Below are 54,401 nucleotides of genomic sequence, written 5' to 3' on the forward strand. Positions count from 1 at the left end.
GGAATCTCGCCGGATCGAGGCCTTCCGCAACGCCGCGCGGGTGATCTTGCCGCTGGACACGGACGAAGTGGCCGCGCGCGCCGCGGGCGGCACCCTGACCCAGTTGGCCGGGATCGGGGCGAGCACGGCAGCCGTCATTGCCGATGTCGTAGCCGGTCGAGTGCCTGATCGGCTCTCCAAACTGGAGCAGACCGCCGGGCCTGTTGGCTCCCGGAGGGCGAGAGTTGCGCGCGAAACTGCGCGGAGATCTGCACTCCCACTCGGACTGGTCCGATGGTGGCTCGCCGATCGAGGAGATGGCGTTCACGGCGCTGGAACTGGGTCACGAATACCTCGTACTGACCGACCACTCGCCGCGGCTCAAGGTCGCCCGCGGACTCAGCGCCGAGCGTCTGGCCCGACAACTCGACGTCATCGAGGCCGTCAACGACCATCTGGACGGAGGCTTCACGTTGCTCAAGGGCATCGAGGTCGACATCCTCGACGACGGCAGCCTGGACCAGACCGACCAGATGCTGGCGCGTCTGGACGTACGAGTGGCCAGCGTCCACTCCAAGCTGCGGATGGAGTCCACGGCGATGACGCGTCGGATGATCGGGGCCGTACGCAACCCGTTCACCAACGTGCTGGGCCACTGCACCGGGCGGATGGTGATGGGCAATCGCGGCACCCGGCCGCAGAGCGAGTTCGACGCTCGCGCGGTGTTCGAGGCCTGTCGCGACCACGACGTCGCAGTCGAGATCAATTCGCGTCCCGAGCGACGCGATCCACCCACGCCGCTGCTCGAACTGGCCCGCGACGTGGGTTGCCTGTTCTCGATCGACTCCGACTCCCACGCTCCGGGGCAACTGGACATGCTCGACTACGGCTGCGAACGCGCGGAAGCCGCGGGGATCGATCCTGCACGGATCGTGAACACCTGGCCGCGGGAACGTCTGCTGGCGTGGGCCGCGCACAGGTGTCGGCGAGTCCGGCTAACGTGCACAGGCATGGCCGAGCCGGAGATCGTCGTACGCCGTTCGAAGCGGCGCAAGCGCACCGTGTCGGCCTACCGCGACGGCGATCAGATCGTGGTGCTGATGCCGGCCAGCCTGACCAAGGCCCAGGAGCGGGAGTGGATCGAGGACATGGTCAAGCGACTGGAGGCCGCCGGAGAGTCGCAAGCGCCCCAGCGACGAGGAGTTGCTGGCGCGCGCACGGCGGCTCAGCGACGAATATCTGGGCGGGTTGGCAGAGCCGGCGTCGGTGCGGTGGGTGACCAATCAGCGTGCCCGGTGGGGATCGTGTACGCCGGGGGAGCGATCGATCCGGTTGTCTCAGCGGTTGCAGGAGATGCCCAGTTGGGTCGTGGACTACGTGCTGGTGCACGAACTCGCCCACTTGTTGGAGCGCGGCCACAACGCCGACTTCTGGGCGTGGGTGGACCGTTATCCCCGAGCCGAACGAGCCAAGGGCTTTCTCGAGGGCTGGTCGGCAGCGGCAAAACTGGACCCGCCGCCGGGGGACGTCGAGTGACTCAGCCGAGCAGGTGACCTTGCGCGAGCGCGATCAGGTCGTGCATCTCCGGCTCCAGGTCGGGCAGCGCGCGCACCGGCCACCAACGTACGTCCAGTGACTCTTCGCTGGTCGCGTGCTCAGCACCGGGCCCGGCCAGTGCTGCGTAGCGCACATCCAGATGCTGCACCGGGCCACGCGGATCACAGAACGGCACGGTGTGTTCGGACAGTTGCAGGGGCTCGGCCGACAAGACCAGGTCGACCAGTCCGGACTCCTCCACACCCTCGCGTAGGGCAGCGCCACGCAACGATGCGTCCTGCGCCTCGCAGTGCCCGCCGAAGTGGAACCAGCGCCGCGCCTTCCTGTGCAGGTTGAGCAGCACCTCGTCGCCGTCTGCCGACAACACCAGCACCCCGGCCGTGATGTGGTCGGGGAAGCAGTCGCGCCTCATCCCGCTCGGATGCACCGCGAGATGTCGTACAAACCGCTCTTGCAACGCCTCCTGCGCAGCGGTGGGCGCCGACCAGCGGCGCAACGCCGCGAGGCCATCGGCGTGCAGAGCGCTCACTCCTTGGGGACCTCGGGACCGGACGCGCCGCCCATGCCCTCGTCGAGGATCGCGTTGAGGCCTGCCTCGAAGTCTGCGTCGCTGAGCGAGTCGATCGCCGTGGCGCCCTCACGGAAGCCGAGGGGGTCGTCGAGGTCCTCGGCGGTGGGCAGCAGGTGCGGCGACATCCAGACGCCGTCGCGTGCTTCGGCGCCCTGACGCGTACGCAGGGAGCCCCACAAGGTGGAAGCTTCGCGCAGGCGTCGCGGGCGCAGTTCGAGGCCGACCAGGGAGGCGAAGGTCTCCTCGGCGGGACCGCCCGCGGCGCGGCGACGGCGTACGGCCTCCTGCAACTTGGTGGCGGCAGGCATCCGCTCGGCCGTGGCCTGGCTGACGACCTCGTCGACCCAGCCCTCGATCAGCGCCAGCGTCACCTCGATGCGACCGAGCGCGGCCTGTTGGGCGGGAGAGTCCTCGAGGTCGAACATGCCGCCCGACAACATCTCCTGCATCGCGGCCGGGTTGGACATGTCGAGGCCGCGCATCTTGTCCTCGATCGCACTGGTGTTGATCTGCGAGCCGGTGGCGTAGTCGCGGATCGCGCCGATCAGGTGGTCACGTAGCCAGGGAACGCCGGCGAAGAGGCGTTGGTGGGCGGCCTCACGCAGCGCGAGATAGAGGCGTACGTCCTCCTCGGTCACGTCGTCCAGATCGGCGGCGAACTCGGCGACGTTGGCCGGGACGAGAGCAGCACGGCCGGGAGCGCCCAGCGGGATGCCGATCTCGCAAGCCCCCAGCACCTCACCCGCCAGCGCGCCGAGGCCGGCGCCGACCTGACCGGCGACCATCCCGCCGCTGGCCTGCTTGATCATGCCGAGCAACGGACCAGCCATCGCGCGAGCCTCCTCAGGCAGGGCGTCACCGAGCGCGTCGGTCGCCGAAGCGGCCACCGGTTCGACCAGCACCTTCCAGACGTCGGCGGTGTTGACCAGCCACTCGGCGCGCGACCAGGCGGTGCTGCTGGTGATGCCGCTGGGGAAGTCGGTCGCGGTATCCAGCCAGTGGTCGGCCAGCCGCAGCGCATCCGCCACGTCCGCCTGTGCGGACGCGGACACGGACGGGTCGGGCTGTTTGATCTGTTTGCGCGCCATGTCGAGCGCCGCGTCCCAGTTCACCGGGCCGTCGTGCGGCTGCATCATCGACTGCATCTGGGCGAACAGCTTGCCGAGGTCGAACTGCGCGCCGGGCGCCCCTGGTGCACCCAGGGCGCCCAGGATCGCGGAGAGGTCGGGCATTTGGCCACCGGCGCCCATTCCTCCGGGACCGAAAAGCCCCTCGAACGGGGTGCCCTTGAAGGGGTTGTTGTCGTCGGGTCCGCGCTCGGGGGAGTCGTCGTCGCCGGGGTTGTTGCTCATGTCCACCAAACTACCTGCGCCTCGGATTCGTTCCCACCCTCTCGAGAACACCGTCACGATTAGGCTCGCCCACATGAGCGTCGTACGACTGGTGGCACTGCGCGAGACCCCGTTGGCTGCCGACGAGGTGATCGGTGCCCTCGACGACGAGGCCTCCGGTGGGCTCACCCTGTTCGTGGGGCGAGTGCGCGATCACGATGGTGGGCGCGACGTCGAGGGGCTGGAGTATTCGGCGCACCCCACCGCCGAGGCGAAGCTGCGCGAGGTCTGCGAACGGATCGGGCGGGCGTACGACGTGCATGGCGTGGCGGCCGTGCACCGGGTCGGCACTTTGGCGATCGGTGACACGGCGGTGATCGTGGCGACCACGGCTTCGCATCGTGGTGAGGCGTTCGAGGCATCCAAGGCGCTGATCGACACCTTGAAGTCCGAGGTGCCGATCTGGAAGCACCAGCGGTTCACCGACGGCGACGACGAGTGGGTCGGCACCCCCTAGGTTCCGCGCGCCTGCCCCCGCGTACGTTCCCAAGCCCCTAACCTCGCAACGTGACTATCCTCCTCTGGCTGGTGCCGGCCCTGGTCGCGACCTGCCTGTCCATGGTCTGGGTGTCCTGGCATGGACGCGATCGGACCGACGAGGCCGACCGCGAGGAGCGGCTGGTCAAGTTCGCCGCGGCGATGGAGCGCGATTCACGCGTACGCCGTGATGTCAGGCCGGTGTCACAACGCGAGCGCAGCACCGGGATCGCGGTCCGGCGCACCCGCGAGGACCGCGCGGGCGCGGCCTGAACTGCTCGAATTTCGGGGGCAGTGAGAGGCTTGCGCGCGTGAGTGAGGCGCGCCGGGGTCTGCTGCCCAAGACCTGGACGCTGCTGATCGGGTTCCCGCTGTTCTTGGCGCTGTGGATCGCGGCGTTGCTGTTGCCGATGCCCTACGTCACGTATGCACCGGGTCTGACCACCGATGTGCTCGGACAGCAGGACGGCAAGGAGATCATCTCCGTGACCGGACACAAGACCTACCGCGACGACGGGCAACTGCGGATGACGACCGTGTACGTCAGTCAGCCCGGTGCGCGCGTGAACATCTTCCAGGTGCTGGGTGCATACCTCGACGACGAACAGGCCGTCTATCCGTACGCCTCGATCTATCGCCCCGACGAGACCCGCGACGAGGCACGCCGCGAATCGGCGCTGCAGATGGTCAGCAGCCAGGACCTCGCGGTGGCGGCGGCGCTGCGGGAGATGGGGTACGACCTGCCGATCGCCACGAAGGTCCAGGAAGTCACGACCGGGATGCCGGCCGACGGTGCGTTGAAGGTCGGCGACCAACTCGTACGCGTGCAGGGCAAGCGGATCCGTCGCCCCCAGCAGGTGCTGACGGCGGTCAAGGACGTGCGACCCGGCGATCAGGTCACTTTGGAGATCTTGCGCGACGGCAAGCCGCTGACGGTCAAGGTGGACACGGTGGCAGTCGAGGGCAAGGCGAAGATGGGCATCGTGCCCGGCCCCAGTTATGAGTTTCCGTTCGACGTGCACGTCAACATTCCGCCCAACATCGGCGGGCCGAGTGCCGGTCTGATGTTCTCTTTGGCTATCTACGACACTCTGACTCCGGGGTCATTGACCGACGACCAGGTGGTTGCGGGGACCGGCACGATCGACGAGTCGGGCAAGGTAGGACCCATCGGGGGGATCGCCCAGAAGATTGTGGCGGCGCGAGACGCGGGTGCGAGCCTGTTCTTCGTCCCCCCCGACAATTGCGACGAGGCGGCGCAAGCCGAAGACGAAGGGCTGAACGAGAACATGGTGCTGGTCAAGGCGACGACGATGCATGACGCGGTGGCCAGCGTCGAGAAGTGGACCGCGGACAACGACGCCTCCTTGCCGATGTGCACCGCGGCGGACATCAAGGCCGCGTCATGAGCGCCGGCGACCACCTTCCGCGTGCGGTCGAGGAGATCGAGGCCCACGTCGCGGACCTCGGCTGGGACCGACCCTCGGCGTTGTTCGCGCTCGTCGAGACCGCACAGTTGCTCGCTGAGCAGCCCGAGCTTGCCGACGCACTCGGCCTCGGTGTCGACGCGACGGGTCTGACCCCGATCGAGCAGGAGGGCTTGGCGCCCGGCGAAGTGCTGGAAGAAGTCCTGGCCACGATCATCTGGCCACCCGCGGTCGTGGGGGCTGCAGCGGTCGTCGAACGGATCGTGTTGCCCCCGGCCACCGACGGACAGATCCCGGAGGACCCCGAGGAGGCCGAGGTGTTCGCCCGTGAGCACCCGGACCGCGAAGAGGTACGCATCGTGGCTGGCGTGACGCGCGACGGTGCGGCGCACTGTGCCTTGCGGCTGCGCTCTCACGATGAGCCCGAATCCGTGGTGGTGGGCGAGGATCTGGTGCCCAACCTGGTGATCGCGCTGCGGGCCACCTTGCAAGACGACGAGGAGGGCTCGGCGTGAGTCTGCGAGCACCCGCACCCGCACCCGCACCCCGGCCGACCAGACCACGCGCGCTGGGTGTGACCGCGGGGCTCCTGGTCATGGCGTTCCTGCTGCTCAGCGGGATGTCGACGTTGTGGACCGAGAAGTTGTGGTTCGACTCGGTCGACTTCGAGTCGGTCTTCGGCACGATGTTGTGGACCCGGGTCGGGTTGTTCTTGATCTTCGGCGCTGTGATGGCGCTGACCGTCGGGGCGAGCATGCTGATCGCCTACCGTGCGCGCCCGCTGTTTCGGCCCTCGACCCCGGACCAGCTCGGCCTGGCTCGCTACCGCGATGCGGTGGTTCCCGTACGCACCTGGTTGATGGGCATCTTCGCCCTGGTGGTCGGCAGCTTCGCCGGGCTCAGCGCAGCGGGTCAGTGGCGTGGTTATCTGTTGTGGCGTTATGGCGGCTCGTTCGGCACCGAGGATCCGTACTTCGGCCGCGATGCCGGCTTCTATGTCTTCGACCTCCCGTGGTGGCAGTTCATCGTGGACTTCCTGATGGCGGTCGCAGTCTTGTCGTTCCTGTTCGCCCTGGGCGTGCATTACCTCTTCGGCGGCATCAGGTTGCAGTCGTCACGCGATCGGCTCAGCCCGGCTGCGCAGGTGCAACTGTCGGTGCTGCTCGGCATCTTCGTGCTGCTGAAGGGCGTCGACTATTGGCTGGGCCGCTACGACGTGCTCAGCGCGCGCGGTTCGCTGATCACGGGGATGAACTACACCGACGAGCACGCGGTGGTGCCCGCTCGCGAGATCCTCGCGGGGATCGCGGTGATCTGTGCGTTGCTGTTCTTCGCCAACATCCGGCAGCGCACCTGGCGTCTGCCCGCCACCGGTCTGGCGCTGATGTTCGTCTCCTCGGTGCTGCTCGGCCTGATCTGGCCGGGGCTGCTGCAGCAGCTCTCGGTCAACCCGTCGCCCGGCGACAAGGAAGCGCCCTACATCGCGCGCAACATGGAGGCGACCAGGTTGGCGTACGGCATCGACTCCGTCGAAACGACCGAGTATGCCGGCAAGGTCGCCCAGGATTCTCGCTATCGCGATATCGCCTCCCAGACGTCCTCGCTGCCGATCGTGGATCCGTTGCTCGTCCAGCGCAGCTTCGAGCAGGAGCAGCAGATCCGGGCGTACTACGCGGTCGCTCCGGTCCTCGACGTCGACCGATATCTGCTGGACGGCAGGGTGCGCGCGCTGGCGTTGGGCGTACGCGAGCTCGACCAGTCCGGGCTCGACGAGAGCAGCCGCAACTGGTCCAACCTGCACACCGTCTACACCCACGGCAACGGCGTGATCGCGGCGTACGCCAACCAGCGTCCGCTCGACAACAAGACCCAGGGCGGCACGGTGCAGTGGGCCGAGGGCCAGGAGGCGGGGGAGCGGGCGCTGAGCGACCTCTCGCCCGACGGTTATGAGCCGCGGGTCTACTTCGGTGAGCGGAGCCCGTCGTACTCCATCGTCGGCAAGGCTCCCGGTGGTGAGGATCGCGAACTCGATGTGGCCGGTGGCGGCGTCGCCGGCACTACGACGTACGAGGGTCAGGGCGGCGTCGAGGTGGGCTCGCTGTGGCGCAAGGTGCTGTTCGCGATGAAGTTCGGCGAACCCAAGATCGTGCTGTCGGAGCGGGTCCACGAGAACTCCAAGATCCTCTTCGACCGGCATCCGGCCGACATGGTGCGCAAGACCGCGCCGTGGCTCACGCTCGACTCCGATCCGTATCCGGCGGTGATCGACGGCAAGATCGTGTGGATCCTGGACGGCTACACGATGACCAACAAGTTCCCGCAGGCGCAGTTGGGGTCGTTCGCCTCGATGACCGATGACGCGCTGACGACGCCGTCGGGCTTCCAGACGTTGCCGACCGACGAGATCAACTACATGCGCCAGGCGGTCAAGGCGACGGTCGACGCGTACGACGGCACCGTCACGCTGTATGCCTGGGACGAGGAGGACCCGATCCTGAAGGCGTGGCGGGCTGCGTTCCCGGGCGTCGTCAAGGATCGCTCCGAGATCCCAGAGTCGTTGCTCGCGCACCTGCGCTATCCCGAGGACCTGTTCAAGGTGCAGCGGTATCAGTTCGGCCGCTATCACGTGGATGATGCGCGTGAGTACTTCGAGCAGTCGTCTCGTTGGCAGGTCTCGCCTGATCCCGAGGACAAGAACCGCCAGCAGCCGCCGTACCGCCTGTTCGTGGACGCGGCTGCCGGCACCGGCTCGGTCGACCCGGTCTGGTCGATGACCTCGGTGTTCCGGCCGTTGAAGAAGGACTCCGGCCCCGAGGCGCTGGTCGGCTTCATGAGTGTCGACTCCGATGCCACCGACCCGGAGAACTTCGGCAAGCTCAGGCTGCTCGAAGTGCCACTCGCCGACGCGCCACCGGGGCCGAGTCTGGTCTCTAACGAGATGCGCTCCAACGAGTCCGTGCGCGACGAGATCTTCAAGTTCACCTCGGCGGACATCAAGCCGAGTTATGGCAACCTCCTGACTATCCCGGTGGACGACGGCTTCATGTATGTGCAGCCCCTCTACGCCGCACGCGACACCTCCTCGTCGAGTCCGCTGATCTTGACGTTCGTGCTGGTCTACTACGACGGCAAGGTCGGGATCTCCGAAACGCTCGACGGGGCGTTGCGGCAGGTGCTCGATGTGTCGTCGGAGGAGACGCTGCCAGAGGGCACCGACATTCCGCAGGGCAAGCTTCTCCCCGCAGGTGCGCCGCCTGCTCGACCAGGCCGTCGCGTCGTACGCCCGGGCGGACGAGTTGCAGCGCAAGGGCGACACCGCCGGCTGGGTGGCCGAGTTGGAGAAGGCTCGCGAGTTCATCGATCAGGCGGCGGCGTTGTTGGACAGGCCGACCGAGAAGGATTGACGATTTGGTCCTGTTTGGGGCCCTCGCGTAATGTTCTCTTCACCGACGCGGGGTGGAGCAGCTCGGTAGCTCGCTGGGCTCATAACCCAGAGGTCGCAGGTTCAAATCCTGCCCCCGCTACCAAATCAGGCCCGGGATTCAGTGCGAATCCCGGGCCTGAAAGTTTTTGAGAATTGATCCATCCACCAGAAACCCTCCACTTTGAGTCGGTTCGTGGGGCACGGACCAGACGCTCGTCTGACTGGTTCGTAGCGCTCCCGAACATCACCGACGGGTCCGGTCTTGGCTGCGCACCTTGTGGGCATGAAGACCGAGACCAACCCGTTGAGCGTGCTCGACCCGCTCGTCACGATCACCGAACTCGCCGAGTACCTCGGCGTGCCGGTCAAGACGATCTACGAGTGGCGCCAGACCGGCCGAGGTCCGGTCGGCCTCCGCATTGGTCGACACGTGAAGTTCAGGATCAGCGACGTCCAAGCCTGGGTCGACGGTCTGCGCGACGTCCCGGGGCCGCGCTCGCCGAGCGAGTGATGAGCCATGGGTAGGCCAAGAACCCCGATTGGCACGTTCGGGGAGATTGAGTTCACCAAGCTGCCGAACGGCACCGTGCGGGCGCGCACCAGATTCCGTGACCACGACGGGCAGTTGCGTCGCATCGAGGCGAGTGCTGACACGCAGAGGCGGGCCGAGCACCGCTTGAAGGAGAAGTTGGCCACCCGCCGTGGATACTCCGCGGGCTTCGGAGAACTCACCCCGGACAGCTCGTTCGGCCAACTGGTCGAGGTGTGGCTTGAGGACCTCGATCTTGAGGGAAAGCTGGCCGAGAGCACGCGTGCCCTTTACGAGCGGAACATGCGCCAACTTGTGATGCCGGCCTTCGAGAACCTCCTGCTTCGCGAGGTCTCCGTCCGCAGAGTTGACCAGTTCATCAAGCGCCTTGCAGCGGCGAAGAGCTACAGCACCGCCAAGCAGGCTAGGACCGTGCTGAGCCTCGCGCTCGGCCTGGCTGTTCGGTACGACGCCCTGCGCGAGAACCCGGTCCGGGAGACCGCACGACTCCACAAGCCGCCGTCGCAGACGATGGCGTTGACGTTGGATCAGGTCGAGGCGATCCGCCGGGCCACGCGCAGTTGGCGCCGCGCTCCAGGCACGCCTGGACCGCCGCCGGATGGCCAGTTGGAGCAGATCATCGAGGTCATGCTCGGCACGTCTGCGCGGATCGGTGAGGTGCTGGCGATCCGCCGCTGCGACGTCGACGTCACGGTGTCGCCGGCGACGGTGCGTATCTGCGGGACGATCGTGTCGCCGGCGGGGAAGCCGACCCATCGGCAGGCCCATCCGAAGACTCAGAAGTCGACCCGGGTGGTGTCGGTTCCCGGGTTCGTGGCCGAGGTGCTGCGCCAGCGCCTGGTGGCCGTCGACTCTTCGAACCCGGAGCAACTGATCTTCATCACGCGCAACGGGACGCCGCTGACGACGAACAACATTCGTCGGCGCCTGCGTGCGGTGCTCTCGGAGGCTGGCATCGAGGGCGTGACTCCGCACGCGTTCCGTCGGACGGTGGCCACGGTGCTTGATCGGGCCAGCGGTCCGGATCTGGCAGCAGAGCTTTTGGGCCACACGTCGTCGAAGATCACGAAGGAGCACTACATCCAGCCCGATGAGGCGGTGGACCCGGTGACAGCCGAGATCTTGGAGTCGCTGGCGCCGCGAAGGGCCAACGAATAGACGCGACCGATGGAACGGTCGACCTTCACATTCCGGGGACGTCCAGGGGATTCCTTGATGGCGGCCGATGGATCAGCGCGGCGTGGAGGTCGGCTCGTGCAGCCCCCGGGCCAGCCTGGGTGATGTCGGGCCGTGGCTGGAGTCGGTTCCTGACGGTCTCGACGAGCTCGCGGTTGGCCGTGCGGTCGACGGGGACGAATCGTTCGCGGACGGGTGCGATGAGGCCGCCACTGCCTTCGACGAGGCGGGGGAGCGTGACGCGTTGGAAGAAGACCTGCCGGTCGATTCCTTGCTCGATGACGTCGACGATGCGGCGGTCGAGGCGGTCGAACAGCAGTTGGAAGCCACCGAGGGAGCGGGGTTCCACGATGGTGTCGTTGGGCAACTCCCGGATCCGGCTGACCGCGTTGGCGCCTTCGGCGGCGGCGTACCCGCCTTTGCCGACGCGGCCGCCGATGGGGCGGAAGAAGCGTTGGAGGTCGGCGTACGTGTCGGCGCGGGTGTTCCAGCGGTCGGCGAGCCGGGCGTCGATCCGGGTCGCGTAGGGCACCAGGTGGCGGGAGAGAAGTCGCTGGGAGTCGATGACGTAGCGGAGGTTGGTGGCGTTGGGGAACGCCTTCATCCGTACGACGAGGTTGTGTTCGGCCTGGAGGACGCCGAGGATCCCCGGCTTGGCCAGGCCGCCGATGAGCTTGGTGCTGGGTCGCCAGCCGAGTCGGTCGACGCTGTAGTCCGGCTGCCCGAGGCTTACGTCGAGCGCGGTGGCGAGTGCTGCCCAGCCGAGTCGCGCGCTCTGTGCGAGCGGTTCCCAGCCGGGGGTGTTGCGGTAGCGCTGGTCGAGGATCACCAGCGTCTGGACGATGGCCGCGACGTCACCGACGAGGGCCTGGGCCTGCGCGGTCGTCATGGTGGACACGATCTCGGGGGCGGTGTCGTGCTCAGCCAGGGCGGCCGCGCGGGCGGCGCCGCGCCACAGCTCGACCACGGGGTGATCAGCTGACGTGGTCAACAGTTCGAGACTGGCGGGCCTCTCGGTCGACTCCGTGACGGCGAGGTCGACCGCCCGGGCCAGTTCGGTGGCGGGCGTCGTACCGTCGCCACGCGAGCCCGCGGCCCGGAACGGGTTCGGTTGCGCGGGTGCTTGGTTGGTGAACGTCAGTGGCGCGGTCGAGTGCAGGGCTTGGCGGCACCAGACCAGGACGGTCTGTCGGTACTGGCGCATCTGTACGCCGAGCTCGGCCCGGTCGCTGAGGGTGCCACCCAGGCGCTGTTGGACGCGGTGTTGGCGCAGCAAGGCTGCGAGCTCTCGTCGCATGACGGCGCCGTTCTCGGCGTACATCAGGAGCAGTCCTGGTCGTAGGCCGCCGAGAGGTTCCACAGCAGCAACTCGACTTGGAGTGGGTCGACGCCGTGGGTCTTGAGCTCCTCGAGCGCGGCGGCGGCGACGTCGTACTGGATCGCTCGGTCCTGGGTCACCGCGTCGAGGTAGACATCGGGGGACTCGTCGCAGTGGATCCGGTCGAGATCGATGAGGACGTGCTCGTAGGCCGAGGCCGCGTCGTCGTTGCTCGCCTCGTCCGCGAGCGCGGCCAGGTATGTGCGTGCCTCGGCCAGGGTGTGTGCGTGCCGCAGGTGCATGGTCGCTCCTTCGTCGGTGGTGGTTCGACGGTCCGCCTAGCGGCCCGATCTGCCTCGCCGGGCGTGCTGTCCTGTGGACAGCGGTGGCCGCCTGGTGGGCGTAAGGGCTGTTCGGGTCAGCCCACGAGTTGCCGGTTCACCAGTGCCTCGACGTGCCGGCGTCGCCTGACGTCGTCGCGTACGACGTCTTCGAAGTCGGCTGCGCGGTCGCGGATCTCGACCTCGCCGGTGGCCGGTTCGGCTGGTTCGCCGGGCCAGGTCGTCTGGCGGGTGGGCCGGTCGCGGTCGAGTCGGGTGCCGCAGGCGGCGACCCAGTCGCGCAACCGGTGGCGGGCGTCTGCGAAGTCCCGCATCCACGCGATCGGTGCTGAGGGGGACGAGGTCTCGTCGTAGCAGGCCAGGAAATGGGTGTGCAGGGCGGAGAGTTCCCAGATCAGCTCGTCGTGGCGATGCCAGTACGGCGGGACGATCGCGGGGGAGAGCCCGAACGTGGTCTTGAGCCAGTGGACGAAGGCGTCGAGGTCGCGCCACTCGGCTTCGGCCTGCTCGGCGTCGAGCAGGTTCCAGTTGACCGGGCCGGGCGGCTCGTCCCGGACCGCCGCCAAGGGTCGGGAGCCGGTGGCCATGGTCGGGTCAGAACCCGATCGCGGGGTTCGGCTGCTCCGGGGCCGGTGCCGGAGGTGCGGGTGCCAGCCGGCGGCGCTGGACCTCGTAGGCCGTCCGGCTGACGTTGTGGCCGATCTTGCGGGCCACGAACTCTTCCTTGATCACGCTCGGTTCGCCGGGCCGCTCGACCTCGTACTCGTGGACGTAGCCGCTGGCGACGAAGGAGTCGCCCTTGCGGAACCGGGCGTACAGCTCGCGTGCGGTGCTCTCGAAGGCGACCATGTCGTGGAAGGTCGGGTCGAGCTTGGTGAAGTCGCCGTTGACTTCCTTGCGCCACTGCTCGACACCGACGCGGAGCCGGACGTACTCGGCGCCCGCGGTGGTGAAGTGCAGGTCGGGATCGGATGCGATGAAGCCGGCCAGGCTCATCTGGGTGGGGATGGACATGCTGCCTCCTGAGCGCCCTGACGGCTCTGGGGACGAGCCGCTCTTGGCATATAGGTGCGCTCTGGTAGCCATGACCGAGTCTTTGCGTCAAAGGCGGCGGTAAGACATAGGTCTCACTGGTCAACCTCATTCTGTCAACCGCGAGAGAGCAGCTCGTACCCGTCCCGATGTCGCTATCCACGCAGATAGGCGAGCACGGCCGCGACCCGGCGGTCCGTATCGTCCCCGAGGTCAAGCTTGGCGAAGATGCTGCCAACGTGCTTGCGCACGGCGGCTTCGCTCACGAATAAGACCTCGGCGATCGAACTGTTCGTACGGCCTTCCGCCATCAACCCCAACACTTCGCGCTCGCGCGGGGTCAGTGCGGCCAGTGGTCCGTCATCGCCGCGTCGCGCGAGAAGCTGACGTACGACTTCGGGATCGACGACCGTCTCCCCGTCGACCACCTGATCGAGGCTGGCAAGGAAGTCAGCGACCCGGCCGACGCGGTCCTTGAGCAGATAGCCGAGCCCGGCATCGCCGGCCGACTCCATGAGCGCCGGCACATAGGCATCAGCGACATACTGCGACAGGACCAGGATCGGCAGCGACGGGAAGTCCTCACGGATCTCGGCCGCCGCCCGCAGACCTTCATCGGAGTGACCGGGCGGCATACGTACGTCCGTGATCACGACATCAGGCGGATCGGCGCGTACGGCCGCGACCAGATCTTCAGCATTCTCAGCGCTGGCAACAACCTCGTGGCCGGCGCCGACAAGGAGGGCGACCAGGCCTTCGCGCAAGAGGGCGGAGTCCTCGGCCAGCACAATTCTCAGAGTGCGCCATTTGCCACGGGCACTCCATCCGCACGAGGGTAGGCCCGCCGGTCGGGCTCGACACATTCAGCGTGCCACCCAACGCGTCGAGCCGGGTGACCAACCCAGAGAGTCCCGAGCCGGTGCCGCTCGCGGCGCCGCCCTGACCATCGTCGGTGACGACGACCACCAACGTGTCGTCGTTCCTCCACGCCTGCACCGACGCCGACACCGCATGAGCGTGCTTTGCGACATTGGCGAGGGCTTCGCTGACCACGAAGTACGCCGCCGCTTCGATCTGGGGTGCCGGACGCTCGGGGATGGCGATGTCGACCCGCACGGGTATTGGCATCCGATCGGCGACCTCGCTGGTTGCCGCGGCAAGACCCAGATCCGTCAGAACGCGCGGGTGCACACCGCGTACGACTTCACGCAGATCCGCGAGGGCTGCTTCGGCTTCGCTGTGCGCCTGTCGTACGAGCTCGAGTCCCGGTCCGTCGGCGACGTCGAGCTCAGCGCGACCCAGCAGCATCGTCAGCGCGACCATGCGCTGCTGAACCCCGTCGTGGAGGTCCCGCTCTATCCGCTTGCGCTCGGTCTCGAACGCATCGACGAGTTGCAGGCGAGACTGGCGGAGCTCCGAGACGTGCGCCTCGAGCTCCTCCTCGCGGGGACTCAGCAGGATCTGCGCAAGAGACGACTGTCCCGCGGCGAGCGCCGTCAGGATGTAGCAGCCGAGAACGAACGAGATCGGTGTCGCGATCAGGGCGAACGGCAAAGCTTCGCCCGCCGTGTCGAAGGTCCACCCGAACATATCCACGGTGTCGACATTCGCGATGAGCGGCGAGAACAGGCTGACTACGAAAGACGTGAAGACCATGGCGACCACGATCAGGTCGACCAGCCACAGTGCAAGCGTGAGAAGGACGACATATCCAAGAGCTCGCCAGGATGCCGACCCGGGAACTGCCTCTGCCCCGTCGAGCTGCATGATGCCGAGACGCGCACGTTCGCGCTTGGCAACCCAGCCGGCGAACCTCCGCACAAAGCCGAGGATGAAGAAGCCAACAACGATCACGAGGGTGACGACTCCGACCCCGAGGATCACGAGAATCGCGATGAGCGACGCTACCCCGACAAGCGCGGTTGTCAGCAAGTAGGCGAGCGAGCGCCACGGCCAGGCTGAGGTGATGAACCGAAAAGGGTTGCCTCCCAGGGCAGACCACACCGATCGATTCATTCAGCCAGCCTAGGGCCGAGGCGGCTGTCTGGTCTGCGTACGAAGCACTACTTCTGGGGTAGCGCTAGCGCTACCCCAGTTCGGGCGTGCAGGCCAGAGACTCCACGAGGCGATTTCGAAACCATGGAGTCATCGACAATTCTCAGCCCGTACGAGTTTGCGACCGCACCGGTTGCAACCAAGGCCGTGACACTCGACGGCGTCACCAAGACCTACAAGTCGAAAGCCGGAAAGGTCGACGCTCTCGCGGGTGTCACCCACTCCTTCCCCTCATCGACCTTCACCGCCGTGATGGGCGCCTCCGGATCAGGCAAGTCCACCCTGTTGCAGGTCGCTGCCGGCCTCGACCGCCCATCCAGGGGCAACGTCTTGATCGGAGGCACCGAGCTGGGCAAGCTCAGCGAAGTCGAGCTGACCAAGCTTCGTCGCACCACGATGGGCTTCGTCTTCCAGTCCTACAACCTGCTCCCCGCGCTGACGGTGTTCGACAACGTCGCGCTGCCGTTGCGGCTCGCTGGCAAGCACCCGAACAAGGCGCAGATCATTGCCGCCCTCAAAGAGGTCGGACTCGAGGGTCTGCATCGCCGTCGTCCCGCCGAGCTGTCCGGCGGACAACAACAGCGTGTCTCGATCGCGCGTGCTCTGATCGGCAAGCCGGAGGTCGTCTTCGCAGACGAGCCGACCGGCGCCCTGGATCGTCAGACCAGCCGCCAGGTGCTTGAGCTATTGCGCAGTGTCGTCAACGAGCAGGGGCAGACCATCGTGATGGTCACCCACGATCCGCTCGCCGCCTCGTACGCTCACTCGGTCCTGTTCCTTGCTGACGGCCAGATCGTTGGACACCTCGAACGTGGCACCCCAGCGCAGATCGCCCAGAAGATGAATGAGCTCGAAAGATGATGCTCCTTGATCTGAGTCGTCACACCGTGCGCCGCAACATTGCCCCGTATGTGGGGTCCTTCGTGGCCCTGTTCCTCGGTGTCACCCTGATCGGCCTCACGGTCGAGATGATCATGTCCGCCAACAGGTATGGCGCAACGCTCGGCGCAAGCGACATGGAAGGCATGCTGCAGGTCAACGACCTGCTGTCGATGTTCGGCGTCATGTCCGGGTTCTCGGGGTTCATGGCGATCTTCGTCGTGGCGAGCACGTTCTCGTTCGTTGTGTCGTCCCGTCAACGTGAGCTCGGCCAGCTGCGGCTGGTCGGGGCAACCCCTCGGCAGGTGCGGCGGATGATCCTGGGCGAGTCGTTGATCGTCGCGGCCGCCGCCTCCGTTGCAGGCAGCCTGCTCGCGCATCTGTTGACGCCGGCCGCGCTCTGGCTCACGCACAACCGCGGTCTCACACCCGCAGGGCTCGAGACGCCGCCCTGGTGGTCAGGGCTTGTCATTGCCGCCCCGATCGGCTTGTTCGTGGCACTTCTGGGCGCACGTGCCGCCTCCAAGCGTGCCTCGAAGATCTCACCAATCGACGCCATGCGCGAGTCTGCTGTTGACGGTCGTCGGCTCGGTTTCTTGCGCATCATGACGGGTCTGTGCTTCCTGACCAGCTCGATCGCGATGCTTGTGATGATGGGTGCCTCGACCGGCATCCTTTCGATGCTGCTCGGCATCTTCGTCCCGGAGATGCTCGTCATCTCCGCAGTCTGCTTCGGGCCGGTGCTGTTTCCGGCGCTGGCCAAGCTGATCGCCTGGCCGTTCGCCAAGCGCGACATCGCGATCCGGATGGCTCGCGACAATGTCGCGGCTGCCGGCAAGCAGACAGCATCGTTGGCAGCGCCGACCCTGGCGATCTCCGCCATTGCCGGTTCGCTGATCCTCACGCTGGGTATCGGTGCGGATTTCGACAACGCGATCAACAAGCAGCAACTCGCAGCGCCGATCGTCGTCACGACGAACGGCGACGCTGATGTGGCGACGATCCTCGATGAGTCCGATGACGTACGTACAGCTGACACCGTCCTTCCCATCTCGTTGACGACATACGGATCCGAGGGCGAGCGGGAACTTCAGGAGGCTGAAGGCGTCGACGTCGCGAACGCGGCAACAGCTCGTACGTTGACCGCCAAGAAGGGCGATCTCGACGACCTCCAGGGCAACACCGTGGCGATGTCCGACGAATTCATCATGGACTCGGGCTTCCACATGGGCCAGGCCGTCAAGGTCACGCTCGATGATGGCAAGCCGATCAGGCTCAAGATCGTCGCCGTCACTCATGCGGCACCAACGTTGCAGGCGGATATCCTCGTGCCAGCCGACCTGGCTCGTCAGCACGGAGCTCATGAAGTCGACCGTGTCTACGTCATTCCTAATGACGGCGTCTCGATCTCGGACGTCAAGCAAGATCTTGCCGGCACCGACGCCACAGTCGACACGAAGGCAGCCTGGATCGATGCCGCCGACAAGGAGATCCGCCGCAACAACCAGCTCTCCTTGTGGGTGCTGCTTGGACCCGCAGGCATCTACGCAGCGATGGCGATCGCCAACACGCTGCTGATGGGCAGCATCCGCCGTAGGCGCGAACTGGTGTCGACAACGCTGATCGGCGCGACCAAGCAACAGCGCGCAAGATGGTGCTCTGGGAGTCGGCGATCGTCACGTGTGCCGCACTGGCACTCGGCGGAGCGATCACAGCGACAGTCGGAATTCTGATCAGTCGCGGGCTCGGGAGCTGGCCTGGAGGGCATGCCGGTCCACGTCCCGTGGGGCAGCCTCGGGCTGATCGGTGCGGTCTGCCTTGTGATCGCGGCAGTCGCCGCGTGGGCTCCAACGCCGAGGATGTTGAAGAACATCCACCCGTCGCAAGCGGCTGAGTAGCGTCCCGATTCTCTGGCACCGTAGCCAAACGGTCCGAGGGTGTCACAGGCCAGCTCGGACTACGTCGTGCAAGCCTGCCAAGCCCGCATGCGTTCACCTACTGACCCGCGAACGCTCCCATCGTGAGCGCTTTCGGAATGTCATGGCGTCGCCATACGACCCCGTTTTGTCGGTGCGCCGCGCTTTTCGGACACGCCCATTCTGGGCGAACTGCCGCGCAGCAGGCGGAGCCATGACGCTCATGTTCACCGACTACTCGGACACACGGAGGTCATTGGTGTCGGTTCTCCGATCCGTCCAGGCGCGGAGGACTGTGACGATCAGCGGGGCACTGCGCAGCAACACGAGCCCAGTCCCGAACGGCAACGTGCGGATGCGTTCGGGCGGCATGATCGCCACACGCCGTGTCGAGCGCTGCGTCGAGCGTGAGCCGTAGTCGCCGACGGTGATGCTGTCCGTGCGGTCGTCGCGTTCGCCGATGAGCACCGAGAGCTCCTGGAGGTCTTTCGACGCCGAAGCCCCGCCGAGGATCACCTTCACGATGGACGCGTCCCAGATGGCGCTGGCCGCGTGGTCACCCCACCGACTCCTTGCTTGGGAGAGCGACTGGAGGACGGGCATCGTCGTAATGCCGGTGCCGCCGCCTTCGGCCATGAGCACCGGCAGCGACGGAAGCGGCGACAGGTTCCCGATCTCGTCGAGGGCGAGCAGGAGTGGCGGGTCGAGGCGGGCGCCGGGCGATGCGGCCGCGAGGTGTCGTGCCGTCTCGGCGAGGTCTTCGATGAAGGCTGCGACCAGGGACCAAGACGCGCCGGCGCCTGCTCCGGTGGCGAGTAGGTAGAGCGTTCCGTTCTCTGCCAAGAAGGTCGTGGGATCGAACTCGTCCCCGGGTTCTGGGCTGACGGCGTCGAGTACGCGTGGGTCGGCCAGGCAGGAGAGTGCTTGGGCGACGGCCATCCAGATGGAGTCGCGGGTGCGGGGGTCGGAGTTGATCATCGACTCCAGGGAGTCGCCCCAGCCGGCCGCGGCGTCGGGGTGGCTAGCGAGGATCCCGACGGCGTCGCTTGCCGCGGACGGTGAGAGCGACCATTCGAAGAGCGTCCGGGTGGTCAGGTTCTCGAGCGCGGCCGCGTGAAGCAGTGCCTGGAGCGCGGAGCGGGTCTTGCCCTCCCAGAACCCGCCGGACTCAACGCCGCCGGATGAGAGACCTGTGGATGAGGCGAGGCCGTTGGCTCGGATCATGGCGGTGAGAGGGTCCTCGCAGCCGCGGACCGGGGACCAACGCAAGCCGTTGGGCAGGGCGAGTTCGCGGGCGAGTTGTTGCGGGTCGAAGACCGCGACTGGCCCTCGCTCCTGCCGCTGGCCGATGGTCGCCGTGATGTTGTCGGGACGCGTGGAGGTGGTGACGACGGCCCCGGGCGCGTCGAGGATCGCGTTGATCACCAGGTGCAGGCCCTTGCCAGAGCGGGGTGGTCCGACGACCAGGATCGAGTCCTCCACCGACGCCCAGATCTCTTGCCCGTGTGATCGTCCGAGCAGGTACCCGACTTCCTCGGCCCGTGGCCGGGCAAGGGAGGGTCGGAGGGTCCTGCCGCGTCGGATCAATGCCTGTTTCGAGGCGACGGGTGTGATGTCGCGGCGAGTGGCGGTGCCGACGAGCCGACGAGGATCGTGAGCCGTTCGGTGTCGTAGTCCGGCGACGATCCGCCAGACGAGCGTCACGGCGCCGAGCGCGATCGCGAGGACGGCCGCCACGACCGCCCAGTACAAGGCTGGTGATAGCCTGGGTGCCCCGAGGACCGTGGCTGGGTCAGATGGCGTGAACAGCACCCGAAGCCCACCGGCCACGCTTGCCGTGGGGCGGGTGGTTCCGCCCAGGAGTGCGGCCACGTCGCCGGCGCCCCGCAGCGCCGCTGCAATGAGGAACACGGCTCCGATGGCTACGAGTGCGAGGTTGACGAGTTCGTCGTCGATCCGCCGCGGAGCGGTGTTCACGCTGTGGCCTCAACCAGCGTGGCGACCTTGGATTCGAGGCCCATGAGGACCATTCCTGCGGTGCGGCCGGCGATGACAGATGGCGGGAGCTGTACGGCCGCAGCGCCGTCCGCGTCGGCCACGTCGCGCAGCAGGACGTAGGCGACGGCGATGGGTTCTCCCGGTCGGAATCCGGTCCCGCTGATGCCTGGCATCGCCACGTGCGCCGCTTCCGGGGTCCGAGGTGCTTCGGGCTGCTGTTCGGGTGGAGCGGCGATGTCGGCGTACGTCGTGCCGTCGCTCTCACGGATCTCGACCCGGACCGCGGTCTCACGTTCGATGGTGATCGTGTCGAGGACGCGTTGGAGGTCGGTGCGGGTGAGGGCCGACTCAGCGTCGTAGGGCTCGCCATCAACCTCGACGGCGAGCGCGCCTTCGTCGTCGACGGTGACGTGGACGACGGGCAGGACGACGGGGATCTTCATAGCCCGAGCACCTCGGTTTCGCGTCGTACGACGGGGGTGGTGGTCGGCGTGCGGTGGCTCAGTGCGTCGCGGTCCAGCCCAGGCGGGGTGCCGTCACCGGTCTTGGGAGTGTCGAGCTTGTCGAGGATCCCGATGGCGGTGGCACGGACCCGATCTGCTGTGGCCTGGACGACCTCCACCGGGGTCTTGCCCGGGACCGAGGCAGCCCAGGTCGAGACGTAGGGGATCGTGTAGGCGCTGGTGTCGAGGCCGTGCGCCGCGCCGACCATGAGCGCCACGGATTCCGCCTCTACCTCGGCAACGCCGCGGTGAAGCGCGGCATCGGCTGCGACGGCTGCGGAGATGTTGCTGCTCTTCGGCTCGTGAAGCAGGACGTGCCCCAGTTCGTGGGCGAGCGTCTTGGCCTGGGCCGAGTCGTCCATGTCCATCCGGACAGACACCTCGCGAGCCAGGAAGTCGGTCAACCCGTTGGCACCGCCGATCACACCGGCGTTCGACACTAGCCGAAGTTCATAGCCCGCACCGGTGATCTGATCGGCGAGGCCGTCCCACAACCCGCCAGGCGCCTGACCTGTCAGCAGGACAGGCCGGGGGAGTTCAGGTACCGGGACGCCATCGGTCTGCGAGACGTCCCACACGTGCGTGGGCTTGAGCCCGACCATCTTCGATCGCACGATCTCGCCCGGACGTGGTCGCTCGGATCGCGCCAGGCGACGCCATGACTCCTGATTGGCCGGGGTCGATGAGGCGAACCGTGCCGTGACGGGGGCGAGGATGCCGTACCCGTGCTGGCCCTTCATCACGCTGACGCCCGAGACTGATCCACTGTTTGAACCCAGCGACGTACGTCGGGCTCGGCTCCGGCACCCGGCCCTCGTTGTACGCCGCGAAGTGCTGTACCGCGATCAGCATCGAGTTGTTGAAGAACCCTCGGGTATTGCAACTGATGCGGTATTCGACGGGTTCGCTTCGGGTTCGCCAGTCTGATTCGGACGCTATGGCCCGCCGCGTCGATTGCCCGGAGTGGAGGCGGAAGGGGGTGTCGGATCGGCCTTTTGCACTCTGGATCGTGCATTGGATGAATGGTACGTTCATCATATGACGGCCAGGGTTTGGGGCAAGAACAGTCCGCAGGTGGCGCCGGTGCGGTGTTCGGCGGAGGCGTTGCTGTCCTCGGGGATTGCATTGCTGGCTCCGGAGGAGACGGTCTTGGACGCGATGATCCAGGGTTGGGGGTCTCAGCAGCGGTCGCGAGCGCTGGCCGCGACCACTATCGAGGCGCGACGGCAGGTCTTGGGGCGGTTCGTGCGGTTCTCCGGGGAGTACCCGTGGAATTGGGGGCCGGGCGATGTCGAGGAGTGGACCTCCGAGATGGTCGGCCGGGGCCTGTCGCACTCCGCGATCCGCAATTACCAAGCGGCGGTGTCGTTGTTCTGCGGGTACGTCGCCGACCCTCGCTACCGGTGGGTGGAGGTCTGCGAACAGCACTTCGCGACGCATCCGGTTCAGGTCTTCCACGAGTGGAACACGGTGGTCCACCGCAGCGACTACGAGGGCAGGCCCGGCAACCGCCCGATGACCCGCGAGGAACTGCAGAAGTTCTTCGACTATTGCGACGACCGAGTCGCCACCATCGCCAAGAGCGGCCGCAAGGGCTGGCTGGCTGCCTACCGCAACGCGACCTTGTTCAAGGCGACGTACGCATGGGGTCTGCGCCGGCGCGAAGCGACGAAACTGGAGACCGTCGACTGGTCGGCCAACGCCGACTTCGCGCAGTTCGGTCGCTACGGCGCCCTGTCGGTGCGCTGGGGAAAGGCGCTGCGCGGCGGCCCTCCGCGTCGACGCACGGTGCTGACGGTGATGGAGTGGGCGGCCGAGGCCGTCGCTGAGTGGACTGAGGAGATCCGTCCCCAATACGGCGAGCGAGACAAGTCGATGTGGCCCACCGAACGCGGAGGCAGCATCACCCCGACGACGATGAACCAGCGGTTCGCCGAGTACCGCGATGCAGTGGGGCTGGATTCGACGCTTGGCCCGCACTGCCTGCGACACTCCTACGCGACCCACCTGCTTGAGGACGGCTTCGACCACCTCTTCGTGCAACAGCAGTTGGGCCACTCGTGGGGCTCGTCCACCGCGATCTACTCCGATGTGGGCAGCGAATACAAGAACGATGCGCTGCAACGCGCATTGTCGCGGGCCTTCGAGTGACGACGCCCGTGACGACGATGCAGGCACCGATGAGAAAGGAAATGCCATGAGCGCAGCGCGGAGTCGTCTGGGATATCGCTGGCACCTGCGCCGGTTGATGGCCGAGGCCGAGATGTATGCCACCACCGACCTGACCCCGCTGCTGGCCGAGCGCGGCGTCAAACTGTCGGCCGCCCAGGTGTACCGACTGGTCACCGGGACGCCGGAGCGGTTGAGTTTGCGTACGCTCGTGGCTCTGTGCGACATCCTCGGCTGCACTCCGACGGACCTCATCGAGGCCGTCGAAGAGAAGCAGGCCCAGCGGGCCACCGGCACTGAACCGGTTGGCAGCGCGGGCGATGTCGACGCAGCCAGCATGAAGAAGCGCACACCCCGCCGCGCCGAGATCAGCCGCAAGAAGTGACCCAGACCCGCGACCGGGTTCCATGCGAGATCTGCCGACGGCATTCCCTGCCCGGCCGGTTTGTTTGCTCCCGGTGCAACCTGGGCATCGGGCTTCAGCGAGGCGAATGCGCCGAGTGCGGCAAGCCCGGCCAACTGCTCGACCACGCCGTGACCTGCGGCAGATGCCGCGCCAAGAGGAGGAACCGCTGCTTCGACTGCGGACGCTCGGGACTGTCGCCGAACAGGACCACGAAGATCTGCGGCCCCTGCGCCCTTCGCCGCCACTTGGACACCATCATCCCTGCCGAGCCTGTCGGTGCACTGGCTGAGATGCGTCCCGCCATCCTCGCCGCCGACCCGGTGACGACCACCCGCTGGCTGAACCGGACACGCGCCCTCCTCGTCGACCTCAACGAGGGACGCGTCCCACTCGACCACGCCGTCCTCGACGATCTTCCCCGCCCGAAATCCGTCGAACATCTGCGGGCACTGCTCATCGCTGTCGGCATACTTCCGCCCGACCCACTCGGCCCAGTGCGGCGACTCGAAGCAGCCGTGGGCGACATGGTCAGCGTCCTGCCCGATCCGAACGACAAAATCGTCACTCGATGGTTGCGGTGGAAGGTGATCCCACGGTTGCGTCGCGGCTACGAAAATGGTCTCGATCTGCTCGCCGCGGTGCGCACCGCAAAGCGGCAGATCCGCCAAGTGGTCACCTTCCTCGACGTGCTCGGTCAACGGCCGCTCGGCGAACTCGCACAGCACGAGATCGATGACTGGTTCGCAGGCCCCGGCGCAATGCGCTGGGACGTACGCGCGTTCCTGGCCTGGGCACAGCAGACCCGCGACCTTCCGGCCCGGCTGGAACTGCCACCTTCCAGACAAGAGCCGCGAGCCTCGCCTACCGACGCCGAGGAACGTTGGATCATGGCCAAACAGCTCCTCACGGACGAAAGCCACGACCCAGTGGACCGCGTCGCCGGCCTCCTCGTGTGCCTGTACGCCCAACCGCTCAGCCGCATCGTCACCCTCACCACCGACGACGTGCTCGTCACCGACACTCGCGTACAACTCCGCCTTGGCGAGGAGCCTCTTCACCTTCCCGAACCGCTCGCCGCGCTCGTTCAGCAACTGCCGATCCGGCGTAGAGCAGGCACGGTCGAAACATTGCCGACCACCTGGCTGTTCGCCGGCTTCAAAGCCGGCGCCCACCTCCATGCGACCGTCCTGGGGGCCCGACTGCGCGCCATCGGTGTCGAGCCCCGCCGGATGCGCGTCGCAGCCACCGAGCAACTCGCCCGAGAACTCGCCCCCGCAGTGCTCGCCGATGTCCTCGGGTTGCCGGTCGCTGCCGCCGTACGCGCCAACCGCCGCACAGCCGGCCAATGGGCGCCCTACGCAGGCCGTCGGCAAGGCTGAGCGCGACCATTCCGAGACTTCGAATACGGGCACACTGCCGGTACTGCGGCTGCGGAACTGGGCGGCGAACGTCGAGCGCTCGTTTCCAGTCCTCGCCGGTGACCAAGGCTGCGACGGCGTTACCGAGCTCGGTCTGGAGCGCCTCGAGCTTGGAGTCGCGTGCCGCACGGTCCTGAACCTGAGTCCTCATGACGATCGACCTCCTTCACGCAGGAGGTGTCGTGCTCACGCCACCGTCGGCGTCAGCTCGGATGCGGCAGGACCTCGATCCAGTACGCGTCGTGGTCAGAGAGCGTGTCGGTGCGGACGCGTTCTGCGTGCAGGGTCTCCCAGGAATCAGGTACGGCGATGTGGTCGATCGAGCTCTGTAGGTCGCTCTTCGCGAGGAGATCCTTGGTCGGCACTTGGAACGGTTGCCCGTTGAGGGCGTCAAGGAGCGCGGCCTGGGACGCTCGGGCGAACCCGGAGAGGTTGCCCGTGAGCGGCGTGTTCCAGTCGCCGCCCCAGATCGTCTCTCCTGGCACGACTGTTTCGAGGACGGCTGAGGCGGTCTCGGCCATCCGTTCGGTGTGGTCGGGCGAGCCCCATGGCCAGAGGGTTCCGGCCCGGGGCCAGGGCATGATCGACGAGATCACGGTCGCGCCTCCCACCACGGCGGCCGCTGACGCGGGGTGCGGATCTGGGAGTGGCGTGAGTTCGGAGCGAGCGAACACTGCGGCCCACTTCTTTGTGGAGCCCGCCATGGAGGCGCGGCTCGTGTGTTGGTGGTAGCCCTCAAGAGCACCTTCGATGGGGACCTCGGTCAGCAGCAGCACGTCCGCGTCCAGGGCGTGGAGCAGGTCCTGGTGGCCAGTGCGCCACTTGCCAGCGACGTTCCAGGTGACGATGCGCATGTCGAGAACCTAGGCGCTCACCCCGTCATGCGGCTCGTCGTGTCGAAGAGTTCGAGCTCGGCGGGATGCATCTGATGTTGGACAACGAACGACCGGTGCTTGATCCGCCACAGCCCCTGACCGGTGCCGAGGGTGGGGATGAGGGACTGCTCGGTGCCGGTCAGCCCCAGGGCCGCTGATGTGGGGCCGAGTTGGTCGGACTCCTGGCGGTAGACGATCCGGGTCTCGGCATTGGCGAGCAGTGACGAGGCGAGGGCGCGCATCGCGGAGCCGGAGTCGCCGACGTTGTCGAGGTCGGAGAGCTTGTGGAAGATCAGCATGTTCGCGATCCCGTAGTGCCGCGCCAATCGCCAGTGGGCATCCATGCGGCGCAGCAGCGCGGGGTGGGACATGAGCCGCCAGGCCTCGTCGTACACGACCCAGCGTTGCCCGCCGGCCGGGTCCATGAGAGCGGATTCCATCCACGCTGACGCGCACGTCATGAGTACCGAGACGAGGGTGGCGTTCTCGGTGACGCGGGACAGGTCGAGCGAGATCATCGGCAGCGACGGGTCGAACCAGACCGTGGACGGTCCGTCGAACAACCCGGCAAGGTCGCCCGCGACGAGTCGTCGCAGGGCGTGGCCGACGAGGCGTCCGTCCTCGGTGAGGCGTCCGTCGTGGTCGTCGTCGCGGTCGGGGGTCAGGAGCCGGTCGACGACCATCGGGAGCACGGGTACATCGGCGCCGCGGACAGTGCGGTCGAGTGCGAGGTCCACGGCGGTGTGTTCGAGCGGGGTGAGGCGGCGGTCGAGGACGGTCTCGGCGAGTGCGCCGATGAGGGCGCGGCGGCGGCTGGTGACCTGGCTGGCCCATTGGGCGTCGTCGAGGCCTGCGGGACGGTGCCCTTCGTCGAGCGGGTTGAGCCGGTTCGCCATGCCGTGCCCGAGCGCGATCGCTTTCCCGCCGACGGCTTCGGCGACCGGGGTGTGTTCGCCCTTGGGGTCACCGGGCACGTACACGCGGCGGCCGAACGGGATGGAGCGGGTGTAGAGGCTCTTGGCGAGGCTGGACTTGCCGGAGCCGACGATCCCGGCCAGCACGAGGTTGGGTGCGGTGATGAGACCGCGGGAGTAGAGGACCCACGGGTCGTAGACGAACGAGGACCCGGAGTAGAGGTCCTGGCCGACGAACACGCCCTCGCTTCCGAGTCCGCCTTCGGCCAGGAACGGGTACGCGCCGGCGAGAGTGGCCGAGGTGTCCTGGTGGCGGGGGATTCGGAACCTGCCGGGCGTGCGCAGGGCCGCAGGTCCAGACTCGCCCGCACGGGGAAGCGTCTCGGTCGAGCGACGTTCGGCGGCGAGGTCGTCGTGCTTGCGCTTGGCCGTCGTACGACGCTGCTCGCGATCGGCGGTCGTGAGTGATCGTGCCGCCGCTGTACGCCGCTTGCGTTCTGAACGCTTCTCTCGGCGTGGGGAGATGAGCACGCTCGAATGGAGCCGCTCGCCGTCGCGGGTCACAGCGACAACCCCGGCCGGGCTGTTGGACGCGGGACCGGTGCCAGCGCAACGACGTCGTGGACGTCGTAGGTGATGGTCGCCTCGACCTCGTGTGCGCGGTCGATCGTGGCGGCGACCTGGTGCACCATCTCGGCGGCGCGGTGGAGCTCCCACGCGACCTGGTACGACGCCGCCCGGCCAGTGCGCGGATCGCCGGCGATCCAGGCGCGCTTTGTGGCCGGGCCCTCGTGGAAGTCGCCGATCTGGTGCAACGACTGCGCCAGCGATGCGAGCCCGTTGGTCAGCTCGCCGAGCACCGGGTAAATCTCGGTCGGGTCGTCCAGGTCGCGGGTGGCGTGCGCCAAGCTTCTGAGTGCATCGCGGGCTTCATCGGCGTGGGCTTGAGGACGGTTCGGTGCGAGCATCGGGGCTCTCCTCGCTCAGCGACTACTTCGTCAAGGAGGTGCGCGTGCGACGCCGCCGTGTCGGCTCCGGAGGTGACGTGTGCTCGATCTACCCTGTGGCGCATGGCAGATCTGACGGAGCCGTGCCCGAACTGCGACACCATGATGCGCTGGGAGACCTCGCATGAACGGTGTGACGGCTGCGGCTATATCCGGCCGTGCTGCGAAGGCGCACCCTGCTTCTGAGGCGGCTGCGGACATAAAGATCCCGCGGGAGTCTCGGGTCTCCTGCGGGATCTGGACTGAGCATGCCGCACTCGCGAGCGGCTGTCAGCAGGATCTCAAATTAGTGGGCAACTTCCTCGTTCGGAGAACCACAGCCTTCTGAGGCGCAAGAGCGGGAAGGCCCTTTGTCGCTCGAAGCATCTCCTGCGCCTACCGCATCGTTGCCGTTCGATCCGCTCCGTCGCTGGCGTCGATGACTGCGAAAAGGGCGGTGCTGAAGCGCTCAATCGTCGTCGCGAGAAGGATACTGGCTTGCTCGGCGGTGCTGGATTGGATGACATGGTCGCTCGATGCGCTGGGGTCATCCTCAAGGAGAGTTGAGACGCGCTCGTCGTACGCCTTGGGCCACGGCGACCCGGGCTCCCGAAAATACGGCACGTGGTTGGCATGTCCGAAAAGCAGCCGTTGGGAGATGTTCTGGATCGAAGACTCCACCAGGCCGGCAGTGATCTCGGCCCGCGTGGCTGCCACTGAAGGGTTGTAGTCAGGTCCGCCGTAGGTGGAGATAAGGGCGTTGTGTGCGTCCCCTACCAACCACGCGGACTCGGTACGAAGCGCCCGGTGCGCATTTGTCAAGGACTCAGAATCGGCTCCCTGCGGAGGTCGTGGAAGGAGTCGGTCGCTCAACACCAAGAGTTCGGCTCTGGTTTCAAGCACCGCGAGAAGTCCTCCGCCTGCAAGGCGTCCCTCGTCGTCCGCAGGGGAGTCAGGGACCGTTTCAAGGCCAACTAGGTGCGCCCACCGCTCACTTGTTGATGTCTGAATTCCGCGGGCCGCATCCAGGATCGCTACTCCAAGTTCAACGATCGCGTCGTACCGGTCACGCGAATACGCTTCTGCGTCGTGAGCCCGGTTCTCCTTGTGGAATCGCTTGGCCTGGACCCAAACGAAGTACGAGACAAGTACACCAATCACGACGGCGACCGAGGACAGGAGAACCGACAACCAGTCGGTCATCGACGGCGTTGATGAAGCGGCGACCAACGAGAACCAGGATTTCATGTTCCGTAAGTTAGCTCCGCACAAGGGTGAGCGTGACCCGATTGATGAATCGTGGCGGGGAACCGCGCGGACGTCAGAGAGGACGGCACAGGGGAAGCGCTGCGGCCGAGAACCCCTGAGCCTGCTGCCCCCACAACCGCCTGGTCTCGCACGACGCCTGGATCGCTGCCTGCTCGACCGCCGCAACGGCTCGCTCGAGCTCGTCGGGATCACTGGCGCTGACGGCGACGAACCCGGTGCAGCGCAGGACGCCGTGGCCGGCGGTGAGGTCCGCTTCCTGCTGGAGGACGTCCAGGTACTCGGCTGACTGCTGGGCGTCCTCGATCTGGCCGATCTTCTGCCGCTGGGCGGCGTCGGAGATGTACTCGGTCTTCTTCTTGCGGATGTCGCGTGCCGCGCGATCGGTGCGCATGGGTGTGTAGAGCAGGGTGAAGGTGCGACGGATCCCCGACGAGAGCAGCAGCGGTGCGAGGAAGCCGGGGAAGACGAGCGACCTGGGCCACTCGCTGATCCAGAGCACGCAGTGGTGCGCGGAGTCGCCGCGCAGGCTGCCCCAGGATTCGGTGACCGCGACAGGTCCGGCTGCGGCGAGATCGCGGCCCAGCGTCGCCGTGGCGTTCGAGGGCACCGGCCACGACGGGGTCGTACGCCGAGCGCAGCATGACGGCGAGGTCGCCGGGCGTCAGCCAGTCTCCGGGGGCGAGGTCTGCGGATCGCAGCGATGCGACGAGGGTGGACATCTCCTGACGCAGCACGGCCGCGGCACCCTTCATCCCGCCTCCGGTGGCACGGATCGCGCGGCCGGCTGCCTTCATGTCCAGGGAGATCGAGATCGTGCTGGCGTGCCGTTCGCCCGCGGGTCCGGCGCGGTCGATGAGTTCGGCGTACGTCGTCGAGGTCCAGGTGTCGCTCTTGGTGCCGTGGCTGTCCCACCACTGGGCGAGGCCCTTCCCTGAGTCGGGAAGGGTGCGTTCCATGACCTGCACCGATGCCAGGCGCCCCGAACGGCAGGTGGACGCCAGCACCCGTCCCCAGGAAACGACCCGACGTTCTTGTTCGGCCGGATCCAGCAACACGAACGCGGGATGCGAGACGCCGACGATCGCCATCAGGGTCGCGGCGTGCGGGTCGTGGACCATCACTGCACCGGTTTCGGGGTCGACCCACTGCCGCAGCCTGGCGGCGTCGCCCGGGAGAGCCAGCGTCCCGGCGGGTCGTGGCTTCACCACCCGACGCCGGTAAGTGAGTTGACCCCCTGCCGAGCGCCACAGCCAACGGATTCCGATCGGCGCCCACTCGATGAGCTTGCGATCGCCGACCCCGACGAACGCGAGAGCGACACACACGAGGATGATCGGAAACGCGACGATCACGGTGCCGACGTAGAGGCCGAGCACCAGGCTCCCTGCGGCGATCCCAGTCATGGTGAGTTGAAGCCCGGAGAGCCCGAGGAGTACGCCTCGCCGGCTCAGCCGGGAGAACTTCACCGGCGTCAGGGCCGATTCTGCGGCACTGTTCGCAGCCATCGCCGGTCAGCCCCGGGTTCCGGAGATCTCGGAGTCCGCGACATGGGGCGGCATCGCGGAAGGAGCTGCCGCTTGGCTGGCGTCGGCGTGCCTGTTGGCCTGCGCGGCAACGAAGTTCCCCAACTTGGGTCCGGCTGCGGCTGCCTTCGCGGCAACCACTGCTCCGGCCGCCACGGCTCCGCCGGCCGCGGCTGCACCTCCCCCCGAAGCCCCCGAAGCACCCGAAGCCCCCGAAGCACCCGAAGCCCCCGAGCTCGCTCCCGCCCCTGCCGAGCCTCCGCCCGAGCCGGACGCGGTCGGCGCAGCCGGAGTGGGGCTTCCGCCCGACGATCCGCCAGCGGCCGACGTACCCCCTCCCGAGCTGTCGCCGAGGACCTTGGTGGGTTGGGCGGCACCGCCGATGCGTCCCAGCGGGATCGGCAGCGGGCGGTTGAGGGCGGACTTGGCTTCCTGTTCGGCCGACATCGCGTGGTACATGTCGAAGCCCATGAAGGAGATCGCCTTGTAGGTCATGTAGGGCGCGAACCCGGCCATGAGCATGAGGACGACCCCTGCGATCGGTTGGCTGACCGACTCCAGATCAGCGTCTATCGGTGCAGAGACCTGGGCGGTGGCCAGGAGGAACATCACGACGAGGACGACCTTGCTGAGGATCATCGCGATCACGAAGGTCACCCACCTGCTCACCCAGCTGCGGGTGTGGTCCCAGCTCGACCCAGCGAGCGCGATCGGCGCGAACACGATCGCGATGAGCAGCAGCGCCTTGCGGACCAGCAGGCTGATCCACACGATCAGGGCCCCGGTGATCGCCAGCCCGGCGAGGAAGAACGTGAGTACGGCGCCCGCACCGGGCGCGGCGACGTTGATCGCACCGAGCCCACCAGCCAGGACGGCGATCCTGTCGCCCATCTCGTTCATGTTCGTGCCAGCGGCGTTGACGATGCCGATGCACAGCTGGTCGGTGACCTCGAGCGCGGTGGTCAACAGGGTGAGAGCGACGAATGAGCCGAGGATCGACTTGGCCAACCCCAACGCGGCTCTGGACAGGGCGGCCGGCTCGCGGTGGATCATCCCGCCGATGACCTGAAGCAGGAAGAACCCGAGCATCACGAAGACCGCGATCCCGAACAGGATGTTGTAAACCTTCGTGTACTCGCCGCTGGTCACGTCGACGTAAGTCGTGGAGTCGATGACCTTCCAGACGGACTCGAACATGTACTCCGCGGCACCGCCCATCGCCTGGGCCAGCCAGTCGAACGGCGCGGTGACGACCGCGCCGGCCGCGTCACCGGCGACGTTGCAGACGGTGTGGATCACCGGGACATCGCAGACACCCATATCACTGCACCTCAGGCGACGGACTGGCCGACGTTCCAGAAGAAGTTCACCAGTGTCACCGATGCACCGCAGACCACTGCGGCTCCGAGTGCGACGAGTACGCCGAGCTTGCCGCGGCCAGCCAGATGTGGGTTGGACGAGTTCGCGCCCATGGCCCAGACGATCGCGGAGATGATCAGGGCGAGTACGGCGAGCACCAGCCCGACCGTCATGGAGGCGCCAACGATGTGACGCAGTTGGCTGATGCCCGGCAGGCCGTTCGAGTTCGGGCTGATGGTGATGTCGAGCGGCAACACGATCTGGTTGTAGAGGCGGAACATCGCGGCTCTCCTGTCGGGTGAAGGGACGTCCTACAGGTGGGCGCCGATGCCCAGCAGCCAGTTCGCCCACGTCAACGCCGCACCCGTCAGCGTCGCCCCGCCGAGGGCAACGAACATGCCGGTCTTCGCCTTCTGCGCCGTGTGCCAACTCCCAGAGTGGGACGCGAGCGCCCAGGTTGCTGAGCAGATGACGAGCATGAGAACGGCGATGATCACGCTGTAGGTCAGCAGCGCGCCGACGATGGAGCGGAGTTCGCCGGCCCCTCCGACGGCGCCGAAGTCGGGGCCGATTCGTAGGGCGCTGGATGAGCGTTGTGTCATGCCCTTAGGTGCGCACGACAATCAATCGGCGGCGGATTCGGCGTCAGCGTCGGCAAGGTTGCTTCAGCGGCGCTTTCCAGTGCCTGGCGGACCAGTGAGTCCGGGGAACGGTGTTTCGCGCTCCGCGTGGCCGGGGCCCCGCTTCTTGCCGACGCATTGCTTGCAGGAACTGGAACTGGGGAGTCTGCGCGCCTGCCCGATGAGGAGGGGGCCAGACAAGCGTGCCGTGCGCGGGGCACCGTCCTTCGTTGGGGCGGGGTCAAGTTCTCGTTCGGCACAACCGCGATCGATATGGAATCGGTGCGCCACCATCACCTTTCGCACGGTTTGCGTCTCGGTGATTACCACCCATCCCGTCAGCGGTTCGTAGGCCACAGGCTGATCGTGCCACCCGCAGTCGGCGAAGTTCACCCCAGGCGACGGACCGTCATGACCTGCCCGCCGAACTCCCCGATCGTCCCGTAGCGCACGACGTCGCCAGTGTGCGGTGCCTGGAGGATCCGGTCCCCTCCGACGTAGATCGCGACGTGATGCGGCCCGCCGGCTCCGGGGTAGCTGAAGAAGATCAGGTCGCCGGGCTGCTTGTCGGCCCAGGAGACGCCGCGGCCGAGCGTGGATCTGGGCGCCGCTGTAATGGGGGAGTCGGAGCCTGCCGCCTGAGGCTTGGTAGGCGGCGTACAGAACGAGACCGGAGCAGTCGAAGCCGCCTCCGGTGGGGCCGTTGAAGTCGCCACCGCCCCAGACGTACGGCGTGCCGAGCTTGGTGGCCGCCGCCCGGATGAAGGCGCCGGCGAAGCCGGCTGGGAGGTTGGCGGGCAGGTTCTCGTCGCCGCCGCACAGGCCTGAGCCAAGGCTGACGCCGGTGAGGGCGGAGAGGATCTTGGCGGCGACGGGTTGGTTGACGGCGTACCGGTCGGGATAGGCGGACACCTGGACCGCTTGCGCTGCTGCGCCGAGGTCCATGGTCTGCCAGTCCTTGAGGTCGAGCAGCCCTCGAGGGGAGCCGTGGTTGGGTCCGTTGGGGCCGCCGTAGAAGGCGCGGGACGACCAAACGGGGTCCATCAGGTTCTCGACGGTGCCCCACCCCGCGGCGGGACGCTGCTGGAACAGCCCGATTGAGTCGTGGTCACCGCCGTTGCCGTCGTTGGGGATGTTCGCCGATGCCGGGTAGGCGCTGGTGTTGGACAGGACTCGGAGTGTGGATTCGGTGATCGCCGTCATCAGGGCGATGAGCTGGCCCCGGGCAGGGATATTCTGGCTCTTCCCGACGGCGACGATCGCGGCCGCCCGCTGAAGTTGTTGCTTGCTCAGGGTGACGGTCTCGCCGTGGGCGTTCTGCGTGGTGAGGCTCGTCCGGGATCGGACCTGAGACGTCGCCGCTGGGTGTGGCCGCATTCTCCCAGAGGCAGCCAGCCGTGCCCGCGGCAGACGGGCCGATCAACGTCGCGACTCCGAGCAGAGCCGCTCCGGGCAGGAGTAGAACCGTTGCCGCGGCGCCGGCCACGAGCGTCTTCATCGCCATGGCCCGGTCACCGCAGCGGGTTGTTCGAGCTGCGACAGCCGGAGCAGGTGGCAGCGGTCGAACGCCGGAGGGCAGGCGACGAAGACGGTGAACGAGACCGGGGACGACTTGCTGGACGCCTCGCCGTTCCAGATCCCTTGGCGGGTTCGGGTGGCGGTGATCGTGACAGCTGACGTACCCGGCCGCAGTTCGCCGTGGGCCTGGGCCACGACGCTCACCCAACTTTCCGGGACCTTGGCTGAGTCGATGACGAGCGTCTGGACGACGTTCATGGTGGCGAGGTCGAGCCATTGGTTGACGGTCGGCATGTACGTCGCGATGTCGTCGATGAGACCGGGCGTTTCCTCGCCGGAGGGGTCGGCCTCGGCGAGGACGGGGGCTTGATAGTCGGCCGGCAAATAGCCCGAGGTGGTGTCCCACTCAAAGATCGCGGACGCGATGGATCGCGCAAAGGCGACCGGGTCGGTGGTTGGCGGGATGGGCACCTGGCTGGGATCGATCGCAACATCGTCGGCAGACGTGGGTTGCTCGACTCGGATGGCTGGGTTGCCGGCCTGGTTGTCGCTGGGCTTGGTGGCGGGGCCGGTGATCAGTCCGTAGATGCCGATCGCAAGGGTCAGGACCGCGAGGGCGCCGCCGAGGACGAGGGCGATCTGGCGGCGGGTGAGTTCTGGCATCGGGGCTCCTGCGTCTGGCGGGCGTGGATGCCACTGAGGTGTTCGGGCTACGCCGACTCGGCCAGGTGCTGACGAGCCGCGCGGAGGCGCTCGGCGAACGCGATCGTCTCGGCGACGGCGCTCTCGAAGCCGTTCCATTCCTCGTCGCTGAGCTTGGCGGCGACCTCGTCGACGTCGTACCCCTCGGACCAGCCGACGAGCTCGCCCCAGGTCAGCACGAACGCTCGCACGGGCTTGCTCTGGCTGCGCGTGACCCGCTTGCGCCGCGCGGCCCGCTTCTTGCGGTCCTCGGCCCTCGCCCGTTCCAGCGCCTCTTCGGCGCGGCGGGCCAGGTCGGGATCGGGTTCGGGGTCCTGGAATCCGGGCGCGCTGGCGAGGCGGTCGGCGGCACGCACCCGCTTGTACGCCGGATCCACCGCCGCACCCTGCTCGATGTGTTCCAGAGCCTCACGCGCTAGCGATCGGACCGTCGCAGGCCGGGTCTCGTCGTTCTTGACGTCCTCGAGCCAGCCGATCTTCTCCAGCCGGTGATAGGACTGCGTCCCGGTGACGAACTGGGCCGCCTGGTTGCGGGTGTCGCCCTCTCCGCGCGGTGCCGGACAGTGTCCGGCACCGTTGCCCTCACCGGTCGACGAGGTCGCGCCGAACTGAGAGGCGCGCTGCCTACGCTCCGAGTCCTCCTCCATCAGGAGCTTGACCTCGCGGAACATCGCGGCGGCCTCGAGCTGCGTCAGCGGCTTGCGTTCGGTATTCTCCGCCTGCTGCGCGAGCACATGCGACAGCTCGTCGCTGATGCGAGATCGGACCCATACCTTCAAGGTGTGCCAGCCGAGCCGGCGTACGGCCTCCAGTCGGCGGCGACCGCACACCAGCACCCCGTCGGGGGTGATGGTGATGGGCTGGAGCAGGCCGACTTCTTCGATCGAGCGCATCAGACTGTCGATGTCGCCGAGGTCCTTGCGATGCCGTACGCCGACGACGATGCCGTCGATGTTCCGTTCGAGTTCGATGTGGCCGGTGGCGTCGGACATGGCTACGCGACCTCGCTCCGGCGCACCGCGCGGGGTGCGGTCTGGCTGATCTCCAGGATCAGTTCGTCGTCGGCCAGAAGGTCGGTGACGTTGTCGCCGATCAGGAGTTGGAGCAGGATGCCGTGGCCGGCGTACGTGCTCTTCAACCCCGGGCTCTGGGCACCGAGGGTGAGTCGCAGGAGCGTGGCCCAGGCCGGGCGGTCGAGGTCGAGCAGGGCGCGGGCAGAGTGGTCGCGCCGCAGCATCGCGTGGGTGGTGGCACGGTTGCCGCACTCGATGAGCCGGGCGGCGATGTAGTCCAGGGCGCATGTCGCGGTGTTCAGCGGCCATCCCAGGGCAACGAACAGCGCGATCGCCTGGTCGATCGCTTCGAACGCGCCGGTGGGAAGGTCGGGTGAGCGGGTGGGGGCCGCGGGCGCACTGAGGTCGGCTCGCAGGGCCGGGTGGAAGTCCAACAGGTTGGCCTCGGAGTCACTGAACCGGCGTGCGTCGTGGTGGCACGAGACCTGGGTACGACGCGCCTGGGCCGGGGAGCAGAGCAGCCCGTTCGCGCGCTCTTCGGCGATCATGGTGACCTGCACGGCTCGCGTCACGACCGCCCACGGGTCGTGGGCGCGGCGTACGGCATCGGTGCGCATCGCCTCGAACGCTGCGGCCGCGGAGTCCTCGGGCTGGCAGTGGTGCTTCTGTGCGAGCGACCGGTACTTCTGGATCGTGAAGACCATCAGTTCGGCGGCCTCCGGGTCGGTGGACCAGGCGCCGTGCCCGGCGTCGGCGAGCCGTTCGAGCAGGTGCCTCAGACCCTCGCTGGTCTCAAAGGTGGTCATAGCTGGATTCCTTCCTGAGTGGCGGACGCGGCCGGTCCGCGGTGGGTGAGATGGGGTGCCGCCCGACGTGCAGAGCGGGTGATCGTGGTGGGAGCCCGCTGGGCGCGACGCGCCAGCTCGGCCTGCAGGTCGATGCCGCGTCCGATCACGGCACCGGCGTAGGAGTGCAGTTCGGACGGACGGACCCATGCGATGCGCTTGCCCGAGGGAGTGGTCAGTCCGGTGGGTGCCAGGGACGGGTCTGCGTGGTGGGCGAGGGCGCTGGTCTCGTCGGCCGTGGGTGCCTCCGGTTCAGGAGCTGGGGAGGACTGGTGGACGTGGCGGCGGTACTCGGCGTGGGTGTTCATCGCTCGAGCACCTCAGCCGGTCGTGTAGGGCCCGGGCGGCTCGCCGTAGGGGCGACCGACAGTCGCGTGGCGATGCGGTACGCCGACTGGATCGTGGTGTCGACCTCGCGGTCGTCGAGCCCAGCGGTCCGGGCGGCGTCGCCGAGGACTGCGGCGGTCTGCTGGACGTCGCGCCCCTGCTCGGCCATCCGGCAGGCTGCCCAGAAGAGGCCGGCGTTGCGGCCTCCCTCGGGGCGGCTGGCGACCCAGGCAGCGAGCTTGTCCGGACGGGCTCCGATGGTGGGGACGTCGGTACGGGGCGGAAGCCGGCGCGGTGGTTCGAGGAACTGGCGGAGTTTCACGCTGTCGATCAAGTGCGGTCTCCTGGCCGCGGTGGCGATGACGGCGTACGCCGTGGGCTCACCCGCGATGGTGATCCGGGACGGGGGAGCGATGACATATCCACCGTCCCCACGGAAGTCGACGCTCGCGCGCGGGGCCTGCCAGGACCGCTGCTCGACCTCCGAGCTCGGGTAGTAGGCGTGAACGCCGCCCGAGGGAGTGCGCACGAGCCATCCCCACCCGTCGGCGAGACCTTCAGCGCGGGCACGCTCGAACGCGCGGAAGCCTGACGTCTCGGCATGGACGTCGACGTCGACGACCACCACGCCTGTCACGGCCCCGGTGGGCAGTCCGATGTTCGCCTCGGGGGTCCGCTGCCACCAGTGGTGAACCATTCGAGCTGAGGACGTGGCGTCGTGGAACCCGTTGGGGGTCAGGGGCTGCTTGCCGCCCGGGACGCACGGGAAGACGGGGATGCCGAGGTTCGCGTACCGCAGAGCCGCGGCGGCGAGCGTCGGCTCAGTCGCGCCCCGCTGCATCGTGGCGTTGGACCAGTGGGGGATCGGGTTGTTGGCGTTGTACATGCCCCTGACGCTCGACGGTCAGGTACGCCCGAAAAGTGGCCGCGAGAGGGGGAACCTGAGGGGGGAACCTGCGTTTGTGCAGGTCAGGAGGTTCCCCCCAAACCCTCGCAAGATCGCAGAATTGCAGCGATTGTCGGTGCCGTAGGCAACACTCAGCGAGTGACTGAGCACGAACCGCGGCGAGAACCGGCTGACTCCGGAAGCGAGACCCCGCCCAGCGGCGATGACGCGCCTCGGTCCCGCTCGCGCCTCCGCCCGGCCCTGTTCCTTGTACTCCTGCTGGTCCTGACTGTCGTCCTCACCTACACGTTCACGGACCTTTCCGAGAGATTCGGCAGGCAGGACGCCCCGACGGCACATTCGACGGGGCCAGTCGACTCCGACGGAGACGGTCTGACCGACGAGGTCGAGCAGGCGGGCTGGCGGACCGAGTCTGGGGAGGTCTTTGTCACGGACGCAACGTTGGCCGATACGGACGGCGACGGACTGACAGATGGCGATGAGGCTGGTGACCTCGCCACCATCGAGCCTGCCGAGAGTGCGTCTGGCGCGCCCGCAGAGGCCCCGGGCTCAGAAGAGGATCCTGTCGCTTCCCCTACGGGGGATCCAACGACGCCCAACGAAGCGACCTACCGCGGCTATTCGGACCCTCTCGCGGTGGACTCTGATGAAGACGAACTGAACGACGCCGAGGAAGCTGACCTCAGCCTGAGCCCGCTCAACGCCGATACGGATGAGGACGGTCTGTCCGACGCGCAAGAGGTCAACGTGGTGGGCACGGCTGCCGATGTCGCGGACACCGACGGTGATGGCTTCGACGATGGATACGAGGTCGACAACCGCGAGGAGAACGGGCTCGATCCGCTGTGGGTCGACGTCAAGGTCAGCAAAGTGTCTTACGCGACCGACTTCGCGATCGGGTCGGTCATGGGCGACGCTTGGCGCAAGGACTCCATGGCATGGCTCGCCGGGAACCTGGCCTCTAGCGGCTCCAGCTCGGTTCCCGTGATCGGCTGGTTCGTCGGACCGCTGGTCGACGCTCGTGATGCCATTGCATCCGCAATTCGCGGCGACTGGGTCGAGCTCCGGATTCAGCGCAGTTGGCGCGATCCCCTACGCAGGAGACGCAATCCAGATCCCGGCGAAGGCCCTGAAGTTCGTTGAACGCAACCCGGAGTCAGCGGCTCTTGTAGTGGCCACCATCGCGGCAATCAGCAAAGTCCCCGACAAGGTCAAGATCGAGGCCGCCCGCGGAATCTGGAAGGGCTGGGACGACCTCCGTGACGCGGGTGCAAGCGAGAAGGCGTTGCTACAGCTTTCCAAGGGCCGCACCAACCTTGATGACCTAGCCGGCAGCCTGCAGCGGTCAACGCATGTCGGCGGAGCCCCCGCCAAATTCTTTGATGACGGCCCGGCCGGGGAGAGGTTCCTCGAGGACCTTTACGGCGTCAACGTCAGCGGCGCCGACAAGCAAGTTTCGGCCGCGACTACGGGATGCGCCGACGTGTGCAACCCGATCCGACGTCGGTTCGATGTCCTGGCCGACGGTGTGGCGCATGAATCCAAAGTCGGGTATGTCCGGCTCACCAGCTCGATCGAGAAGCAGATCCGGAGCGACGCCTGGTTGACCAGCATGGGCGAGATCGAGGGAGCCCACTGGCACTTCTTCGCCAGTGCAGGATCCAACTCGGTCGGCGCAGACAAGAAGGTCCTCGACCTCTTGGACGAGCTCGGTATCCCGTACACCGTCCATCTTCCTGTGTAGGAGACTCCGTTGATGTCCACGTACACCGACTTCGTTGCCATGACAGAGGTGGAGGCAGCGGACTACCTTCTCGGGTTTCTCGACGAGATGGACTCGTGTCTCGACCGATTCAGATCCGCCATTCAGGTCGATCTGACGTTCTCGCCAGAGTCTTTGACGTCTGTGTGGAACGCGGTGTTGCCGAGCATTGGCTGGCGACCTGGCTGGAATTCGCCCACGGACGGGCGGCGCGGAACCCTGATTCCGGAAGCCGCGATCGAGTCAGCCGACCTACTGCCGTCGTGGTTTCACCATCCATCGGGTGTGGGCTACGCCCGGTTCTCGATTCAGACGCTCTGGCTCATCGACGGACTTGGACGCTATCTGGGAGAGATCCTTGTCCGTAGCGGCCTAGGGCAATGGAAAGCCGGTGCCTCGACACTCGAGGGGTACAACTTCCAGAACCAGCCCGTGGTCGTTGGTGCCACGACAGACCCGGTGAGCCCGATTCAGTCCTGTGCCGTCGTGGTTTCCAGGGCCCTTGGAAGGAGCGCCGGACGTGGACCGGGGAGCCCAGGAGACCTGTACAAGGCGTGGGGCATCGGCCGCTAACTGCGCCCGCCAACTATCCCGCTGAACGTGCTCGCTGCTGATTCCAGCCTCGTGCACTCATCACCTGTCCCGACCGCTCGGGGACTTCGACGGGACCGAGATCGTCGTCGGTGCGATTGAGCACACCATGTCTGAGCCTTTCAGCGGCCCGGTCCGACTCTCCGGCCGCTTCGTCAACGGCGGCCTGGTCGAGCCTCGGGATCTCCTCGTACGGTGCAGCGTCCGCGGCCGTCTCGGCCGCGAAGCGGGCCAGGTCGAGGTCACCCACGCTCAGCGCGTGTGTGGTGACGATGTGCGCGGTGTCGACGATCGCGCAGGTCATGATGTGGTCGATCCGTTCGCCTTCGAGTAACCAGCTCCAGCCGGTCGGGCGGAGGTCGGTGAACGGTTCGCCGCTGACCAACGCCAGGGCGGTGGTCAGGTCTTCGATGCCGGCGGCCCCGCGGCTCTCACCTCGGGCGCGCAGACGTCGGAAGAGGTCGAGGTCGGTGGCGACGCCACGAACGGCGTACCTGCCTTGAACACCGTCAGTGTGGGCTTGGCGGGCGTTCGGCAGATGCGGTTTGCCCGTGCGCGGATCGGGTCCGAGCCAGCCGCGGATGATCCCGACGTCCTTCCGCGCCCGTTCGGGCAGGAGCCCGAACGCCTCGCCGATCTCGTTGGCCGTCACGCCCTTGGGGTGGAGCACCAGGAACGCAAGGAGTTCGACGTAGAAGGGTCGGCGGTGGGCCATCTTGCGGGAGTCCCCGAGGGTTCGGGCGCTCACGGGCCCGAGCAGGGTCAGCTTCGGCCCCATCAGCCGGGATGCCTGCCAGTGGGCGACGTCTTCGTCGAGCTGGGGATCCGCTTCAACGACGTGCCGTTCGGTCTCAGCGGTCACGACGGGAGCGAGTCGTTGCACGTCCTCGGTGACGGTCGCGGCTCGCCTGACGTAGACGTGAGTCTCCTGGGGGAGCAGTGATCGCTCGCCGGCAGGTCCCTCGGCCGGTCGTGGTTCAACCAGTTCCTCGTTGAGAGCGCCCGCGGCGTCCGCGACCTCCGAAGTCTCGTCCTCTGGCATCGGAGAGACTGTGGCGTCCCTCGTGATGTCAATGAGCGTTGCGCACGCCCGCGCCTCGTCGTCGCTCAGACCCGCAGCGGTCAGGCGCAGGCCGTGAGTCTCAACTGTGGCTTCTCCGTCTGCGCCGACGTTGAGGACCACGTCGCCGAGCATCTCGTCGGCACTGATCGCGATAACGGCGGCGCCAGCTCGGCCTTGGTAGCCGGTGATGATCTTGGCGACCTTCTGCACCGAGTCCATTTCGCCCGTCGTGATGAGTGTGCGGAACTGGTCAGGCTCGAGCGACGGGTCCTCGGACTCGAGATCAGAGGCGAGCTGGTCGTGGAAGGCCGTGTCGTCGACTGCATGGTGGTGGAGCCTGCTCGGATCGATGCCAGCAAGTTCCTCGCCGATCCCGACGGTGTCGACCTCAACGAGCGCCGACCACGGGTTGAGCGCGAGTTCGGCCGCGATGTGACGGCCCAAGGCCGCGGCCCTGTCCGTGTCTCCCGAGATGGTGGCAGCGTGCACCTCCTCAAAGTTGATCAACACGAGCGCCCCGTCCGAATCCATGCCGATGCTGACGAGCAAGGGGAAGGGTGCCACTGAGCCGAGGCTGTCGGTGGGGACGTCGCGGTGGGCGATGTGCCACGAGGTGCCAGTCCCGGACCAAGGCGTCGGCAGCTCTCTCGGCTCGGCCAGGATCACCGCCACGTCCGCTCTGCTCAAGGTGGCCGTCATGACTCTGGCGCCTAGCGCGGTTTCGCCTAGTTCCCGGAGGGCTCGATCGAGGATCTCGACGCGCGGCGCCGTGATGGATCCCGATGCCTGAATGCTCTTCTCCACTGGGGTGAGGTCGCGCGGGGCAGGGTCGATCACGTGTCCGGGGCGGCGATAGCGCAACTGGGTGCGGCGGTATTGGCGAAGCGTCAGGAGCAGCGATCCAGCGAGTACAGCTCCGCCGCCGGCCAGCCCCGGGAGGACCCACGCTGGCAGGTCCTCGTCGGTTGGTTCTGCAACGCTCTCAGTCCCAGCGTCATCTGCGGTCGGGTCCTCTGGGACGGCTTCTGGCGTATGGGTGATCTCGGGGTCCGCTTGAGGAACGCGGTCGCGATGCTTCGGGCTCTCGTCTCGATCGGCCGCGTTATCCGCGGTGAGGGTCAGGCGCCACCCGGGACGAATGAGGTTGGGATCCGTGATGCGACCGCCGTCGGGCTGAACGGTCGACCTGGAGGCCTGGAAGATCTCCGGGTAGGCGTGGGCGTCGCCAAGCTCCTCTTCCGCGATCTCGGAGAGGGTGTCGCCGGGCTCGACGACGTACGTCGAGTCATTGGCGGGTGCCGTGGCCACCGGAACTCGCAGCACGGTGCCCGGCAGCAAGAAGTCCGGCTCGCCGTCGAGGACTCCTCGGTTGAGTTCGGCCAGTTCGACGTACCGGGTGCCGTCGCCGAGCCTGTCCTTCGCGATCTTCCAGAGGCTGTCGCCGCGCTTCACTGTGTACGCCTCGGTGTCGGGCCGATGCGACGGCGCTGTCGTCGCGACCGGTGCGACGACAGGCTTGGCAGCAGCCGGCGCACTCTGAGCGACCGGCTCCGGCGCTCTCAAGGGGACCGCGGCGGCGTGGGGCACGGGCGCGGCCGCACTGATCGCGGGTCCGGCAACGAACAGCAACGCAGCGACCCCGACGAGCTGACCGGCCGCGACCTGAGGGAGCGCGAATCCGGGGACCCTGGGTGCTGGCAATCCACGAACGTGGGCGGTCACCTCCACAACGATCGAAACTGCGAAGACCGCCCATGCCACCCAAGCGACGACTCCGATGACAGCCACCGCGAGGGTGCCGTCGTCGCGGCTCGTCAACGCCGACCAGGAGAAGTCTCCGATCCCAGGCGTCGCGCCGATCGCGATCAGGAGCACGGGCACGCCAACCACGAACGCCACCAGGGCGAGCGTGCCGAAGAGACCGATCAGGCGGGTGCGGATGTGGCTCATCGTGGGTTGCCTCCGAGGGTGCGCACGAGGTGGGCGGTCGCTGTGGACGTGGTGCTGAGTCGGTTGATGCCCATAAGACCGAGGAACTTCGTGTCGTACTGGTCGTGGACGGTGACCGTCAGCGTGGTGCCGCCCGTCACCTGCACCGTCCCGTTGGCGCCTGCGGCTTGCAGGTAGTGCTCGGCCGCGACGCGTGCGTTCGCTGCATCGATGGCGAGCGATCGTCCCTCGATCGCCGGGCCGGCTTGGATCTCTTCGCCGCCCGCTCGAGCGGCTTGAGCGGCCAGGTCGTGGCCCCGCTGTTGCGCTTGGACCTGCCCGCCGAGGTCGACCGCGAGACCAACGAGGAAGACCATCACGAAGCTCGACAGTGCGAGCCAGATGCTGACCGAGCCGCGCTCGTCGACCCTGCGCGGAGTCATGACTGCCGCCACGTGTCGATGGGGCTGCTCATCCGAGCGCTCAACACTTTCGATCCTGGAATGCCAGGGACCGACAGGTCTGAGAGGTCGAGCCTGCATGTCACGGTCACGGTGACCATGCCGGGCTGACCTGCCTGCTTGTCGAAGTCGCTGGTGTCGACCTCGACCTCGACGCCGGTGCAGGGGATGTGCTGGTTTGCCACGCTGCTCGCTGCGGCTGCCCGTGCGTTGGCCGTCGCCGTACCGGCGTCGCGGGCGATCGACGCCGTACGCGCGGCCTCGGAGGCCGCGGACTGGAGGCTCTCGTGGGTGGTGGCGACACGACCACCGCAGATAATGAGGCCGACGAAGAGCAGGAACGCAGGTACGCCGACAGCGGCCTCGATGGCCGCGGACCCACGCTGGTCGCGGACTCGCCTCATGGCGCCGTCACCCGTTCGACCGTGACGCTGGCGCTCTGTTTGATGGTGGGATGCCAACCAGGGATGACGCTGAGGCTGACGCCGCTGACCGTCACCGTGGCAGTCGTCAGCGTGCGATGCGCTGTCGCAGACCCCTGCTGGACGACGTCATCGCCACCAGCGGTTTCGAGGAAGGCCTTGGCGGCAGAGACCCCGTCGGCCTCGCCGCCATGTTCGGCCCCGGCCGCTCGAGCACCCTCCTCGGCGGCGGCGATCGCAACCGTTCGTGCGTGGTAGTACAGCGCCGCCTGCATCCCGAAGAACATGACGGCGAAGAGAGCAGGCAGAAGGATCACGAGCTCGATCGAGGCCGAGCCGTGCTCGTTGCGCCGGCGGCTACTTGAGGTTGCCGGCTTGCGTGGCGACATACGCCTTCACCGCCGCCACGACGACACCGACGATCGCGAGCACCGCGACCGCCCACAGGACGTGCTCGATGGTGACGGAACCGCGCTCGTTCCGGGTCGGCGCGCTCCGGGTACGGGCGAGGTCGTCGACGAACAGCATCGTGAGGTGAATCTGGACTAGTAGTTTCAGCATGCTTCCTCCTGGATGGGTCCTTCCGGTCAGTTGGTGGTGAACATCCGAAGCAGGGACGGCGCGACGAGGAGCGCCATGAAGATGACCCCGAGCAGCGAGCCTGGGATCGTCATTCGCTCCCCGGTGGCGTTGGCGCGGGCGATCTCCTCGTTGAGCATCGCGGTGCGCATGGCGGTCGAGCGCGCGCGAAGGGTGGCGTACACGCTGACTCCTTCCTCCCCGGAAAGGCGCATGATGTCGGCGAAGTCGTCGAGCTCCGGCAACCCGAGCTCAACAGCCAAGGTGTGCAGTGCCTCCCACGGCGGAAGGCCGGACCAGCGCGAGCGGGTGAGCTCCTCGGCCAGCCGGGTGAAGACCCACGAGTCGCCGACGGCGGCGGCGGACTCCATCGCCTGTCGGGGCCCCGAGCCGTTCTTGCGTTCCAAGGCAACGAGGTCGATGTAGGAGCCGAGCGCCCTGGCGAACTCGAGGCGAGCAGTTCGGGCGTCGTCGAGGGCGTTGTAGTTGGGAAGGAAGAACATCACTGTCGCCAAGGCGAGTGATGCCAGCGCCGGAATGACGACGGGGAAGGGGAGGCCGATCAGGCTGAAGAAGAACGCCAAGACCGGTGGAAGGACCAGGCCCAACCCGGTGAAGGTCAGTTTCTCGCCGTAGAAGCGGGCCAACGAGATCCGCAACAACGCGAGTTCACGCGTGGGAGTGCGGACCCACAGACTCGCGGGCAGCGTCCGCACGGCCCAGAGGCCGACGCGTTCCTTCCCGGAAGCGGCCTGCGCGGTCGGTGCGCTCGCGCGGACGTGATGGGGGGACAGGCGGTCGAGCGCATCCGCAAGGTCGGGGGCTGCGGGGACGAGGCGTACGACGAGCAACACGACACCGAGCCCGATGAGGCCGCCCGCCAGCAGTGCCAACTGCAGCCCGGTCGTCACGGTGTCACCTCGATCGGGTCTCCGGCGGCACTCGCTACTTCGCTTCCATCCAGTTCGTTTCTGGACGGTTCGTCCTGCCGGGGCTGTGACCTGCGGTGACTAGGCACGCTCGGGGCATTTCGTTGTCCTGACAGGGCTTCACGTTTTCTGACGACTCTGCTATGTTCACGAAATCCCATCTCAACTCCTGAAGCGGTGGTTCGGTGACTCTCACCGTGGTCCGGTCGCTGGATTCCGCGCGCAGCCTGCGTAGCAGCGTCGATGTCGAGGAGTTCGAGCAGGAGTTGATCGACCAGTACTCGCTGTCGCTGGCTGCGGTGGGGATCAACGACAAGACCGCTGCGGCGGATCGTTCGGTGGTCTTCGAGTTCGCACACTTCCTGGGGCGGCCGTTGTGGAGCGCGCAGGTTGAGGACGCCGACCGGTACCTGCGAGCAGCGCGTCGCGAACGCCGTCTGGCCACGTCGACGGTGGCGGGCAAGGCGGCCGCGTTGGCGAAGTTCTACGAGTTCGTCATCGTTCGCTACCAGGGCGACATCCACGCCGTCTTCGACCAGGTCGTGGTCCAGCCGATCGACGAGTTCAACCGGCCTCGAGCTGTGGGTGCGAAGACTGCGGGCAGGATCCCGCCACGCGACGACGAGGTCCGAGGCCTGTTCGAGGGATGGGCCGAAGCGCTGCCCACGGCACGGAAGTATCTGCCGGCGGCTCGGGACTACCTCGCAGCGTCGTTGTGGCGACGGACAGGGCTGCGGATCAACGAGACCGTGATGCTTGACATCGGCGACTGGCATCCCGAGCTCGGCAACCACGGCAAGCTCCACGTGCGGCATGGCAAGGGCAGCCGCGGTCGCGGCGCGAAGGTCCGGATCGTGCCGGCCATTGACGACGTCGACGCGCTGCTGGAGTGGTGGCTGGGTGACGTACGACCCCAGTACGGGGACGACCACGACGATCCCGAACGCGCCGCTGTTCCCCAGCGAACGACACGACCCGATGACCGGGCACTGCACCCGCATCGGTGCCGAGGCTCTGCGTACCGGCTTGGGTGACGCGGTCGGCCGCTGGCTGCCTGGATGGACCGGCCGGCTTTCGCCGCACGTGTTGCGGCACTACTGCGCCTCCCACCTCTACGAGCAGGGCATGACGCTGAAGGCGATCCAGGAACTGCTGGGACACAGCTGGCTGTCGACGACCACCCAGTACATCCACGTCCGCAGTAACCACATCGAGTCGTCCTGGGCAGAGTCGACCGAGCGAACCCTCGCACGCCTCGGCGCCACCAGGAACCGCACAAGCGGCCAGCCGAGCAGTAGGACGAGCGAGGACGAGGAGGTTTGAGGCGATGCGCTGGAACATGAGGATGAAGTCCGCGGAAGCGGGGATCTGGAAGTCGACCCAGCTGCGCCAGATGTTTGCCGACGCAGGTCTGGAGATCAGCGCGGGGAAGATGTCGGGCTGGTGGGCCGGCACCCCGACCACGATCCGGCTCGAGGACCTCGACGTGATCTGCTTCGTGCTCAATTGCACGCCCGCCGACCTGCTGATCTGCGAGCCCGAAGCGGTCGCCGCCCGCAAACCCGAGCAGAAGCAAGCGTCCGGGACGCAAGGGGCCAAGAAGACCACGCGACGCCCGGCACCAGGACGGACCCGGAGCAAGCCGCCCGCGTGAGCAAGCCCCAGATGTGCCAGGGCTGCGGGCTCAAACCGCAGGCCTACCACGGCAGGCTCGTGTGCTACGACTGCAAGCCCGGCACCAACGGGCGGCCGCTGCCGTGTCGTCGCTGCGGTGCCACCGGTGACTACTGGTCCGAAAGGCTGTGTCGGCGCTGTCACCAGCACGCGCCGCAGCTGCCCGACTCCTGTCGCGACTGCCTGGCCTGGGGTGCCACCCGCACGCTGAAGTGGCTGTGCGCGGCGTGCGTCGGCTGGCGACACCGCAACCGAGAGGTCAGCGCGTGCATCTCGTGCCGACGCGAGCTGTCCCTCAATGAGCACAAGGCATGTCGGCTGTGCTGGCTGCAGACCTTCCACTATCAGGCGCAGGCCGGCCTTCCGCGCGACGTGCTGGCCGCCAACCCGGGCAGTCAGCAGCTCTGGCTGGCCAACATGGTCGGCTATCGCAACGGCTACACACCGCATCCCCGGCGTGACTACAGCCGGCCGGAGGACCAGATCCATCCACCCGGCCAAGACCCGCGGTTCGACCAAGCCGCGCGGGAACCCGCGCGACCACGGCCTGCCGTCGATCCCGACCAGCTCGACCTCTTGGCCTACGACCGTGTTGAGGACACCGCCCGCAGCTTCGGGTTCGGTGAACCGCCGAGCATCCGCTTCGCCGAGGCCCTCGACCGGCTCGCGGTCGACCACGCCGTACGGCACGGCTGGACGGCACGGCAAACCATCCGGACCCGGATCACGTTGCGGGTCCTGCAGGCCCGCCACCGCATCGACGGCGGGCCGATCAAGACCAGCGACGTGCTCGGCCTGACCGACCTCGACCTCAGCGTTCGCTTGGCGCTCGCGGTCCTGGCCGACCACGACGTTCTCTTCGACGACCGGGTCCCGCCGCTGCACAGCTGGTTCGCCCGCCAGATCGCCGATCTGCCCGCACCGATGGCCCACGAACTGCAGACCTGGTTCAACGTCCTGCACTTCGGCAGCACCACCCCGCCGAGGAGCCACCCGCGGCACGACGTCACCATCAAGACCCGAACCCTGTGGGCCATACCGACGCTGCGCGCGTGGGCGCAGGCCGGTCACAGGTCCCTGCGGGAGATCACCCGCGACGACGTCCTCGCCGTACTGCCCGCCCAGGGCACCCCACGGGTCAAGCTCGGCGCCGCGCTGCGGTCGATCTTCACAACCCTCAAGCGCCACCACGTCTTGTTCATCAACCCGATGGCCCGGATGCGGATCGGGAACCTCGAGCGGCGGATCCCGATGCCCATCGACATCACTCGCATCCGCGCGGCCTTCGAATCCGCAGACCCGGCTACCGCAGCGATCACCACGCTCATCGGCATCCACGGGCTGCGGCCCGGTGAGGCCTGCGCGCTGCTGCTGACCGACGTGCGCGACCACCGCATCGCCTTGTCTGACCGCACGATCCTGCTGGCAGCCGAGACCAAGGCCAGGCTCGACGCCTACCTCGTCCACCGCCGCCATCGGTGGCCCGGCAGCATCAACGCGCACTTCCTGATCCACAGTCGCTCGGCCGGCACCCTGGAGCAGGTCAAGGTGCCCTGGCTGACCGACAAACTCGGCATGTCCGCCAACACCCTGCGCCAAGACCGCATCCTGGCCGAGGTCCACGCCGGCGGCGACCTGCGCCAGATCTGCGACTTCTTCGGCGTCACCATCGCCACCGCCGAGCACTACGCCAGCACGATCAACCACCCAGAACTCGACGACTTCACCAACCAGCCCTCCGGTTCGCGAACCGACACTCCATACTGAGCGGGACATCACGCGCCCACCCTCGGGTTCCCGCTGACATCGGCTTCAGTTATCGCGAACCGAGCGGAATTGCCGAGGAAGCGGGGGAGTTCTCGCCCATTCGCCATCCGGCGCATCCAGACAAGTGTCGCGACGTACGCCGAAAGCAGTCCGACGAGGAGCACCTGCCCCAGGGGACTGCCGTACGGCTCGACGTACGACCCCGACATGGCGAGGACCAGCAGGACGCCGACGCTGATCAGCGTCACCCAGCGGGCCGTGGCGCGCGGCTTGGCACGGTCCGCCTCCACCTGACGCCGAGCTCGTACGTCGGAGGCCACCGACTCGGCGAGCCCCTCGAGGACGCTCGCCAGCCCAGCGCCGCGACGTCGGGCACCGAGGATCAGATTGGCCGCGATGAGGTCGCCGGTCGAGTCGTTGAGTTCGTCCGCGAACGCACGAAGTGCTGTCTCGGTGTCCCACCGTGCCCGGAGGCGTGCGACGAGTCGGCGTACTTCATCTGCGATCGGATCGGGAGTCGATCGGGCGGTGGCGACGAGCGCCTGCTCAAGCCCGACTCCGACCGTCAGGACTCCCGCCAGCGAACGCGTCCATTCCTCCATCGCCTCCAGTCGGACGATCTGAGTTGCTGACGGAGGTGCCGAGAGCAACATTGGCAGGCCGATGACCGCGACCGGTCCGATCAGCAGCGCGAGGCCCCAGCCCGTGACGAGCCACCCGACGACGCCAAGGCCGGTGCCGAGCAGGACCTCGATTCGTCGTCGGGGCGTGATCGTGAGGCGGCCCTTGGATCCGGGCCGTGCGGTCGGACGGGCAGGTGCTGGCCGCAGGCCGGCAAGTACGCCCAGCAGGCCAGCGACGACCAGGGCTCCGGCGAGGCCAGGAATCAAGGCGATCATGGCTGAACCTCCGCGGGTTGCCCGGCCAGATAGCTGCCCAGGTCGAAACCGTGGCGGGCGAGTGCGCGGTACTCATCGGGAAGGACTCCCGGGGTCGCGACACCAGCAGCGTTGGGCGTGAAGACGTGGGTGGTGGCGTATCCGGTCTCCCGCTCACCGGGGGAGAGTGCGATGACCTCCGAGACCCGTCGGTGTCGGTGAGGTCGCTCGTTGCCACCGGTGGTTTCCAGGCTGAGCTGGACGATCAGGTCGACGGTCGCGGCGAGCTTGCTGGCGGCGAGCTCGTGCGTGACGTGGGATCCGGCCTCCATCGCGCAGGTGATCAGCTTGCGTACGGCGGCTACCGCGTCGGAGGCGTGTGTGGTGGAGATGGAGCCCGTGCCCGACTCCATCGCCTTGATCATCGCCCAGATCTCCTTGCCCCTGACTTCGCCAACGATCTGGCGGGACAGGTTGAACCGGAACGAATCGATGAGGGCCTCGTCGAGAGTGAACTCGCCCGCCATCCGCCCGTCCGGCCCGCGTTCACCCGACCCCGGACGGGATTCCCAGGCGTGGACGACCTTGTGTCGGCCGAGTTCGTGGAGATGAAGTTCGTACTCGGTCTCGAACGTGCCCAACGCCTCGAACGCGTCGATCTCGGCGCACAGAGCCCGGACGAGAGTCGTCTTGCCGGCACCCTGGGCTCCGGCGACGACGATGGACTTTCTTGCGCGTACGGCGGCGCGGAGGAACGACGCCACGGTCGGCGTCATCATGTCCCGCTGCACGAGGGCATCGAGGGTCACGCTCATCAGTCGGTGTCGGCGGATCACGACCGACGGCCTGGGCGTCACCCACGCTGCTGCCGCCAGACGGGAGCCTCCATCCAGCCGGAGGTGGAGTCGCGGTTGGGCTTCAGAGAACGACCGGGCGTTGACCTCGCTGCGCGAAGCCAGGAAGACCAGGAAGTCGATCAGTTCGTCGTCAGAGTCGGCCACAGATGGCCCGTCGATCAGGGAACCATCGATCAACTCGAGCAGTACGTTGTCGAACCCGGCGATCACGATGTTCTCCACTCGGTCGTCGTCCACGAGCGGTTGCAGGCGACCCAGTCGAAACAGGGAGTCGAAGACTGCCCGGGCGAGCGCTCGTTGCTGCTCCAGTGGCCAGGTGGCTTCGCCGGCATTCACCTGCTCCGACATCAACGATTCGACGAGATCCAGGACGATCGAGCGGCCGAGTTCCTCCTGCGCGGCCCGGTCGAGGCGGCCGCGATCGGCCGCGACGGACTGGCTCAGCTGATCGGAGGCCTGCGCTCGCAGGGTCGCCACCATCTGCCAGTTCACGGGTTGCGCTTCGATGGGAGCCCGATCGATGTCCTGCGCGAGGGATGGCCGGCTATTGACGGCGTTGATGGGCGTCGGCATCGGCTGGGCGAAAACCGGCAGCTGCGAGAGGTCGGCGTACGGGTGGCCGTTGACAGTCTCGTTGAGTCCGTTGCTGGCCGTGGTCATCGTGCTTCCTCAGCGACGAGGGCGATCTCATTGCGCGCGACCTGGGCTCGCACCGATCCGACCGCGGCCGCGAGGGCCCTGGCGTACGCACCTGTTTCGAAGCGACGGGGCGGCGCTGCGCCGCGGTGATAGACGGCCGCAGTCTCGGGCGCGTCCGGCAAAGCAGCCACGACGGGTAGGTCGAGCACGTTCGTGATCTCGGAGGACCGGTAGGGCTGCCCCTCGCCGATCATGAGAGCCGCGGCTCGTGGCCATCCCGCGCCTGGTCCCTTAACTGAGTCTGACCAGGAACGTGCCGCGGCGATGGCCGGGAGGTGGCCGCGGATCAGCAACAGGGTCAGGTCGGATGAGGCCAACAGCGGCTCGGGTGACCCGACGAGACCGAGGCGGCCCGCGTCCACGATCGCGTCCTGCCCCGTGGCGTCCAAGTCGGCCAGCGCGAGCGCGAGACGCTCCCAGACCTCGCGGAGCGCACCCACCTGTCCGTGGGCGCGGACTCCGGCGACGAAGCCCACGTCGGGTGCGAGCGGGCGGACGACCTCGCGCAGCGCATCAGCGGTGTCCAACGGGGACAGGGCCAGTTCGATCAGACCGGCGTCGTACTCGGTGGTGCCGCGCAGGAACCCGGCAAGCACTCCGGAGCCACCTGTCGGGTCGGCTTCGATGAGCACGACGGGGCGCGGCCAGTTGAGAGCCATCGCGACGGCGGTGGTGGTGACGCCGGGGGAGCCGGACGCCGAGCAGAGGGTGATGACGGCCATCAGTTGCCCTCCGCTGACGAGTCGAGGACCAGGGCAACGTTGCCTGTCACGGCACGAGCTGCCAGGACGCTCGCGTCGGCGTACGGCACGAGCACGTCGACGACCGTGTTGCCGGTGGTGTCGTCGATTCGGGTGTCGACCACCTCGGCGACGGAGAACTGCGGGGTGCCCGCCGGGTCGCCGTTCTCTCCGGGAGTGACCACGATCCGCACCTTGTCGCCGCCGCGCAGCGGTAGCGCCGGGGATTGAGCTGCGGTGACCGAGATCCCGACGATCGACTTCCCGGTCGGGGGGAGCGCCTCGTCCGTCGTCGACTCCGCTGTGAGCAACCCGCCCGTCGCGACGTCGAGCGCCGCGCGCTGGCCGATGATGGAGTCGTACGCCGAGGCCGGCAACGTTCGCAGGGCTGGATCGCCGCTGATCCGGACTCGTTGGATGTCGGCATCGGTGATGATCTCGCCGCGGTGGATGGTCCCTCGGGCTGCGAGCACTTCCTCGGTGTGGGTGGTGGACGTCCACGCCCACACGGCGAGCAGCGCTCCCAGGCAGATGGCGGAGACTCCGCCAGCGACCAGGGCTGGCCGACGTCGAAGCTTGGGTGGCGGGGTGAAGGTCGGGGCGGTGTTCGACCCCGTGCCCGGATCTGTGTCCCGGCCTGCCCGCGTGGGTGTGGTGGTCATGGTTGATCCCCGTTCCTGGTTGCGCCCGCTAGTTCACGAGCACCTGCGCTTCGCCGATCGTGATCTGTGTCGACCGGACGAGCCCGTTGAGGCGGATGGTCCCTGTCTGGCCTGCGCCGGCCCAGGTGATCACCCAGTCCGACGTCGCCGTGACCGTGTAGCTGCCGTCCGGCTCGCCACCGCTCGTCGTGGTGTAGGTGTGGCCGCAGTCGGGAGACTTCTTCTGCCCGAGCGACACGTCGTACGGCGTGCCTGCGGTCTTGCAGACGACCTCGGTGCCGTCGCCCATGTCCCAGGTGATCCGGAACAGCGTGGCCGTCGCCGTGATGGTGATTCCGCCCGCAGACGCCGTGGCCGTCAGCGGGCCGACCGTCTTCTCGGACGGGTTCTTCGCCCACATCCACACCGGCATGCCGACCAGACCGACGCTGTCGGGCCCGGGCTTCGGTGCGATGCCGATCTCGATCGCCGACAGGTGCATCGACTCGACTGCCAGTTGGGCGACCTGACCGGGCGTCGGCCCTGCCCCGGAGTTCGGGGGCGTGTCCTGAGACCAGACGGTGATGAGCAGCCCGGTCTGCGGTTGGTAGCAGTTGTAGACGGCCCCGTCGCCGGGGTCGTGTCCCTGCCAACTCGGATCCCCTGCCGGCGGCGGTGGGGTCACTGGGCTGATGTAGCAGTTGTAGCCGTTCGACCAGTAGCCCTCTGGCGCCGAGCACGGGACCGGACCTGGCGGTGGATTGGTGATGCCCTGGCTGGTGCCGTCCCAGTAGCAGGCGGACCCAGCGCCGGTGTCCTTCGGCCCGTTGTCGCCGCCGTCGCCTGGATTGCCCGGGTCGCCCGGATGACCGGGCACGTGAATCCAGATCAGGCACTCGCCTGTCGCCGGGTCGGTCTGCTGACATACGGTGTCGGCGTACCCCGTCTCGGCAAGGGACGCGGACAGGCCAGCGACTGCGAGGGCAACGATTAGGACGCGAGTCAGGATGCCGAACATGGCGACTGCTTGAGGTCTTGTCCCGTCGCGACCCGCCAACCCTTGGTCGGGTTGTCGGCGAAGTGATAGTTCGCAACGGTGTATCGAGTCCACCCGGTGTCCGGGCGGTCGGGGGAGACGATCGACGCGCCGCTCTTGTCGAGCACGTCGACTTTGCTGACGTTCCAGCAGACGTCGATGACGACCGTCGGGACCTTGCCGGCCTTCGGGTCGGAGTTGTCGAGGTTCACTGTCTGCACGATGAGTTCGGCGACACTCGTGCCGCCCGTCTGGTGGCGGCCCTGGTCTCGCTGACTACGCAGCAACGTCTGGGCCGCCCGCAGTTGGGTGCTGGTTGCGACGCTGCCGAGACGCTTCAGATCGGTCGTCGGGTCCTTGGCCAGCGCGTCAACCACCGCGAAGTATTCGCGCATCGTCGCGCTCGCTGCCGTCGTGGCCGCGTCACTGGGGTCTGTGGCTGTCGGGCTTGACGAGGGCGTGCTGGGTGAGGACGACGCCACGGTCGGTGTCGGGTTCGAGGTGGGATCCGAGCCGCCGTTGGCACAGGCCGTCACCGCGGCCAACACCAGAGCGCCGGTCGCCCATGATTTCAACCCGAGTCGATACGTCATGTGCGGTTTCCTGGTTGCCCGGGACCTTGCCGGGCCCGAGGCGCAGACGACCTGCTGCGGCGGTGCGACACATCGTCTGGTCACCACTGTAGGCCCGTTTTCGCCATCTGGCTCTGGCCACTTCTCTTCCATCACGCCCATCAGGTGTCCTCCACCTGCCACTCGCACCTTCACCTCGCACCGCTCCCTCGCGCCCGCTCCGCCTTCTGCGTCCTCCCGGTCCTCGTCCCTCGCTCCCGTTCCACCCCACCTCTTCTTGCCTTCACACGCTTTGCAGATCGAGGGGAAAGGCCGCGAATCAACTCCAGGTTGACCGGATCATCCGGCCCGGAGGG

60 protein-coding genes, 1 tRNA gene and 2 pseudogenes are annotated in these 54,401 nt (G+C 67.3%); 23 read left to right on the forward strand and 40 right to left on the reverse strand.

Annotation, left to right across the window (positions count from 1 at the left end):
- The first annotated feature begins 224 nt into the window (after window positions 1-224).
- Window positions 225-896 (forward strand): annotated as a pseudogene (locus tag V9G04_11355) (PHP domain-containing protein).
- Between the two features lie 358 nt (window positions 897-1,254).
- Entirely contained in the window at window positions 1,255-1,515 is a 261-nt protein-coding gene (locus tag V9G04_11360) for a M48 family metallopeptidase (GenBank protein MEI2713854.1), read from the forward strand.
- Between the two features lies 1 nt (window position 1,516).
- Here the strand turns inward: V9G04_11360 and V9G04_11365 are convergent, their stop codons facing one another.
- Both V9G04_11365 and V9G04_11370 read right to left on the reverse strand, forming a co-directional pair.
- Window positions 1,517-2,065, reverse strand: a complete 549-nt coding sequence (locus V9G04_11365; protein ID MEI2713855.1) for an NUDIX domain-containing protein — start codon at window positions 2,063-2,065, stop codon at window positions 1,517-1,519.
- Entirely contained in the window at window positions 2,062-3,459 is a 1,398-nt protein-coding gene (locus V9G04_11370; protein MEI2713856.1) for a zinc-dependent metalloprotease, read from the reverse strand. The genes V9G04_11365 and V9G04_11370 overlap by 4 nt, the downstream gene beginning before the upstream one ends.
- Window positions 3,460-3,532: 73 nt before the next feature.
- Between V9G04_11370 and V9G04_11375 the strand changes: the two genes are divergently transcribed.
- From V9G04_11375 to V9G04_11390, 4 genes are read left to right on the forward strand one after another with little or no spacing between them, the layout of a single operon-like run.
- Complete coding sequence (locus tag V9G04_11375; GenBank protein MEI2713857.1) at window positions 3,533-3,955, forward strand: molybdenum cofactor biosynthesis protein MoaE; 423 nt, start codon at window positions 3,533-3,535, stop codon at window positions 3,953-3,955.
- A gap of 50 nt (window positions 3,956-4,005) precedes the next feature.
- Window positions 4,006-4,248, forward strand: a complete 243-nt coding sequence (locus tag V9G04_11380) for a hypothetical protein (protein ID MEI2713858.1) — start codon at window positions 4,006-4,008, stop codon at window positions 4,246-4,248.
- Between the two features lie 38 nt (window positions 4,249-4,286).
- Window positions 4,287-5,384, forward strand: coding sequence for a PDZ domain-containing protein (locus V9G04_11385; protein ID MEI2713859.1), 1,098 nt, complete (start codon window positions 4,287-4,289; stop codon window positions 5,382-5,384).
- Complete coding sequence (locus tag V9G04_11390; protein MEI2713860.1) at window positions 5,381-5,917, forward strand: PPA1309 family protein; 537 nt, start codon at window positions 5,381-5,383, stop codon at window positions 5,915-5,917. Before V9G04_11385 ends, V9G04_11390 begins: the two co-directional genes overlap by 4 nt.
- Window positions 5,918-6,516: 599 nt before the next feature.
- Here the strand turns inward: V9G04_11390 and V9G04_11395 are convergent.
- Together V9G04_11395 and V9G04_11400 are read right to left on the reverse strand one after the other, a co-directional pair.
- On the reverse strand, window positions 6,517-7,569 hold the full coding sequence (locus tag V9G04_11395) for a hypothetical protein (GenBank protein ID MEI2713861.1): 1,053 nt from the start codon (window positions 7,567-7,569) through the stop codon (window positions 6,517-6,519).
- Window positions 7,570-8,024: 455 nt separating this feature from the next.
- Window positions 8,025-8,396 carry a hypothetical protein gene (locus V9G04_11400; GenBank protein ID MEI2713862.1) on the reverse strand — a complete coding sequence of 124 codons (372 nt, stop codon included), beginning with the start codon at window positions 8,394-8,396 and terminating at the stop codon, window positions 8,025-8,027.
- Window positions 8,397-8,647: 251 nt separating this feature from the next.
- Here V9G04_11400 and V9G04_11405 point away from each other — a divergent pair, with 251 nt between their 5' ends.
- From V9G04_11405 to V9G04_11420, 4 genes are all read left to right on the forward strand, one after another.
- Window positions 8,648-8,806, forward strand: coding sequence for a hypothetical protein (locus V9G04_11405; protein ID MEI2713863.1), 159 nt, complete (start codon window positions 8,648-8,650; stop codon window positions 8,804-8,806).
- A 46-nt stretch (window positions 8,807-8,852) separates the two neighbouring features.
- Window positions 8,853-8,929: transfer RNA gene (locus tag V9G04_11410), tRNA-Met, on the forward strand.
- 180 nt (window positions 8,930-9,109) lie between these two features.
- Window positions 9,110-9,337: a helix-turn-helix domain-containing protein gene (locus tag V9G04_11415; protein ID MEI2713864.1), complete on the forward strand. Its 228-nt coding sequence runs from the start codon at window positions 9,110-9,112 to the stop codon at window positions 9,335-9,337.
- Window positions 9,338-9,343: 6 nt separating this feature from the next.
- Complete coding sequence (locus tag V9G04_11420) at window positions 9,344-10,534, forward strand: tyrosine-type recombinase/integrase (protein ID MEI2713865.1); 1,191 nt, start codon at window positions 9,344-9,346, stop codon at window positions 10,532-10,534.
- Window positions 10,535-10,559: 25 nt separating this feature from the next.
- Here V9G04_11420 and V9G04_11425 read toward each other — a convergent pair whose 3' ends face one another.
- The 6 genes from V9G04_11425 to V9G04_11450 all read right to left on the reverse strand — a co-directional run bounded on the left by V9G04_11425 (window position 10,560) and on the right by V9G04_11450 (window position 15,259).
- Entirely contained in the window at window positions 10,560-11,912 is a 1,353-nt protein-coding gene (locus V9G04_11425; GenBank protein MEI2713866.1) for a hypothetical protein, read from the reverse strand.
- Window positions 11,873-12,172 (reverse strand): hypothetical protein, encoded by a 300-nt coding sequence (locus V9G04_11430; protein ID MEI2713867.1) that lies wholly within the window; start codon window positions 12,170-12,172, stop codon window positions 11,873-11,875. The genes V9G04_11425 and V9G04_11430 overlap by 40 nt, the downstream gene beginning before the upstream one ends.
- A gap of 116 nt (window positions 12,173-12,288) precedes the next feature.
- On the reverse strand, window positions 12,289-12,798 hold the full coding sequence (locus V9G04_11435) for a hypothetical protein (protein ID MEI2713868.1): 510 nt from the start codon (window positions 12,796-12,798) through the stop codon (window positions 12,289-12,291).
- 7 nt (window positions 12,799-12,805) lie between these two features.
- On the reverse strand, window positions 12,806-13,225 hold the full coding sequence (locus tag V9G04_11440) for a single-stranded DNA-binding protein (GenBank protein MEI2713869.1): 420 nt from the start codon (window positions 13,223-13,225) through the stop codon (window positions 12,806-12,808).
- 173 nt (window positions 13,226-13,398) lie between these two features.
- The gene (locus V9G04_11445; GenBank protein ID MEI2713870.1) at window positions 13,399-14,040 is read right to left on the reverse strand and encodes a response regulator transcription factor; all 642 of its coding nucleotides are present in this window, start codon (window positions 14,038-14,040) and stop codon (window positions 13,399-13,401) included.
- Window positions 13,946-15,259, reverse strand: coding sequence for a histidine kinase (locus tag V9G04_11450; protein MEI2713871.1), 1,314 nt, complete (start codon window positions 15,257-15,259; stop codon window positions 13,946-13,948). The genes V9G04_11445 and V9G04_11450 overlap by 95 nt, the downstream gene beginning before the upstream one ends.
- A gap of 123 nt (window positions 15,260-15,382) precedes the next feature.
- On the opposite strand from V9G04_11450, the gene V9G04_11455 reads away from it, so the two are divergent.
- Genes V9G04_11455 through V9G04_11465 form a run of 3 tightly spaced genes read left to right on the forward strand, consistent with a single transcriptional unit; the run spans window position 15,383 to window position 18,075 of the window.
- Window positions 15,383-16,159, forward strand: a complete 777-nt coding sequence (locus tag V9G04_11455; protein ID MEI2713872.1) for an ABC transporter ATP-binding protein — start codon at window positions 15,383-15,385, stop codon at window positions 16,157-16,159.
- Window positions 16,156-17,910: an ABC transporter permease gene (locus tag V9G04_11460; GenBank protein ID MEI2713873.1), complete on the forward strand. Its 1,755-nt coding sequence runs from the start codon at window positions 16,156-16,158 to the stop codon at window positions 17,908-17,910. The genes V9G04_11455 and V9G04_11460 overlap by 4 nt, the downstream gene beginning before the upstream one ends.
- A 33-nt stretch (window positions 17,911-17,943) precedes the next feature.
- Entirely contained in the window at window positions 17,944-18,075 is a 132-nt protein-coding gene (locus V9G04_11465; GenBank protein MEI2713874.1) for a hypothetical protein, read from the forward strand.
- A 252-nt stretch (window positions 18,076-18,327) separates the two neighbouring features.
- Here the strand turns inward: V9G04_11465 and V9G04_11470 are convergent, their stop codons facing one another.
- Genes V9G04_11470 through V9G04_11480 form a run of 3 tightly spaced genes read right to left on the reverse strand, consistent with a single transcriptional unit; the run spans window position 18,328 to window position 21,334 of the window.
- A complete protein-coding gene (locus V9G04_11470; protein ID MEI2713875.1) occupies window positions 18,328-20,070 on the reverse strand; it encodes a TraM recognition domain-containing protein in 1,743 nt (580 codons plus the stop codon).
- Window positions 20,067-20,534 carry a hypothetical protein gene (locus V9G04_11475; GenBank protein ID MEI2713876.1) on the reverse strand — a complete coding sequence of 156 codons (468 nt, stop codon included), beginning with the start codon at window positions 20,532-20,534 and terminating at the stop codon, window positions 20,067-20,069. The genes V9G04_11470 and V9G04_11475 overlap by 4 nt, the downstream gene beginning before the upstream one ends.
- Window positions 20,531-21,334 (reverse strand): ImmA/IrrE family metallo-endopeptidase, encoded by an 804-nt coding sequence (locus V9G04_11480; protein MEI2713877.1) that lies wholly within the window; start codon window positions 21,332-21,334, stop codon window positions 20,531-20,533. The genes V9G04_11475 and V9G04_11480 overlap by 4 nt, the downstream gene beginning before the upstream one ends.
- A 298-nt stretch (window positions 21,335-21,632) precedes the next feature.
- On the opposite strand from V9G04_11480, the gene V9G04_11485 reads away from it, so the two are divergent.
- Window positions 21,633-22,745 (forward strand): tyrosine-type recombinase/integrase, encoded by a 1,113-nt coding sequence (locus V9G04_11485; GenBank protein ID MEI2713878.1) that lies wholly within the window; start codon window positions 21,633-21,635, stop codon window positions 22,743-22,745.
- Between the two features lie 46 nt (window positions 22,746-22,791).
- Window positions 22,792-23,148, forward strand: coding sequence for a helix-turn-helix transcriptional regulator (locus tag V9G04_11490; protein ID MEI2713879.1), 357 nt, complete (start codon window positions 22,792-22,794; stop codon window positions 23,146-23,148).
- 94 nt (window positions 23,149-23,242) lie between these two features.
- On the opposite strand, the gene V9G04_11495 is transcribed toward V9G04_11490, so the two are convergent.
- The gene (locus V9G04_11495; protein MEI2713880.1) at window positions 23,243-23,428 is read right to left on the reverse strand and encodes a hypothetical protein; all 186 of its coding nucleotides are present in this window, start codon (window positions 23,426-23,428) and stop codon (window positions 23,243-23,245) included.
- Between the two features lie 31 nt (window positions 23,429-23,459).
- Between V9G04_11495 and V9G04_11500 the strand changes: the two genes are divergently transcribed.
- Window positions 23,460-24,548: a hypothetical protein gene (locus tag V9G04_11500; GenBank protein ID MEI2713881.1), complete on the forward strand. Its 1,089-nt coding sequence runs from the start codon at window positions 23,460-23,462 to the stop codon at window positions 24,546-24,548.
- Between the two features lie 242 nt (window positions 24,549-24,790).
- Here the strand turns inward: V9G04_11500 and V9G04_11505 are convergent, their stop codons facing one another.
- The 14 genes and pseudogenes from V9G04_11505 to V9G04_11570 all read right to left on the reverse strand — a co-directional run bounded on the left by V9G04_11505 (window position 24,791) and on the right by V9G04_11570 (window position 37,424).
- Window positions 24,791-25,441 carry an endonuclease/exonuclease/phosphatase family protein gene (locus tag V9G04_11505; GenBank protein ID MEI2713882.1) on the reverse strand — a complete coding sequence of 217 codons (651 nt, stop codon included), beginning with the start codon at window positions 25,439-25,441 and terminating at the stop codon, window positions 24,791-24,793.
- Window positions 25,442-25,458: 17 nt separating this feature from the next.
- Window positions 25,459-26,940, reverse strand: a complete 1,482-nt coding sequence (locus V9G04_11510; GenBank protein MEI2713883.1) for an ATP-binding protein — start codon at window positions 26,938-26,940, stop codon at window positions 25,459-25,461.
- Window positions 26,937-27,344 (reverse strand): hypothetical protein, encoded by a 408-nt coding sequence (locus V9G04_11515; GenBank protein ID MEI2713884.1) that lies wholly within the window; start codon window positions 27,342-27,344, stop codon window positions 26,937-26,939. Before V9G04_11515 ends, V9G04_11510 begins: the two co-directional genes overlap by 4 nt.
- A 414-nt stretch (window positions 27,345-27,758) precedes the next feature.
- Window positions 27,759-28,610, reverse strand: coding sequence for a hypothetical protein (locus V9G04_11520; GenBank protein MEI2713885.1), 852 nt, complete (start codon window positions 28,608-28,610; stop codon window positions 27,759-27,761).
- Between the two features lie 73 nt (window positions 28,611-28,683).
- Window positions 28,684-30,136: pseudogene (locus tag V9G04_11525) on the reverse strand (SCO6880 family protein).
- A 6-nt stretch (window positions 30,137-30,142) separates the two neighbouring features.
- Window positions 30,143-31,474, reverse strand: a complete 1,332-nt coding sequence (locus V9G04_11530) for a conjugal transfer protein TrbL (protein ID MEI2713886.1) — start codon at window positions 31,472-31,474, stop codon at window positions 30,143-30,145.
- An 11-nt stretch (window positions 31,475-31,485) separates the two neighbouring features.
- A complete protein-coding gene (locus V9G04_11535) occupies window positions 31,486-31,794 on the reverse strand; it encodes a DUF6112 family protein (GenBank protein ID MEI2713887.1) in 309 nt (102 codons plus the stop codon).
- Between the two features lie 30 nt (window positions 31,795-31,824).
- Window positions 31,825-32,115 carry a DUF6112 family protein gene (locus tag V9G04_11540; GenBank protein MEI2713888.1) on the reverse strand — a complete coding sequence of 97 codons (291 nt, stop codon included), beginning with the start codon at window positions 32,113-32,115 and terminating at the stop codon, window positions 31,825-31,827.
- 63 nt (window positions 32,116-32,178) lie between these two features.
- Window positions 32,179-33,510: an NlpC/P60 family protein gene (locus V9G04_11545; GenBank protein ID MEI2713889.1), complete on the reverse strand. Its 1,332-nt coding sequence runs from the start codon at window positions 33,508-33,510 to the stop codon at window positions 32,179-32,181.
- A gap of 117 nt (window positions 33,511-33,627) precedes the next feature.
- Complete coding sequence (locus V9G04_11550; protein MEI2713890.1) at window positions 33,628-34,314, reverse strand: hypothetical protein; 687 nt, start codon at window positions 34,312-34,314, stop codon at window positions 33,628-33,630.
- Between the two features lie 47 nt (window positions 34,315-34,361).
- On the reverse strand, window positions 34,362-35,345 hold the full coding sequence (locus tag V9G04_11555) for a ParB N-terminal domain-containing protein (GenBank protein MEI2713891.1): 984 nt from the start codon (window positions 35,343-35,345) through the stop codon (window positions 34,362-34,364).
- A gap of 2 nt (window positions 35,346-35,347) precedes the next feature.
- On the reverse strand, window positions 35,348-36,172 hold the full coding sequence (locus V9G04_11560) for a serine/arginine repetitive matrix protein 2 (GenBank protein ID MEI2713892.1): 825 nt from the start codon (window positions 36,170-36,172) through the stop codon (window positions 35,348-35,350).
- Window positions 36,169-36,519, reverse strand: coding sequence for a hypothetical protein (locus V9G04_11565; protein ID MEI2713893.1), 351 nt, complete (start codon window positions 36,517-36,519; stop codon window positions 36,169-36,171). The genes V9G04_11560 and V9G04_11565 overlap by 4 nt, the downstream gene beginning before the upstream one ends.
- Window positions 36,516-37,424 carry a bifunctional DNA primase/polymerase gene (locus tag V9G04_11570; protein ID MEI2713894.1) on the reverse strand — a complete coding sequence of 303 codons (909 nt, stop codon included), beginning with the start codon at window positions 37,422-37,424 and terminating at the stop codon, window positions 36,516-36,518. The genes V9G04_11565 and V9G04_11570 overlap by 4 nt, the downstream gene beginning before the upstream one ends.
- A gap of 462 nt (window positions 37,425-37,886) precedes the next feature.
- Between V9G04_11570 and V9G04_11575 the strand changes: the two genes are divergently transcribed.
- Genes V9G04_11575 through V9G04_11585 form a run of 3 tightly spaced genes read left to right on the forward strand, consistent with a single transcriptional unit; the run spans window position 37,887 to window position 39,780 of the window.
- Window positions 37,887-38,588: a hypothetical protein gene (locus V9G04_11575; GenBank protein ID MEI2713895.1), complete on the forward strand. Its 702-nt coding sequence runs from the start codon at window positions 37,887-37,889 to the stop codon at window positions 38,586-38,588.
- Between the two features lie 28 nt (window positions 38,589-38,616).
- On the forward strand, window positions 38,617-39,189 hold the full coding sequence (locus tag V9G04_11580) for a hypothetical protein (GenBank protein ID MEI2713896.1): 573 nt from the start codon (window positions 38,617-38,619) through the stop codon (window positions 39,187-39,189).
- A gap of 12 nt (window positions 39,190-39,201) precedes the next feature.
- Entirely contained in the window at window positions 39,202-39,780 is a 579-nt protein-coding gene (locus V9G04_11585) for a hypothetical protein (protein MEI2713897.1), read from the forward strand.
- A 13-nt stretch (window positions 39,781-39,793) separates the two neighbouring features.
- Here V9G04_11585 and V9G04_11590 read toward each other — a convergent pair whose 3' ends face one another.
- Genes V9G04_11590 through V9G04_11615 form a run of 6 tightly spaced genes read right to left on the reverse strand, consistent with a single transcriptional unit; the run spans window position 39,794 to window position 45,163 of the window.
- The gene (locus V9G04_11590; protein ID MEI2713898.1) at window positions 39,794-42,811 is read right to left on the reverse strand and encodes a LysM peptidoglycan-binding domain-containing protein; all 3,018 of its coding nucleotides are present in this window, start codon (window positions 42,809-42,811) and stop codon (window positions 39,794-39,796) included.
- A complete protein-coding gene (locus V9G04_11595) occupies window positions 42,808-43,233 on the reverse strand; it encodes a pilus assembly protein TadG-related protein (GenBank protein ID MEI2713899.1) in 426 nt (141 codons plus the stop codon). The genes V9G04_11590 and V9G04_11595 overlap by 4 nt, the downstream gene beginning before the upstream one ends.
- Window positions 43,230-43,655 (reverse strand): TadE family protein, encoded by a 426-nt coding sequence (locus tag V9G04_11600; GenBank protein MEI2713900.1) that lies wholly within the window; start codon window positions 43,653-43,655, stop codon window positions 43,230-43,232. Before V9G04_11600 ends, V9G04_11595 begins: the two co-directional genes overlap by 4 nt.
- A complete protein-coding gene (locus tag V9G04_11605) occupies window positions 43,652-44,062 on the reverse strand; it encodes a TadE family protein (GenBank protein MEI2713901.1) in 411 nt (136 codons plus the stop codon). The genes V9G04_11600 and V9G04_11605 overlap by 4 nt, the downstream gene beginning before the upstream one ends.
- The gene (locus V9G04_11610; GenBank protein MEI2713902.1) at window positions 44,031-44,234 is read right to left on the reverse strand and encodes a hypothetical protein; all 204 of its coding nucleotides are present in this window, start codon (window positions 44,232-44,234) and stop codon (window positions 44,031-44,033) included. Before V9G04_11610 ends, V9G04_11605 begins: the two co-directional genes overlap by 32 nt.
- A 26-nt stretch (window positions 44,235-44,260) precedes the next feature.
- On the reverse strand, window positions 44,261-45,163 hold the full coding sequence (locus V9G04_11615) for a type II secretion system F family protein (GenBank protein ID MEI2713903.1): 903 nt from the start codon (window positions 45,161-45,163) through the stop codon (window positions 44,261-44,263).
- A 203-nt stretch (window positions 45,164-45,366) separates the two neighbouring features.
- Here V9G04_11615 and V9G04_11620 point away from each other — a divergent pair, with 203 nt between their 5' ends.
- From V9G04_11620 to V9G04_11635, 4 genes are read left to right on the forward strand one after another with little or no spacing between them, the layout of a single operon-like run.
- A complete protein-coding gene (locus tag V9G04_11620) occupies window positions 45,367-46,215 on the forward strand; it encodes a site-specific integrase (protein MEI2713904.1) in 849 nt (282 codons plus the stop codon).
- Window positions 46,160-46,504, forward strand: a complete 345-nt coding sequence (locus V9G04_11625; protein ID MEI2713905.1) for a tyrosine-type recombinase/integrase — start codon at window positions 46,160-46,162, stop codon at window positions 46,502-46,504. Before V9G04_11620 ends, V9G04_11625 begins: the two co-directional genes overlap by 56 nt.
- Window positions 46,505-46,508: 4 nt before the next feature.
- Complete coding sequence (locus V9G04_11630) at window positions 46,509-46,835, forward strand: helix-turn-helix transcriptional regulator (protein ID MEI2713906.1); 327 nt, start codon at window positions 46,509-46,511, stop codon at window positions 46,833-46,835.
- Window positions 46,832-48,622, forward strand: coding sequence for a hypothetical protein (locus tag V9G04_11635; GenBank protein ID MEI2713907.1), 1,791 nt, complete (start codon window positions 46,832-46,834; stop codon window positions 48,620-48,622). Before V9G04_11630 ends, V9G04_11635 begins: the two co-directional genes overlap by 4 nt.
- A gap of 8 nt (window positions 48,623-48,630) precedes the next feature.
- Here V9G04_11635 and V9G04_11640 read toward each other — a convergent pair whose 3' ends face one another.
- From V9G04_11640 to V9G04_11665, 6 genes are read right to left on the reverse strand one after another with little or no spacing between them, the layout of a single operon-like run.
- Window positions 48,631-49,521 (reverse strand): type II secretion system F family protein, encoded by an 891-nt coding sequence (locus tag V9G04_11640; protein MEI2713908.1) that lies wholly within the window; start codon window positions 49,519-49,521, stop codon window positions 48,631-48,633.
- On the reverse strand, window positions 49,518-51,017 hold the full coding sequence (locus tag V9G04_11645) for an ATPase, T2SS/T4P/T4SS family (protein MEI2713909.1): 1,500 nt from the start codon (window positions 51,015-51,017) through the stop codon (window positions 49,518-49,520). Before V9G04_11645 ends, V9G04_11640 begins: the two co-directional genes overlap by 4 nt.
- Entirely contained in the window at window positions 51,014-51,778 is a 765-nt protein-coding gene (locus V9G04_11650) for a hypothetical protein (GenBank protein ID MEI2713910.1), read from the reverse strand. Before V9G04_11650 ends, V9G04_11645 begins: the two co-directional genes overlap by 4 nt.
- Window positions 51,778-52,458, reverse strand: coding sequence for an SAF domain-containing protein (locus tag V9G04_11655; protein MEI2713911.1), 681 nt, complete (start codon window positions 52,456-52,458; stop codon window positions 51,778-51,780). The genes V9G04_11650 and V9G04_11655 overlap by 1 nt, the downstream gene beginning before the upstream one ends.
- A gap of 28 nt (window positions 52,459-52,486) precedes the next feature.
- Entirely contained in the window at window positions 52,487-53,455 is a 969-nt protein-coding gene (locus V9G04_11660; GenBank protein MEI2713912.1) for a hypothetical protein, read from the reverse strand.
- Window positions 53,440-54,066: a hypothetical protein gene (locus tag V9G04_11665; protein MEI2713913.1), complete on the reverse strand. Its 627-nt coding sequence runs from the start codon at window positions 54,064-54,066 to the stop codon at window positions 53,440-53,442. The genes V9G04_11660 and V9G04_11665 overlap by 16 nt, the downstream gene beginning before the upstream one ends.
- Between the last annotated feature and the right edge of the window lie 335 nt (window positions 54,067-54,401).

The sequence above is a fragment of the Nocardioides sp. genome, from assembly GCA_037045645.1.
Taxonomy (GTDB): Bacteria; Actinomycetota; Actinomycetes; order Propionibacteriales; family Nocardioidaceae; genus Nocardioides.

What these genes read in the sequence shown, in the direction of transcription:
- V9G04_11370 (MEI2713856.1), bottom strand. Translation starts at nt 3,459, where the DNA reads ATGAGCAACAACCCCGGCGACGACGACTCCCCCGAGCGCGGACCCGAC.
- V9G04_11375 (MEI2713857.1), top strand. Translation starts at nt 3,533, where the DNA reads ATGAGCGTCGTACGACTGGTGGCACTGCGCGAGACCCCGTTGGCTGCC.
- V9G04_11390 (MEI2713860.1), top strand. Translation starts at nt 5,381, where the DNA reads ATGAGCGCCGGCGACCACCTTCCGCGTGCGGTCGAGGAGATCGAGGCC.
- V9G04_11400 (MEI2713862.1), bottom strand. Translation starts at nt 8,396, where the DNA reads ATGTCCGCCGAGGTGAACTTGAAGATCTCGTCGCGCACGGACTCGTTG.
- V9G04_11415 (MEI2713864.1), top strand. Translation starts at nt 9,110, where the DNA reads ATGAAGACCGAGACCAACCCGTTGAGCGTGCTCGACCCGCTCGTCACG.
- V9G04_11420 (MEI2713865.1), top strand. Translation starts at nt 9,344, where the DNA reads ATGGGTAGGCCAAGAACCCCGATTGGCACGTTCGGGGAGATTGAGTTC.
- V9G04_11430 (MEI2713867.1), bottom strand. Translation starts at nt 12,172, where the DNA reads ATGCACCTGCGGCACGCACACACCCTGGCCGAGGCACGCACATACCTG.
- V9G04_11435 (MEI2713868.1), bottom strand. Translation starts at nt 12,798, where the DNA reads ATGGCCACCGGCTCCCGACCCTTGGCGGCGGTCCGGGACGAGCCGCCC.
- V9G04_11440 (MEI2713869.1), bottom strand. Translation starts at nt 13,225, where the DNA reads ATGTCCATCCCCACCCAGATGAGCCTGGCCGGCTTCATCGCATCCGAT.
- V9G04_11450 (MEI2713871.1), bottom strand. Translation starts at nt 15,259, where the DNA reads ATGAATCGATCGGTGTGGTCTGCCCTGGGAGGCAACCCTTTTCGGTTC.
- V9G04_11455 (MEI2713872.1), top strand. Translation starts at nt 15,383, where the DNA reads ATGGAGTCATCGACAATTCTCAGCCCGTACGAGTTTGCGACCGCACCG.
- V9G04_11460 (MEI2713873.1), top strand. Translation starts at nt 16,156, where the DNA reads ATGATGCTCCTTGATCTGAGTCGTCACACCGTGCGCCGCAACATTGCC.
- V9G04_11465 (MEI2713874.1), top strand. Translation starts at nt 17,944, where the DNA reads ATGCCGGTCCACGTCCCGTGGGGCAGCCTCGGGCTGATCGGTGCGGTC.
- V9G04_11475 (MEI2713876.1), bottom strand. Translation starts at nt 20,534, where the DNA reads ATGAAGATCCCCGTCGTCCTGCCCGTCGTCCACGTCACCGTCGACGAC.
- V9G04_11480 (MEI2713877.1), bottom strand. Translation starts at nt 21,334, where the DNA reads ATGAAGGGCCAGCACGGGTACGGCATCCTCGCCCCCGTCACGGCACGG.
- V9G04_11485 (MEI2713878.1), top strand. Translation starts at nt 21,633, where the DNA reads ATGACGGCCAGGGTTTGGGGCAAGAACAGTCCGCAGGTGGCGCCGGTG.
- V9G04_11490 (MEI2713879.1), top strand. Translation starts at nt 22,792, where the DNA reads ATGAGCGCAGCGCGGAGTCGTCTGGGATATCGCTGGCACCTGCGCCGG.
- V9G04_11495 (MEI2713880.1), bottom strand. Translation starts at nt 23,428, where the DNA reads ATGATGGTGTCCAAGTGGCGGCGAAGGGCGCAGGGGCCGCAGATCTTC.
- V9G04_11500 (MEI2713881.1), top strand. Translation starts at nt 23,460, where the DNA reads ATGCGTCCCGCCATCCTCGCCGCCGACCCGGTGACGACCACCCGCTGG.
- V9G04_11505 (MEI2713882.1), bottom strand. Translation starts at nt 25,441, where the DNA reads ATGCGCATCGTCACCTGGAACGTCGCTGGCAAGTGGCGCACTGGCCAC.
- V9G04_11515 (MEI2713884.1), bottom strand. Translation starts at nt 27,344, where the DNA reads ATGCTCGCACCGAACCGTCCTCAAGCCCACGCCGATGAAGCCCGCGAT.
- V9G04_11520 (MEI2713885.1), bottom strand. Translation starts at nt 28,610, where the DNA reads ATGAAATCCTGGTTCTCGTTGGTCGCCGCTTCATCAACGCCGTCGATG.
- V9G04_11530 (MEI2713886.1), bottom strand. Translation starts at nt 31,474, where the DNA reads ATGGGTGTCTGCGATGTCCCGGTGATCCACACCGTCTGCAACGTCGCC.
- V9G04_11535 (MEI2713887.1), bottom strand. Translation starts at nt 31,794, where the DNA reads ATGTTCCGCCTCTACAACCAGATCGTGTTGCCGCTCGACATCACCATC.
- V9G04_11540 (MEI2713888.1), bottom strand. Translation starts at nt 32,115, where the DNA reads ATGACACAACGCTCATCCAGCGCCCTACGAATCGGCCCCGACTTCGGC.
- V9G04_11545 (MEI2713889.1), bottom strand. Translation starts at nt 33,510, where the DNA reads ATGCGGCCACACCCAGCGGCGACGTCTCAGGTCCGATCCCGGACGAGC.
- V9G04_11550 (MEI2713890.1), bottom strand. Translation starts at nt 34,314, where the DNA reads ATGCCAGAACTCACCCGCCGCCAGATCGCCCTCGTCCTCGGCGGCGCC.
- V9G04_11555 (MEI2713891.1), bottom strand. Translation starts at nt 35,345, where the DNA reads ATGTCCGACGCCACCGGCCACATCGAACTCGAACGGAACATCGACGGC.
- V9G04_11560 (MEI2713892.1), bottom strand. Translation starts at nt 36,172, where the DNA reads ATGACCACCTTTGAGACCAGCGAGGGTCTGAGGCACCTGCTCGAACGG.
- V9G04_11565 (MEI2713893.1), bottom strand. Translation starts at nt 36,519, where the DNA reads ATGAACACCCACGCCGAGTACCGCCGCCACGTCCACCAGTCCTCCCCA.
- V9G04_11570 (MEI2713894.1), bottom strand. Translation starts at nt 37,424, where the DNA reads ATGTACAACGCCAACAACCCGATCCCCCACTGGTCCAACGCCACGATG.
- V9G04_11585 (MEI2713897.1), top strand. Translation starts at nt 39,202, where the DNA reads ATGTCCACGTACACCGACTTCGTTGCCATGACAGAGGTGGAGGCAGCG.
- V9G04_11590 (MEI2713898.1), bottom strand. Translation starts at nt 42,811, where the DNA reads ATGAGCCACATCCGCACCCGCCTGATCGGTCTCTTCGGCACGCTCGCC.
- V9G04_11595 (MEI2713899.1), bottom strand. Translation starts at nt 43,233, where the DNA reads ATGACTCCGCGCAGGGTCGACGAGCGCGGCTCGGTCAGCATCTGGCTC.
- V9G04_11600 (MEI2713900.1), bottom strand. Translation starts at nt 43,655, where the DNA reads ATGAGGCGAGTCCGCGACCAGCGTGGGTCCGCGGCCATCGAGGCCGCT.
- V9G04_11605 (MEI2713901.1), bottom strand. Translation starts at nt 44,062, where the DNA reads ATGTCGCCACGCAAGCCGGCAACCTCAAGTAGCCGCCGGCGCAACGAG.
- V9G04_11610 (MEI2713902.1), bottom strand. Translation starts at nt 44,234, where the DNA reads ATGCTGAAACTACTAGTCCAGATTCACCTCACGATGCTGTTCGTCGAC.
- V9G04_11625 (MEI2713905.1), top strand. Translation starts at nt 46,160, where the DNA reads ATGACCGGGCACTGCACCCGCATCGGTGCCGAGGCTCTGCGTACCGGC.
- V9G04_11630 (MEI2713906.1), top strand. Translation starts at nt 46,509, where the DNA reads ATGCGCTGGAACATGAGGATGAAGTCCGCGGAAGCGGGGATCTGGAAG.
- V9G04_11640 (MEI2713908.1), bottom strand. Translation starts at nt 49,521, where the DNA reads ATGATCGCCTTGATTCCTGGCCTCGCCGGAGCCCTGGTCGTCGCTGGC.
- V9G04_11645 (MEI2713909.1), bottom strand. Translation starts at nt 51,017, where the DNA reads ATGACCACGGCCAGCAACGGACTCAACGAGACTGTCAACGGCCACCCG.
- V9G04_11650 (MEI2713910.1), bottom strand. Translation starts at nt 51,778, where the DNA reads ATGGCCGTCATCACCCTCTGCTCGGCGTCCGGCTCCCCCGGCGTCACC.
- V9G04_11655 (MEI2713911.1), bottom strand. Translation starts at nt 52,458, where the DNA reads ATGACCACCACACCCACGCGGGCAGGCCGGGACACAGATCCGGGCACG.
- V9G04_11660 (MEI2713912.1), bottom strand. Translation starts at nt 53,455, where the DNA reads ATGTTCGGCATCCTGACTCGCGTCCTAATCGTTGCCCTCGCAGTCGCT.
- V9G04_11665 (MEI2713913.1), bottom strand. Translation starts at nt 54,066, where the DNA reads ATGACGTATCGACTCGGGTTGAAATCATGGGCGACCGGCGCTCTGGTG.